Here is a 57,671-nt window from a genome sequence, read left to right on the forward strand (position 1 = left end):
AGCGCCCACGGCCGCTCACGCGCCCGCTCGGCCCTCAACACCCCAGCCATACACCGGAGATGCGCCGAGCCGACGGCCCCGGTCGCGCCGTACACGAGGACGGCCTGCCCGGCCCGCGCAAAGGCAGGGGCAGCGAACTCGCCGCTGTTCCGCTGAGGTTGGCGGACAGGCCGCACGACTTCCCCGGCCGTGAGATCGAGGCCGTCCGCTGCGAACCGCATGTGGATCGAAGTCCAGGGCATCGAAGTCCAGGGCGTGTCCGAGCAAGTGTGTCCCACGGGGTGCGGGTCTTCCCATGTGGTGACCGTCCGCGTGACAACAGGCCCCTGCCGGTCGGGGCGGCGCGCTATCGTGAGGGTTCGGCCGGTGGATCCAAAAGGTGGGACGGGCGGTCCACACCTCACCCCGGCCGGGTCACGCGCTCCCGGGCGGCCGGGTCGTCGAACGGTCGTGGCCGTGTGCCATGCCGTAGCCCCGACCGACCCGCGCCTCGCGCCGGGCGGTCCTTTCCGGTCCCGGCATGCCGTGCGTCCACGGGCATCCTGCCGCACGCCATGACCGACGACCACAGGAAGGCCCTCCCGTGCACCCATCCGCCCCCGAGGAGACCGTCGCTCCCGCGCCCCAACCGGCCGACCGCTCCCGCGCACTGTCCTGGATCCCCGGCCTGCTGCACGACACCGCGTTCCGCCGCTACTGGACCGCCCAGACCGTGTCGTACCTCGGCGACCAGGTGTCAGCCCTCGCCCTCCCCCTCATCGCCGTCACCGTGGTGCACGCGGGCGCGGCCGAGATGGGCTATCTCAGCGCCGCGGTGTGGCTGCCGCACCTGCTGTTCGGGCCGTATGCCGGACTGTGGGCGGACCGCCGCAGCCACCGACGCCGTGTCATGATCGCCGCCGATCTGGGCCGCTTCGCGCTGCTGCTCGGCCTACCCCTCTTCTACGCCTTCGGCACGCTGACGTTCACCGTCCTGTTCACGGTGGCCTTCGGCGTCGGGCTGCTGTCGGTCCTCTTCGAGGTGTGCAACCCCCCGGTGTTCAAGGCTCTGGTGCCGCCCGAGCACTACGTGGCGGGCAACTCGCTGAGCAGCGGCAGCCGGGCCATGGCGAAGGTCGTCGGCCCGAGCGCCGGCGGCTTCCTGGTTCAGCTGTTCTCCGCTCCCGTCGCCCTGCTGGTGGACGCGGTGTCGTACCTTGTCTCGGCCGTGCAGCTGGCGCGGATCGCGCCGCAGGAGGCACCGCCCTCGAACGAGCGTGCCCGGTTGCGGACGGCCGGCCGGTTCATCGGCCGCTCCCGGACCATCCGGGCGGCACTGGCCGCCACCGCCACCGTCAACTTCTTCTGCTTCGTGACCACCACGCTTTTCGTGCTGTACGCCACCACCGCGCTCGGTCTCGGCGCGGGCCTGCTGGGCACCGTGCTCGGTGCCGGAGCCGTCGGCGCGGTGGTGGGCGCCGTCTCGGCGACCCCGCTCACCCGGCGCCTGGGCGTGGGCCGGACCTTCCTGCTCGGCTGCCTGGCGACCGCCGCTCCACTGCTGCTGATTCCGGCGGCCCACGGGGCCAGGAGCACGGTGCTGCTGATGCTGGTCGGCGCCCAGTTCGGCTCGGCGATGGGCATCATCTGGATTGACATCACCGCCGCGACCCTGCTGACCTCGCAGGTCCCGGACGCCATGCGCTCCAGCGTGTTCGGCGCCTACCAGGGCGTGAACCTCGGTATGCGGCCGCTCGCGGCCCTGCTCGCCGGTGCCGTCGCCGGGCCGCTGGGGCTGCGGACGACGCTGTGGATCGCCGCGGCCGGGGCCCTCACCGCCTGCCTGTGGATCCTGCCCTCACCGCTGTCCCGCAGGACTCCGCACGAAGCCGTCCAAAAGTCCTGAGCGGCACAACCGACAGCCGAAAGTGCCGCTCAGGCTGCCTGTGACAGTGCCTTTCCGGCCGTCGTAGCGGCGTTAGCGTGGCTGTACCGATCGATGATCGCCGTCGCACGCAGCTCGCATGCACCCCCCGTTTCCCGGACGTCCGCCCGCGTCTGCCCGCAACCGCCGAAGCAGGGCGACCAGGACGGCGGGCGCACTTCGACAGACCCCCGGGCCGGCCGAAGTCGCCCCCGTCCCTTGGTCCTCGCCCCTCCGTCACCGCCCCTCATGGAGACTTCCGTGACATCAGCAGATTCCGGACACTTCCTCGACAAGTTCCTCCAGCAAGCCGCAGCAACCCCCGACCGCCCCGCGGCGGAGCTCGGCGACCGACACCTGACGTACGCCGAACTCGACGCCCGCGCCGCCGCCTCGGCCGCCCGGCTGCGCTCCCTCGGCGTGGGTCCGGGGGCAACGGTCGGTGTGCTCCTGGAACCGTCCCTCGACCTCGTGACCTCGGTCCTCGCCGTCGCCCGCGCCGGCGCCGCCTGGCTCCCGCTGGACCCCTCCTACCCGGCCGACCGGCTGTCGTACATGATCAGCGACTCGGGCGCCGCGCTGGTGATCACCGACGCGGAGGCGCCCGAGTGGCTGCGCTCCCTCGGCGTCCCGCTCGCGGACCCCGCCGACGACACGACGCCCGCCGAGCCCCTTCCGCTGCCCCGGCTGCGCCCTGAGTCCGCGGCCTACGTCATCTACACCTCCGGCTCCACCGGCCGTCCCAAGGGCGTGACGCTCACCCAGCGCGGGCTCGCCAACCTGACCGACGCCCAGCGCTCGACGTTCACCGTCAACCCGGGCCACCGGGTGCTCCAGTTCGCCTCGCCCAGCTTCGACGCCTCCGTCTTCGAGCTGGCCATGGCACTGTGCTCGGGCGCCACCCTGGTCCTGCCGCCGCGCCGCGACGTCCTGTACGGGCCCGGCCTCGGCGACTTCCTCGCCGACACCCGGATCACCCACATCACCCTGCCGCCGAGCGTGCTCGCCATGGTGCCGGAGCTGGAACTGCCGCACCTGGAGACGATCGTGTGCGCCGGTGAGGCCCTCCCCCAGCAGCTGGTCGACCGATGGGCACCGGGCCGAGCCATGTTCAACGCGTACGGCCCCACCGAGACCACCGTGTGGGCCTCGGTGTCCCGGACCGCACCGGGCGGCGGCAAGCCGGTGATCGGCCGGGCCATCGACGGCATGCGCCTCCATGTCCTGGACGAGTCGCTGCGCCCGGTGCTGCCCGGCGAGCCCGGTGAACTGGTCGTCGGCGGTGAGGGGGTGGCCCGCGGCTACATCGGCCGGCCGGCCCTGACCGCCGACCGTTTCGTGCCGGACCCGGACGCCCCCGGTGAACGGGCCTACCGCACCGGCGACTTGGTGCGGATGACGCCCGACGGCGAGCTGGACTTCCTCGGCCGCATCGACCAGCAGGTCAAGCTGAACGGCTTCCGCATCGAGCCGGACGAGATCGCCGCCGTGCTGCGCGAACACCCCGCCGTCCAGGACGTCGCGGTGGTCGTCGGCCGGGTCGGCGACGAGGACCGGCTGATCGGCTACGTCGTGGCGCCGTCGGCGGAAGCACTGGAGCTGCGCGAGTTCGCCGCCGGACGGCTGCCGCACTTCATGGTGCCGTCGGTCGCGCTGATCGACCGGCTGCCGCTGCTGCCCAACGGCAAGCTGGACCGCGCCGCGCTGCCCGCCCTGGACCGCGCGTCGCTGGGACTGGGCGGTGGCGGTGCCGAGGCCCGCACCGAGACCGAGCGTCGGCTGGCCGACATCACCGCGGAGTTCCTCGGCATCGACGGGGTCGGTGTCGACGACGACTTCTTCCTGCTGGGCGGACACTCGCTGCTCGCCGGGCGCCTCGCGGCGCGGGTCCGTTCGGAGTTCGGCACCGAGCTGCCGATATCGAGCATCTACGAGCAGCGCACGGTGGCGGGGATGGCCGCCGAGCTGGACCGGCTGGGCCTCAGCGCGCCGGCGCTCCCGCCGGTGGTCCGGGTGCCCCGGGACCGTCCGCTGCCGCTGTCCTTCCCGCAGGAGCGGATCTGGTTCCTGGAGCAGCTCTCCCCCGGCAACCTCGCCTACAACGCCCAGGCCACCATCCGGCTGCGCGGCCCGCTCGACGCCCAGGCGCTGGGCGCCACGATCACCGAGGTGGTCCGCCGGCACGAGATCTTCCGCACCGCGTTCTCCACGGTCGACGGGGCCCCGATGCAGGAGATCCGTCCGCCGATGACGGTCCCGCTGCCCGTGGTCGACCTCCAGGACGTGCCGGAGGCGGACCGGGAGCGCCGTACCGAGGAAGTCGTACGGGACACCATCCGCCGTCCCTTCGAGCTCACCGACCCGCCGCTGGCCCGCTGGCTGCTGATCCGCCACGCGGCCGACGACCACACGCTCGTCCAGGTGGAGCACCACTTCGTGCACGACGGCTGGTCGTTCGGCGTGCTCCTCGACGAGATCCGGGCGATCTACCCCGAGCTGGCGGCCGGCCGGCCGTCACCGCTGCCCGAACCGCCCATCCAGTACGCCGACTTCGCCGCCTGGCAGCGCGCCTGGATGCGCGACGAGGTCCTGGACCGTCATCTGGAGTACTGGAAGGGGCACTTGAAGGACGCCCCGCTCATCCTGGACCTGCCGACGGACCGGCTGCGGCCTCGTGTCCCGTCGTTCCACGGCGCCGCCCTGCGGGTGGAGCTGCCGGCCGAACTGAGCCGTGCGCTGCGGGAGTCCAGCGAGCGCTCCGGGGTGACGCTGTTCGCCTCGATGCTGTCGGGCTTCGCCGCCCTGTTGAGCCGCTACTCGGGCCAGAGCGACCTAGTGGTGGGCACGGGTGCCGCCAACCGCAGGCTCGCGGAGACCGAGCGGATGCTGGGCATGGTGGTGAACACCCTGCCGCTGCGGCTCGACACCTCGGGCTCCCCGGGATTCGAGAGTCTGCGGCGCCGGGTGAGCGACGTGCTGGTGGAGACCTCGGACTGGCAGGACGTGCCGCTGGACCGGCTGGTGGAGGCGGTGGCCCCGCCGCGGGTGCCGTCCATCAACCCACTGTTCCAGGTGATGTTCAGCTTCCACAACGCCATCGTCCCGGACCTGGAGTTCGGGGGTGTGCGAGGCACCGTCACGGAGCGGCACAACGGCTCGTCCAAGATGGACATGAACATCGTGGTGGTGCCGCGGGCCCAGCAGCGGGCCGGCCGTGAGGACCACCCGGACCGCGACCGGATCACACTGATCTGGGAGTACGCCTCGTCGCTGTTCGACGAGGACACCGTGCGGCGGATGGTGGACCAGTACATCACCCTGCTGGGATCGGCGGTCGCCGACCCGGAGCGGCCGATGGACCGCATCGGACTGGAGTCCGGCGCCGACGCGGACCGCGAGCGGGCGCCGCTCGGCGGCGGGCTGGGCGAAAGCGTCGAGTTCTCCGGCGGTCTGCTGACTGATCTGGTGGACGCGGTGGCGGCGGCGACCCCGCACGCACCGGCGGTCACCGACTCCGAATGCACGCTCTCCTACGCCGAACTCACCGGCCGCGCCAACCACTTGGCCACCCGACTGCGCGAGGCCGGAGTCGTCGCCGACACCCCGGTCGGCCTCTGGATGGACCGCTCCACCGAAATGGCCACCACCCTGCTGGCCATCCTCAAGGCGGGCGGCGCGTTCCTGCCGCTCGACCCGGACCTGCCGGTCGGCCGGGTGACGACCCTGCTGGCGGACGCGGGCGCCTCCCTGATCTGTGTGGACGGCCGGCGCGCCGAGTCCCTGGCGGCCGGGGCGTCCGGGGCGCTCACGGTCCTGGACTGCGGCCCGGGCACCCTCACCAGGTCCTCGCCCACGGCACCGGACAACGGTGTCACCGGGGACAACCTGATCTCCGTGTACTACACCTCAGGCTCGACCGGCACTCCCAAGGGCGTCGCGTCCACCCACGCCGGCTGGACCAACCGCATGCAATGGATGCAGGCCCAATACCCCCTCACCCCCGGCGACACCGTCCTGCACAAAACCGTCCTCAGCTTCGACGACTCCGCCGTCGAAATCTTCTGGCCCCTCATCGCCGGCGCCACCACCGTCATGCTCCCCCCCGGCCTCCACCGCGACCCCCGCGCCATCGCCGACTGGAGCAACAACCACCACATCACCGCCCTCCACTTCGTCCCCTCCATGCTCAGCCTCTTCCTCGACGAAATCACCCCCACCCGACAACCCCTCACCCACCTCCGCCACGTCATCTCCAGCGGCGAAGCCCTCCGCCCCGACCTCGTCACCAAATTCCACAACCGACTCGCCCACACCCCCGCCCACCTCCACAACCAATGGGGCGCCACCGAAGTCTCCATCGACTCCACCAGCCACACCTGTGTCCCGCAGGACGAGCAGGCCGCGGACGTGTCCCTCGGCGACGCGATCGCCAACAACCAGGTACTGATCCTCGACGCGCACCTCAACCCAGTACCCGACGGTGTCCCCGGGGACCTGTATCTGGGCGGCATGGGCCTGGCCCGCGGCTACCTCGGCGACGCCCGCAAGACCGCCGCCGCCTTCGTCCCCCACCCGTTCACGGACGGCGAACGGCTGTACCGCACCGGCGACCGCGGCATGCGGCGACCGGACGGCAGGCTGACGTTTCTCGGGCGCGCGGACAGTCAGGTCAAGATCCGCGGCATCCGCATCGAACCCGCCGAGATCGAACACACCCTCCGCCGCCACCCCGGCGTCAACGACGCCGTCGTCACCAAATGGGAACCCGCCCCCGGCGACCAACGCCTCGCCGCCTACATCACCGCCGAGCAGGTCGGTCCCGAGGATGGGCTGCCGACCGGGCTCACCACCCACCTCAGCGATCTGCTGCCCCTCTACATGATCCCCTCCAGCATCACCGTGCTGGACCGCATCCCCGTCAACGCCAACGGCAAAACGGACTACCGGGCGCTGCCCCGGCCGCGCTTCGAGGCGAACGCGGTCGCGGTGCGGCCGGCCACCGAGGCCGAGCAGCTCATCGACGGCATCTGGTCGGAGGTGCTGAACCACACCGACCTGGACATCCACGCCAACTTCTTCGCCCTGGGCGGGCATTCGCTGCTCGCCACGCGGATCGTCTCCCGGCTGCGTTCGGCGCTGTCCGTGGACATCCCACTCGCCCTCATCTTCGACAACCCCACCATCCACACCATGGCCACCGCCCTGGAGAACCTGCTGCTGGACGCGGTCGGCGAGCCGGAGGCAGACCTGGCCGGGGACGCCACCGCCGAGAGGAGCCACTCATGACCACGAGCAGGACACCTCTGGCGGACCCGCAGGAGGCGCGGCGCGCGCAGGTCAGGTCGCTGCTCCTGGGCGCCCGTGCCGCCCAGCGCGCCGACGCGGCGGTGACGGCCATTCCGGTGGCCGGACCGGACGCGGCGCAGGTGGCGTCGTACTCGCAGGAGCGGATGTGGCTCCTGGAGCAGATGATGCCGGGCTACAACACGTCCACCGTGATCAGGATCCGGGGCTCGCTCGACACCGAGGTGCTGGCCCGGAGCTTCACGGTGGTGGCCGGCCGGCACGAGGTACTGCGGACGGTCTTCGACGAGCGGGACGGCGCCCCCGTCCCCCGGGTACTGCCGGCCGCGCCGGTCCCGGTACTGGTCCACGACGTCGTCGGGGACGACGTCGGTGAACGGTACGCGGCGGGCGTGGAGTTCGCCCGTGAGCTGATGCGCGAGCCGTTCTCGCTGGCCGACGGACCCGTCTTCCGGGTCGCCGTGGCGCGGCTGGCCGAGGACGACGCGCTGCTGGTACTGGTGGTCCACCACATCGCGATCGACGGCACGTCGATGCGGGTGCTGTGGTCGGAACTGTCCCGGGCCTACACGGCCCTGGCGGCCGACCGCGAGCCCGAACTGCCGCCGCTGCCCCTGCAGTACGGGGATTACGCGGCGTGGAGCCGGGCCCACCAGACGCCGGAGCGGCTGGGGCACCAGCTGGAGCACTGGCGGGAGCGGCTGGCCGGCGCGAGCGCCGACGAACTGCCGACGGACCGGCCCCGGCCGGCCGTGCGGACCGGGAACGGCTCCCAAGTCTCGTTCACCGTGGACGGCGAACTGGGTGCGGCGCTCAACCGTTTCTCGCGGGAGCACAACGCGACCGCGTTCATGACGCTGACGGCCGCGTTCAGCGTGGTCCTCGCCAGGCACTCGGCGACCCGGGACGTCACCCTGGGCACGCCGATCGCCGGCCGGGGGCGTCCCGAACTCGACGAGCTGATCGGCTACTTCGTCAACACCCTGCTGATCCGCACCGAGTTGGCCGACGACCCGTCGTTCGAGGAACTGCTGGCCCGCACCCGCGCGAACACCCTCGCCTCCTACGAGCATCAGGAACTCCCCTTCGAGGCCTTGCTGGAGGAGCTCCAGCCGGAGCGGGACCCGAGCCGCAACCCGCTGTTCCAGGTGCTGTTCGCGCTGGGCGACGACGAGACCGACGACCTGATGCTGCCCGGTCTGGCGACCGAGCGGGTGGAGCTGGTCGACGGCAAGTCGCGGTTCGACCTGAACGTGGCCCTCACGCGCTCCGGCGACACGTTCTCAGGGATCGCCTACTACGAGTCGGACCTGTTCGAGCCGGCGACGATCAGCCGGCTGATGCGGCACTTCGTCACCTTCCTGCGCAACGCGCTGGCCGAGCCGGGCCGTCCCGTCTCCGGTGTCGGCATGGTCGACGCGGGCGAACGCGAGCGGCTGCTGGCGGCCGGGCTCGGCGAGGCCACGGTGTTCCCGGACGGTCTGCTGACTGATCTGGTGGACGCGGTGGCGGCGGCGACCCCGCACGCACCGGCGGTCACCGACTCCGAATGCACGCTCTCCTACGCCGAACTCACCGGCCGCGCCAACCACTTGGCCACCCGACTGCGCGAGGCCGGAGTCGTCGCCGACACCCCGGTCGGCCTCTGGATGGACCGCTCCACCGAAATGGCCACCACCCTGCTGGCCATCCTCAAGGCGGGCGGGGCCTTCGTCCCGCTCGACCCGGACCTGCCGGTCGGCCGCGCCGTCCAGGTGCTCACCGACGCGGGCGCCCCGGTGGTCTGCGCGGACGCGGAGCGGTTGGCCCTGCTCGCCGGCGCCCGGGACGGAGCCGGGGCACTCACGGTGCTGGACTGCGGTCCCGGCACGCTCACCGAGTCGTCGTCGGCCGCCCCCGGCAGCGGAGTCAGGGGCGACCATCTGGTCTCCGTGTACTACACCTCAGGCTCGACCGGCACTCCCAAGGGCGTCGCGTCCACCCACGCCGGCTGGACCAACCGCATGCAATGGATGCAGGCCCAATACCCCCTCACCCCCGGCGACACCGTCCTGCACAAAACCGTCCTCAGCTTCGACGACTCCGCCGTCGAAATCTTCTGGCCCCTCATCGCCGGCGCCACCACCGTCATGCTCCCCCCCGGCCTCCACCGCGACCCCCGCGCCATCGCCGACTGGAGCAACAACCACCACATCACCGCCCTCCACTTCGTCCCCTCCATGCTCAGCCTCTTCCTCGACGAAATCACCCCCACCCGACAACCCCTCACCCACCTCCGCCACGTCATCTCCAGCGGCGAAGCCCTCCGCCCCGACCTCGTCACCAAATTCCACAACCGACTCGCCCACACCCCCGCCCACCTCCACAACCAATGGGGCGCCACCGAAGTCTCCATCGACTCCACCAGCCACACCTGCACCATCGACGACCACGACGCGGACGTCCCGCTGGGCCGTGCCATCGCCAACAACGAGGTGCTGCTGCTGGACGAGCACCTCAGCCCCGTCCCGGACGGCATCCCCGGCGAGCTGTACCTGGCCGGCGTGGGCCTGGCCCGCGGCTACCTCGGCGACGCCCGCAAGACCGCCGCGGCCTTCCTACCGCATCCCGAGGTGCCCGGCGTGCGGCTGTACCGCACCGGCGACCGGGGCATCCGGCGCGCCGACGGGTCCCTCGTCTTCCTGGGGCGCGCGGACAGTCAGGTCAAGATCCGCGGCATCCGCATCGAACCCGCCGAGATCGAACACACCCTCCGCCGCCACCCCGGCGTCAACGACGCCGTCGTCACCAAATGGGAACCCGCCCCCGGCGACCAACGCCTCGCCGCCTACATCACCCTCAGCCAGCCCACGGCCGTGGACGAAGACGAACTCATCGCCGACCTCAACACCCACCTCGGCGACCGACTCCCCCAATACATGATCCCGTCCAGCATCAGCGTCCTGGACCGCATCCCCGTCAACGCCAACGGCAAGACCGACCACCGCGCACTGCCCCAGCCCACAACCGACACCCACACCACAACCACCCGAGCCAACGGACCGGCCGAGGAACTCATCGCCGGAATCTGGGCCGACGTCCTCAACCGCCCCGACCTCGACATCCACGCCAACTTCTTCGCCCTCGGCGGACACTCACTCCTCGCCACCCGCATCGTCTCCCGACTCCGCACCACCCTCTCCCCCGACATCCCCCTCGCCCTCATCTTCGACAACCCCACCATCCACACCATGGCCGAAGCGGTCGGACACCTCCTGCCCGTGTCCGGTACGGCCGACGGGAGGACGTCCCTATGACGACAAGTCCGATCGTGGAACGCGCGGTGGAGACCGCGCTGCGGGGGACCGGCTCCGGTCCCGCCGTGGACGCGCCGCTGTCGGCGGCGCAACGACGGGTGTGGCTCCTGGAGCACCTCCGTCCCGAACTCGTCGAGTACAACATGGCGCAGGTCTTCAAACTGGCCGGACTGCTCGACGTGGACGCCCTCTCCGCCGCCCTGCGGCTGGTCGTGGAACGGCACACCATCCTGCGCTCCCGTGTGGTGCAGGACGCCACCGGCGGACCGCGGCTGCGCGTGGGACCGGCGTCGGCGGTACGGCTCCAGCGGACCGATCTGAGCTATCTGGCGGTCGGGCCGGCGTACGAGGAGGCGTACCGGCTGCGGGACGCGGACATCAACGGCAGGTTCGACCTGGCCATCGGCCCCTGGCTGCGCGTCCGGCTGACCGAACTGCCGGATCAGTGCTACCTGTTCACCGTGGTCGTGCACCACATCGCCGTGGACGCCGCGTCCATGCAGATCCTCTGGCAGGAACTCTCCCAGGCCTACGCGGCGTTCACCGCGGGCAGCCGTCCGGAGCTGCCCGATCTGCCGATGCAGTACGAGGACTACGCCGACCTGGCGGCCCGGCAGCTGGAGACGCCCGAGGCCGCCGCCGAGGTGGAGTACTGGAAGCGGACCTTGGCCGGGGCGACCCCGACCGAGCTGCGCGGCGACCGGGCCCGGCCCGCGGTGCGCAGCAGTGCGGGCGCCCGGGTCTCGCACGTGATCGACCCGGCGGTCGCCGACGGGGTGCGAGAACTCGCGCAGAGGTACCGTGTGTCGCCGTTCATGGTGCTGTTCGCGGCCTTCGCCACGCTGGTGTCGCGGCACTCCGGCAGCCGGGACGTCACCATCGGCGTGCCGATGTCCGGCCGCACGCTCCAGGAGACCGAGGGCCTGATCGGGTTCTTCGTCAACACGGTGCTGCTCCGCACCGACCTGGAGGGCAACCCGACCTTCGCCGAGCTGTTGTCCCGGGTTCGGGGCACCACCCTGGAGGCGTACGAGCACCAGGGTGTGCCGTTCGACGTGCTCGTGGACGAGCTGCGGCCGGAGCGCGACCTGAGCCGCAACCCGCTGTTCCAGCTGCTGTTCAACCTGGTCGAGGAGCAGGCCTCGCATCTGCGGCTGCCCCAGGTGTCGGCCGGATCGCTGCCGGTCGAGGCGGACACCGCCCGCTTCGACCTGGACGTCACCGTGGTGACCAGGGGCCGGCGGATGGAGGTGTTGATCGCCTATGCGACCGAGTTGTTCGAGGCCGGCACCATCGCCCGGTTCGCCGATCACTACCGCCGGATCCTGGCGCACGCGGTCGAGCGGCCCGACACCCGGATCGGCGACCTCGCCCTGCTGGCGCCCGAGGAGGAGCGGCTGCTGCTGTCGGACTGGAACGACACCGCCGACCCCGAGTCGCCACTGCTCGTGCCGGACCTGGTGGACCGTCAGGCCGTCCTGACCCCGGACGCGGTCGCCGTGGAAGGACTCGACGGCGAGCGTCTCACCTACGCCGAACTGGTGCGGCGGGCCTCGGAGTTGGCCGCCGTGCTGCGCGCGGAGGGCGCGGGCCAGGACGCCCCGGTGGGCGTGATGGTCGAGCGGTCCCCGGACCTGTTGGTGGCGCTGCTGGCCGTTCTCAAGTCCGGCGCGGCCTATCTGCCCCTGGAGTCCGACTATCCGCCGGAGCGGCTGGCGTACGTGCTGGCCGACAGCGGCACCCGGCTGCTCCTGTGCCGCCCGGAGCTGGCGGCCCGGCTGGACCCCGCCCCGGACGTGCGGATCATCGATGTGGGCCGGCCCCCGAAGGTGCCCGCCGAGAGCGGGCCGGTGGCACCGGTCCGCCCGGACGACCTGGCATACGTGATCTACACGTCCGGCTCGACCGGTCGGCCCAAGGGCGTGATGGTCCCGCACCGCGGCCTGGTGAACTTCGTCGCGGACATCGGCCGTACCGTCGGCCTGTCCGCTGACGACGTGCTGTGCGCGGTGACCACCGTGGCGTTCGACGCGGCGGTGCTGGAGCTGTTCGTGCCGCTCGTCCGGGGCGCCCGGGTGGTGCTGGTGGACCGGGAGACCTCCGCGGACGGCGCCGCCCTGGCCCGGATCGTGGCGGAGTCGGGGACCACGGTCATGGCGGCGACGCCGGCCACCTGGCATCTGCTGCTGCTCAGCGGCTGGCAGGGCGGCGCCGTCCAGGCGATCTCCGGCGGCGAGGCACTCTCCGCGCAACTCGCCCAGGAGCTGGCCCCGCGGGTGTCCCGGCTGTGGAACGTGTACGGCCCGACCGAGACCAGCGTCTACTCGACCGTTCAGCTGATCGCCCCGGACGCTCCCGAGGAGCCGGTGTCGATCGGCCTGCCGATCGCCAACACCCAGGCGCACGTGGTGGACGACCGGATGCGGCTGGTGCCGATCGGCGCCGTCGGCGAACTGGTCATCGGCGGCGCGGGAGTCACCCGCGGCTACGCCGGGCGGCCCGCCCTCACGGCGGAGCGGTTCGTACCGGACCCGTTCGGGGCCGGCGACCGGCTCTACCGCACCGGTGACCTGGCCCGCAGGCGGCCCGACGGCAGGCTGGAGTTCATCGGCCGGGAGGACACCCAGGTCAAGATCCGCGGCCACCGCATCGAGCTCGGCGAGATCGAGTCGGTCCTCCAGCGGCACCCCTCGGTGGACCGGGCCGCCGTGATCACTGCGGGCGAGGACATGGCACGGCGGATCGTCGGTTACGTCTCCTGGCGGGACGAGCCCGACGAGCCCGGACTGCGCGCCTTCCTGCGGGAGCACCTGCCGCAGTACATGGTCCCGGCCGTGCTGGTCGGTCTGGAGCGGATGCCGCTGACGCCGAACGGCAAGGTGGACCGCAAGCAGTTGCCCGAGCCGGCCGCCGAGACCGCCGCCATGCCCGTCGCACCCCGCGACTCGCTGGAGCTGCGGGTCACCGCGATCTGCGAGCGGGTCCTCGGCCGGTCCCCGGTGGGTGTGCGGGACGACTTCTTCGCCGCCGGCGGCAACTCGCTCAGCGCGTTCGAACTGGTGGAGGCCGTACGGCGGGAGCTCAGTGTGAGCGTGCCGCTCAGCACCTTCTTCCGGTCGCCCACCATCGAGGCGCTGTGCGGCGCGCTGCCCGGACTGACCGCGGTCTCCGAGCGGCTGCTGGTCCCGCTGTCGACGGCCTCGCCCACCACCCGCTCGCCGCTGTTCCTGGTCCATCCGCACGGAGGCGGCGTCAGCTCCTACATGGGCCTGGCGCGGGAGCTGGAGGGCGGTGCCGACCTGTACGGCGTCGAGGCGGTCGGCTACAACACGGACGCGGCCCCGCTGCGCACCGTCGAGGAGATCGCCGAGCGCTATCTCGCGGAGATAGCGGAACTGGCCCCCGAGGGCCCGGTGCTGCTGGGCGGCTGGTCGTTCGGCGGTGTGGTGGCGTTCGAGATGGCGGTACGCCTGGAGCGGGCGGGCCGCGAGGTCGGCGCGCTGGTGCTGCTGGACTCGCCGGTGCCCGGCTCGGCGGACCTCGTCGGCGACGAGGACGTGCTGTCCCGGTTCGGGGCCGACGCCGGGCTGTCGTCCGACGAGATGGACGAACTCGACGACAACGCGCTCATCGCCGCCCTGGTCCGCCAGTCCCACCAGGACGGCCGCCTGCCCGACCGGATCGAGTCGACGGCCGTACGCCGCATGGTCGAGGTCGCCCGTGCCAACGGGGAGGCCGCCGGCCGCTACCGGCCCGGCGCGGTGGTCGACGCGGACGTCCACCTGCTCACCGTCGCCGAGTCCCACCCGACCCTCAAGAGCCCCGATGTCGACCCTGACGCCTGGCGGGCGCTGACCCACGGCCGGGTCTCCACCGTCCCGGTGCCGGGCAACCACCACGACATGGTGCACCCTCCGCACGTCGCCGAACTGGCCGCGCGGATCGCCGAGATCGTCCGCCCGCATCAGACCGCGGGCCGCCCCGCCGGTCGCGCGGACGCCTGAACGGGAACGAAGCCCGCCGGACGCGGGGCCCACGCGGCCTCGCTCTCCCGGCCCCCGCCGCCCCTGCGGCGGAACGCATGACCTCCATTACCCGAACGTCCGAGGAGGCGTAGGTGAAGATCGGCCTGCAAAGCCAGGACCTGCTGTCCGGACAGGACACGCACGGCCAGGCACAGAGGGAGCCGGTGCCCCCGCACCTGGAGCACGGCGTGCTCATCGGCACCGGAACAGCTCCCAGCCACCACGGTGAACTGCTCCAGGGGGTGTTCGAGGACGACGGCAGGCTCCGCCGCGGTCTGGTGACGCTGCCCTGCCCGCTGTTCGCCAGCAACGCGACGGTACGGCTGAGCCGTTGGGAGCCGGAGCTGACGGTCACCCCGCGGTGGAAGACGAAGGCCCTCGACGCCGCCCGCACCACCCTGGAGGTGCTCGGCATGAGCGACTACGGCGGGGAGCTGGAGATGCGGGGCGACGTCGCCGTCGGCCGCGGCCTCGGCTCGTCGACCAGCGACGTGACCGCGGCGATCCTGGCGGTGCTGGCCGCGGCCGGCCGTAACTTCGCGCCGGAGCGGATCGCCCGGATCGCGGTCGCCGTCGAGGCGGCCACCGACCCCTTGATCTACTTCGACCGGATGCTGCTGTTCGCCCACCGCGAGGGTGCGGTCATCGAGGACTTCCACCGGCCGGTGCCACCGCTCGCGGTGGTCGGCTTCTCCTCGGCGGACAAGGAGATCGACACCCTGGCGCTGCCGCGCGCTCGGTACAACGCCTGGGAGATCGAGTGCTTCCGCGCGCTGCGCGGCCTGATGCGCCGGGCCGTGGCCCGGGGCGACCACCGGGAGCTCGGCCGGATCTCCACCGCGAGCGCCCGCATCAATCAGCGGTTCCTGCCGGTGCCCCGCTTCGACCGGGTGCTGGAGATCGCCGAGGAGACCGAGGCACTGGGCGTGCAGGTGGCCCACAGCGGCACGGTCGCCGCCCTCCTCTTCGCGCCCCACCAGCCGGCACTGGAACAGCGCACGGCGCTGGCCGCCCGCCGGCTCGCGGAACTGCGCATCACCGACCACTGGCGCTACACAGCGGGGAGCGAGACACATGTCCCGTACGCACAGCAGTCGTAGGGCTTTCACGAGCGTGGTCGACGGCCACGTTCTGCCCAAGGTCATCCAGGTCGGGCCCAACGTGTACGGGGCCGCCTTCCATCTGATGAAGCTGCTGCCCGCGCAGTTCATCCTCACCAGTGCCATCGAGACCGGCGAGCTCACCGAGGGCACGACGGTCGTGGAGACCACGTCCGGCACCTTCGGGCTCGGGCTGGCGATGGTGTGCCGGCTCAAGGGCATCCCCCTGGTCCTCGTCGGGGACCCGGCGATCGAGCCGCCGCTGCGCCGTCGACTGCAGGCGCTCGGTGCCCAGGTGAGCATCGTCTCGGGTCCCGAACTGCGCACCCGCGGGGTGCAGCAGGCCCGGCTGGACCGGGTGGCCCGCTTCCAGTCCCGGCTCAGCTCCTACTACACCCCCGGCCAGTACGACAATCCGCTGAACCCGGTGTCGTACGGCGCGGTCGCCGAACTCCTGCTGGAGAGCATGGGCACGTTCGACGCGCTGGTCTGCCCGGTCGGCTCGGGCGGATCGTCGTCCGGGATCGGCTCGTTCCTGCGGGCGCTGAACCCGCAGCTGAAGCTGATCGGCGTGGACACCCCCGGCAGCGTGCTCTTCGGTGCCCCGGCCGGGCCCCGGCAGCTGCGCGGTCTCGGCAACGGGCTGATACCGCCGGTCCTGGAGCACACGCTGTTCGACGAGATCCACTGGCTGGACGCGGGGACCGCGTTCACCGCGACCCGGCGGCTGCACGCCGAGCACGCCCTGTACATGGGGCCGACCAGTGGCGCCGCGCACCACGTGGCCCGGTGGTACGCCGAACGGCATCCGGAGCTACGGGTGATGGCGCTCTTCCCGGACGAGGGCCACCGCTACACCAACACCGTGCACAACGACGTGTGGCTGCGCCGCAACGACTTCCTGACCCCGCCGCCTTCGGCGCCGCGCACCCTGGACCACCCCGCCCAGGCCGCCGGCAGCTGGTCCCGGTACTCCTGGCAGCGGCGCACCCGCGACGAGGTCGTCGCCCTCGCGGAAGGAGCGGTCGTATGACCCGGGACGTGTTCGTCCTCGTCGAGAGCAACACCACCGGAACGGGCCGGCTGTTCCCCGCGGCGGCCCGTACGCTCGGACTGCACCCGGTACTGCTGGCCGCCGACCCGTCCCGGTACGCGTCGGTCGGCGGCGCCGAGGTGGTCCGCACCGACACCGACGACGTGCGGGCGGTGATCGACGCCTGCCGCCGGCTGGCCGTCGGGCGGCACGTCGCGGGCGTCGCCACCAGCTCCGACTACTACGTGGAGACGGCCGCCGCGGCGGCCACCGCGCTCGGCCTGCCGGCCAACTCCCCCGCCGACCTGGCCGCGGTCCGCGACAAGGGCACGCAGCGGGCCCTGCTCGCCGCGGCCGGGGTGCGGGTGCCGCGGTTCACGGTGGCCGGCACGGTCGAGGAGGTCCTGGCCGCGGCGGCGGAGACCGGCTACCCCGTGGTCGTCAAACCGGTCACCGGCAGCGGCAGCCTCGGCGTGCTGCTGTGCGCGGACCCCGAGCAGGCGGCCGGACACGCCCGCGCCCTGCTGTCCCGTGGGTCCGACGAACGCGGCCGGCCGGTGCCGCGCCGGGTCACGGTCGAGGAGTTCGTGAGCGGCGCGGAGTACTCGGCCGAGGTCCTCGACGGCAGCGTGGCCGGGATCACCGCCAAGCACCTCGGCGCACAGCCCCTGTTCGTCGAGACCGGGCACGACTTCCCCGCCGCCCTGGCCCCGGCCGCGCGGGAGGCTGTCACCGAGGCGGCCGAGGCCGCCGTACGGGCGCTCGGCGTTGTCCTCGGCCCGGCCCACGTGGAGCTGCGCCTCGGCCCCGCGGGTCCGGTCCTGATCGAGGTCAACCCGCGGCTGGCGGGCGGCTGGATCCCCCGGCTCGTGCGGGAGGCGACCGGCGCCGACCTGATCCTGGGCACGGTCGCCGCGTTCAGCGGACTCCCGTCCCCGGTGGTCGTGACCTCGGCAAGGGGCGCGGCGATCCGGTTCGTGGTGCCGCCCGAGAGCGGCCGGCTGCGCGGTATCGACGGGGTGGCGCGGGCCTGCGCGGTCCCGGGCGTGATCGACGTGGAGACCTACCGGGAGCCGGGGACGGAGATCACCGTGAGCGGCGACTTCCGCGACCGGATCGGGCACGTGCTGGCCAGGGGCGCGACTGCCGCCGAGGCGGCCACCGCCGCCGAGGAGGGCGTGGGCCACATCACCCCGTCCCTGGTGGTCCGTCAGGGGGTGTCGGCATGACGGACTCAGGCCGCCTGCGCAACGCCGCGTCCCCCGAGATCCGCCGCATGCTCCTGGAGCGGCGGGAAGAACCGCGGGCCGCCTGGAAGGCCGAGCTCGACCGGATCACTCATGTCGACCTCGCCCATGTCGTGATGCTCGCCGAGCGCCGGATCGTCGGAGCCGAGACCGCCTCCACCCTGCTCGCGGCCATCACCGAACTGCGCGAGCAGGACTACCGGGCGCTGGAGACCGTGCCCGCCCCGCGCGGCCTCTACCTGGCCTACGAGTCCCATCTGATCGACATCCTCGGCGACGAGACGGGCGGTGTCCTGCAGACCGGCCGCTCCCGCAACGACCTCGGCGTCACCTGCCTCCAACTGGCGCTGCGCGAACCGTACCGGCGGCTGTCGGAGGAGCTGGCCGAACTGGGCCGGGTGCTGCTGGAACGCGCCCATGAGCACCGCGAGGTGCTCATGCCCGCCTACACCCACTTCCAGGCAGCCGTGCCGGTCACCTACGGCCACTACCTGCTCGGGCTGGCGCAGGCCTTCGAGCGGGACGCCCACGCCCTGGCCCAGGCCGGGGAACTGCTGGAGCGGTGCCCGCTGGGCGCCGGGTCGATCGGCGGGACGACCGTGCCGATCAACCCGGGGCGCACGGCCAACCTCCTCGGTTTCGGCGAGCCGGTGCGCAACTCGGTGGACGCCATCGCCACCCGGGACACCGCGCTGCGGCTGCTGTCGACGGCCGTGGTCCTCGGCGTCACCCTCGACCGGGCCGCCCTCGACCTGTTGATGTGGTCGAGCGCGGAGTTCGGGCTGGTGACGATCCCCGACGGACTGGTCGGGTCCAGCTCGATGATGCCGCAGAAGCGCAACGCGTTCGTCCTGGAGCACGTGCAGGGGAAGTCGGCCGCCGCCCTCGGCGGGCTGGTGGCCGCGGCGAGCGCGATGCGGGGCACTCCGTTCACCAACTCCATCGCGGTCGGCACCGAGGCGATGACCCATGTGATGCCGGCGCTGGACGCGACGATCGACGCGGTGAAGATCCTGCGGCTGGCCTACGACGGGGCCCGGCCGGTGCCCCGCGCCATGGCGGACCGGGCGACAGCGGGGCTGACCCACGCGACCGCCACCGCGGAGCTGCTGGTGCGCCAGGGGGTGCCGTTCAGACGGGCCCATCACCAGGTCGGGGAGGCCGCGCTCGCCGTCGTGGAAGGACGGACCTGCTCGCTGGGCGCGGCCCTGGAGGCGAACGGCCACCTGCCGGCCGGCGAGTCCGCCGACCTGAGGCCGGAGGCCGTGTGGTGGGCGGCGGAGTTCGGCGGCGGCCCCGGCCCGGCCTCGTTCCGCCGCTGCCACGAACCGCTCACCCTGCGCTGGGAGGACCATCGCACCCGGCTGGCCAAGGAGGCCGCCCGCTGGGGCGACGCCGACGAACGCCTGTGGAACGCCGTAGCCCAGGTGCACAGCAGGACGCGGGACACCGTCGCGGCCGCCGCACCCGATTCCGAGGAGGACTTCCATGCCGAGCACTGACCGCGGCGCCGCCCCGGCGCCCGTCGTCGAACTGCGCAGCGACACCTTCACCCTGCCGACGCCCCGGATGCTGGCGGAGATGACCAGGGCGCCGCTCGGCGACGACGTCTACGGCGAGGATCCCACCGCGCGTGAGCTGGAGGAGCTGGCCGCCCGGCTGCTGGGCATGGAGGACGCCTGCTTCATGCCGAGCGGCACAATGGGCAACCTGGCTGCTCTGCTGGCCCACTGCCCGCGCGGCACCAAGGCCCTCGCGGGAGCCGAGTCCGACATCTACGTCTACGAGGCCGGCGGCGCCTCCTACTGCGGCGGTGTGATCGTCGAGCCGGTGCCCAACCGGACCGACGGCAGCATGGCGCTCGCCGACATCGAGGCCGCCTTCCCGGAGGACCCCGAGGACCCGCAGTTCGCGCTGCCCGCCGTGCTCTGTGTGGAGAACCCGCAGAACCGCTGCGGGGGGCGGGTGCTGCCGCTGGAGTACCTGGCGAGGGTCCGGGCACTGGCCCGCTCCCGCGGGGTGGCGGTCCATCTGGACGGGGCCCGCCTCTTCAACGCCGCTCTCGTTCTCGGCGTGCCGGTGCACGTCGTCGCCGGTTACGCGGACTCGGTGCAGTTCTGTCTGTCGAAGGGGCTGTCCGCGCCGGTCGGCTCGATGGTCGCGGGCAGCGCCGAGTTCGTCCGGTCGGTCCGGCGCATCCGCAAGATGCTCGGCGGCGGCATGCGGCAGGCCGGGGTGCTGGCCGCGGCCGGGCTGGTCGCGCTGCGCGAGATGACGCTGCGGCTCGGCGACGACCACGCCACCGCGCGCCGGCTGGCCGAGGGACTGGCCGCGCTGCCCGGGGTGGTGGTGGAGCCGGTCGAGACCAACATGGTCTTCTTCCGGGTCGACGCCCCCGGTCTGACCCAGGCCCGGTTCATCGAACGGGCCTGGGCGGAGGGCGTACGCCTCGCCGAGCTGGGCCACGGCCGGATCCGGGCCGTCACCCACGCGGGGGTGGACGCCTCCGACATCGACCGCGCCCTGGCGGTCTTCCAGGAGCTGCTGCTGCCGCAGACCGCCGCCGCCTGACCCTTTCCACGACACCGACCACCTTTTGCCGACGACCTTCTACCTACCGACCGTTCCACGCCTCATCCGTACCACCGCAACCACCCGCTCCACCCGTTCGAACCCATCCCTGAAACCGTTCCACCACACGATCGGAGAACCGTCATGCAGCAGAACTCCCAGCAGTGGCTCGTCGTCGTCAACGACGAGGAGCAGTACTCCGTCTGGGCCGCCGACCGGGACATCCCGCAGGGCTGGCGCGCGGTCGGCGTCAGCGGTCCGAAGGAGAGCTGCCTCGACCACATCGAGCGCACCTGGACCGACATGCGCCCGCTGAGCCTGCGTTCCGCCACCGCCGCCTGACACCGGATCCGGGGGTGCCGGCAGACCTCGGTCCGTCGGCGCCCCCGTTCCGCACCCGACCATCAGGACCAGGACACAGGCCCGGAAAGGACTTCACGGATGACGACGGCCCAGCCGCTCATGCCCCGCACGGCCGACGCATGGGGGCACCTCCTGCTCGACTGCCACACCGCGGGACTGCCGCGGGACACCTACTTCGAGATCTGTGAACGCGACGACGGATACTTCAGCGGCTACGACGCCGTGGGCTTCTTCGCGAGCCCCGACGCCTGGCCCGAGCTGGACCGCTGGGCCTTCGCCCGGTTCCGCGGCCGGGTCCTGGACATCGGGGTCGGGGCCGGCCGGTTCGCGGTCCCCCACCAGGACCGCGGCGGGGAGATCGTGGGCCTCGACGTGTCGGCCGACGCGCTCGACGTGTGCCGGCGCCGCGGGCTGGCGGAGACGTTTCTCGGCACCGTCGACGACCTGCCGCAGAGCGCCCGGTTCGACACCTTCCTGCTGCTGGGCCGCAACCTCGGCCTGCTGGAGAGCCGGGAGCGCGCCCCGCGGCTGCTGAGCGCGCTGGCCCGGCTGGCGCGGCCCGGGGCCAGGATCGTCGGGACGGGGATGGACCCCTATCTGCTCGACGAAGCCCAGCACGCCGAGTACCTCACGGCGAACCGGCGGCAGGGCCGGATGAGCGGCCAGATGCGACTGCGGCTGCGTCACCGGCTGCTGGTGACGGACTGGTACGACTACTTGTTCGCCTCGCTGCCGGAGCTTGAGGCGCTGGCCGAGGGCACCGGCTGGCAGCTGGCCGAGGCCGAATGGCAGGGCGCGGAATACGGTGTCGTCCTCACCCTGACCTGACGCCGGGTTGACGCGTGGCCATGGACTGCGACCCGCCGGGTGCCACCGGCGGGTCGCAGTCCATGGCCACGCGTCAGCTCTCGCCCACCGCCACGGTGCGGACGCGGTCCTCGGGTCCGGTGCGGTGCATCACCGTCGCGCCCCAGCGCCGGGGTTCGCGGCGTGCGTCGGCGTACAGATGGCGGACGTGGTTGAGGACGGAGAAGCGCGGTTCGTCAGCGCCGGGGCTCTCCGGCCGTACCAGACCGTAGGTCACCAGGGTGAAGACGATCACGGCGGCGTCGGCGCCGGAGGTCCCGACGGCCGTCGCCGCCTCGGCCACCGACCAGCTGCGGTAGTCGTGGGCGACCGTGGCGAGGAAGGACACTCCGGCCGGGTTGAGCCGGCCCAGGGTGCGGCGCAGGCGGACCATCAGGTCGCGTGAGGGGGCGGCGGTCATGGGCGGCGCGGTCAGGCCGAACGGGCTGCGTTCCACCTCGGCCAGCAGCTCCGCCAGAGAGCGGACCAGGGCCCAGCCGCCGGCGAACTCCAGCGCCCTGGGCAGTCCGTCGAGGCGCCGGCACAGTTCGGCGACGACCGCCGCGTCGGAATCGTCCAGCCGGAACAGCGGGTTGTCGGCGCGGATGTGCGCGCACAGCAGCCGTACGGACGGCACCTGGGCCAGCAGTTCCGGGGCCGACTCGGCGCCGGGGGCGGGCACCGGCAGCGGGGCGAGGCGCAGGATCTGCTCGCCGGGCACGCCGCACGGCGCACAGGCGGTGACCAGGACGCGCAGCCTCGGACGGGCCCGCATCAGCGCGCCGAGCCGGTCGGCGCTGCCCGCGGTCTCGGCGTCGTCCAGCACCAGGACGGTCGTCTCCCCGGGGACGCGGTCGGCGAGTTCGTCAACCGGTATCTCCTCGCCGCGGGCCCGCCACAGCACCCGGGTGCCGTCGGCCGCGGCCCGGCGCACGGCCTCGGCGGCCAGGTGCGACTTCCCGACCCCTCCTATGCCGACGACGGACACCAGCCGTCCGCCCGGCTGTGCCAACAGGTCGGTGAGGGCGGCGACTTCGGCGTCCCGGCCGATCAGCGGACCCCGGGCGAGCCACGGCGTGGGACCGCAGCCCTGTTCCCCGGGGTGGTCGGCGGTGCCGGGCCGGCGCCGGACCGCGTCCAGCAGGGTCTCGCGCTGGGTGGGGCCGAGCCGCAGTCCGTCCGCCAGCAGCCGGACCGTGTCCGGCCGGGGGGAGGGGACCTTGCCCTGCTCCAGGTTGCGTATGGCGCGCACGCTCACGGTGGTGAGGTCCGCGAGTTGCCGCTGGGTGAGCCCGGCGCGCAGGCGGTGGTCTCTCAGCCGGACACCGAGGTCCTGCCGCGTTCGGATGTCGTTCATGACTTGCTCCGGTGGGCCGTTCCGAGGTGCTGGTGGAACCGGTGGGCGGGACGCCGTCCGAGTTGGTCGCCCGGTGCCGTTCCCCGGTCTCGTTGCGGGGCATCGCCGGTGGCTGCCGGGTGCCCGCCGGACGCCGACGCGGCCGGGGCCGGGCGCCCGCGGCGGCCTCCCGGCCGTGCCACGTCGGCGCCCGGCCCCGGCCGGCGCATCGTCAGCTCCAGGGGTTGGTGTTGTCCGTGCCGCCGCCGTCGGCCAGTACGCTCGCCGTCCGCTGCGGGTGCGCCGCGGTCTCGGCCGCCGCCGCGCCCAGGAGGGCGGCGACCGCGGTGATGATGACGACGGCGGCCCTCATGGGCTTTACGACCGGTGCGAAGCTGCTGTTCATGGTGGCTTCCTTCCTCTCCTTCGGCCCTCTGCCGGACTTCTGGAAGGAAAGTTAGGGATCGTTGCAATCACGCCACTTTGCCGTCGCTATCCCTCGTGGATAGCCGCCGTGGCCTGCGGGTTCTCCCTCTCGCGGCTACCAGGCGGAGGCTTCTCCCGAGGCCGTGAAGGAGGGTACGGCGGCCTGCGCGGCGTACGTCACTTCCTGTTCCCAGAGGTGCCAGCCCACGCGTTCCAGACCACGTTTGAGATAGCGCCGGTAGGTGCTGAAGGACAGCGCGAGTTCCCGTGCCACCGCCTGCTGGGTGCTGCCGCCCTTGACGTAGGTCGCCCAGACGGCGGCGCGCTGGCCTTTCGCCCGGGGGTCCTGGTCGATGGACTCGATGGCCCGTAGGACGAGCCTGCGCAGGTTTTCCTCCGGATCGCCGGAGCGCCGGGCGACGAACGCGGCGTGCAGCAGCGGGTTGCCGGCCAACCGCTCACGCTGGTGCCAGTCGCGCAGCACGTCGTGGACGGCCCGGTCGAAGGCGGCACGGGACAGGACGGTCGTGTGCGGCGGTCCGGTGATGCCGGGCGCGCGCAGACCGAAGAACATGTGGTCGTCGAGCAGATCGCACCATTCGCTCATTCCTGTGGTCCCCCAGTCGTGTGCGAAGAGCGCGCCACTCTGTGCGGCGAGTCGCGGCGCGCTGGGCAGGCGGCGGAAGTCGGCGTACTCCAGCAGGTCGTAGGAGCCGTCAGCGCACCATGCGTGGAAGGTCCAGGCGAGCCGTTCCTGCACGTGCAGCTCGCGAGTGACGCGGGCGAGCATGCCGGCGGAGGCGGCCACGAGTTCGTGCGGGCGACGGCGCAGCAGGGTGAACCGCACCAGGTTCACCCGCTCCCCGGGGCGGAGTTCCCGGTACGACTCGACGTGCTCGCGGACGACGGCGACCACCGGGTCGATGGCGGTCTCCACGGCGTCCCAGCGGTCGAAGTTCAACAGGCCCAGCACGCCGACGACCTCGCCGGTGCGGGCGCTGCGGTAGATCCGGAAGCCGCTCGGCCTGCGGTGCAGCCAGAAGTCGACGGCGGCCACGCCCTCCGGGCCGAGGCGTTCGCGGGCGAGTTCACGGGCGGCGGGCAGGTCCTCGGCGTCGCAGGTGGTCTCGTACACCGGATCGGCCGCGGCACCGGTGTGCTCGTCGCGGCCGAGTCCGGAGAAGCGCCGGCCCCGGGTCTGGATGTGGTTGAAGGCCCTCGCCGCGCGGAGCGAGACCGGCTCGGGGCGGGTGCGCATCAGCGTCTGGAAGTGGGCGCGCAGCGCCTTGTGCAGGGACAGGTAGGCGTCGGGTGCACGCCAGCCGAGATCACGGTCCAGGGCCTCGGCGACCACGGGCAGCAGCCGCAGTCCGGAGCGGCCACTGGTGACGTAGGGCTGGCGGCGCAGCCAGTCGAAGATCTCGTGGGCCTGTTCCGGCAGGAAGGCCCGCAGCAGGTCCTCGGTGGTCTCGGGGACGTGCGCGCAGATATCCAGGGCCTGACGGTGCAGGGCGGAGGGAACCGGGTCGACCACCCGGTCCAGGAGTTCGGCGACAGCGTCGGGCTCGGGCCGCCACTCGTCCCCGGGCGGCACGTCCAGGCCCTGGGCGGCGAGCCGCAGGGCGAGGGGGTGGCCGGCGGCGAAGGCCAGCCGGGCGGAGCGGGCGGTGATGCGGCCGGGCGCGGCGTCCTGGAGCAGGCGCCCCGACTCGGCGCGGGACAGCCGGTCCAGGCGTCCGACGCGCAGGGTGTCGGCCCAGGCCGGGTCGGTGCGCCAGCGCAGTCCCGGCGGCTCGCGGCCCGCGAGCACGACCAGCGAGCCGGGCGGCAGGCCGGTGAGACAGTGGTCCCGGAACCAGTCCTCCAGCGGTCCGAGCCGGTCGGCGCCGTCCATGAGGAGCACCGGTCGGCCCGTGCGCGGGATGTCCGTCGTGGCGGCGAATGCCTCCTTGGTGGGTCCGGTGCGTGCCGCGTCCACCTCGACGACGTGCCGTCCCCGTCGCCGCGCCTCGACGGCGAACCGGCGCAGCAGTTGGGTCTTGCCGATGCCGCTGGGGCCGTGCAGGGCCAGCACCGGAACGGTGCCGGGCGGCTGGTCCAGCGCGGCGCGGAACCGGGCCAGTTCGTTCTCCCGGCCGACGAAGCGGCGCAGGAACGTCTCTTCACGGTCGCGGACGGAATCGTCTGAGGCCGTCCGCCGGGGCGCCGGAGCGCTGTGCGGGTTCATGTGGGGGCTAGTACCTCTGGTCGGGGTCCGCGCTCGGCACGTGCACGGCTACGGTGTCGGCGTCACCGGTCCTCGGCGGCGCCGTCGGCGGTCAACCGGGCGAGCAGTCCGGTGGCCCGGTCCTCCTCCTCGGCCATGCCGAGCCGGCCGAACACCTCCAGGGCGTCGGTGAGCAGCCCGCCGGCCTTCGCGGTGTCGTCGCCGCGCAGGGACAGGTCGGCGAGGTCGACGCGTACGGAGGCGGCGCCGGCCTGGTCGAGGATGTCCTCGCGCACGGACAGCGCGCGGGCGAAGTACGAGGCGGCCTCGGTGAGTTCGCCGAGGTGGACGTGGACCCGGCCGAGATCGTGGAGGATGTATCCCTCGCCGATCACGTCGCCGTCGTCCCGGACCATGCTGAGGGCTTCGGTGAACGCCTTGCGGGCGTCGGCGGGCTGCCCGCGGTACAGGTGCATCTGGCCCGCGCGCTGGAGCACCCGGGCCTGCCCGCCGAGGTATCCGAGGTCGCGCCAGATGTCCAGCGCCTCGTCGAGTTCGGCCTCCACCCGGCGGACGTCGCCGCGCCGCAGGAGTATGACCGAGCGCTGGACGAGGACGGAGGCGCGGGCCCAGGGGTCGTCGCCGCCGAAGTCCCGCTCGGCCCGCTCGAACAGGTCCAGCGCGGCGGTGTCGTGGCCGGCCAGCCGTTCCAGCAGGCCGAGGTCGCGGCGGCACAGCCCGAGCCCCTTGGCGTGGCCGAGTTCCTCGAAGAGGCCGACGGCGGTGGTCAGCGACCGGCGGGCCTCGGGCAGGTTACGGCGGTTCAGGTGCAGCGAGCCCAGCGAGGCGAGCAGGGCGGCCTGGCCGAGGAGGTTGCCGCTGCGGCGTACCGCGGTCAGCGCCTTGCGGTGGGTGCGGGCCCAGTGGTCGAGGTAGCCGCGGGCCTCGTAGAACGGGGCGAGGTTGACGGCGAGTTCCCAGGCGTAGCCGTCCTCGCCCTCCTGGGCGAGGCTCTCCACGGTCAGGCTGAGGTTCTCGCGTTCGGTGTCGAGCCATTCCAGGGGGCGGCCGAGGACGGTCCCGACATGGTCGGCGGGCGGGTTCCAGCGGAGGGCGGGTCCGTCGATGTAGCGGGTGCCGAGGACCCGCCGCTGCGCCTCGCCGACCAGCGCGAGCCAGGCGCCGCCCACCCGGCGGATCGCGTCCCGCCGTTCGGTCTCGTCCGATTCGGCGGCCAGCCGGTCCCGGGCGAACAGCCGGATGATGTCGTGGAAGCCGTAGCGCAGTTCCCCGGTGGCGTCGACCCCGGCGACGTCCAGCATCTGCACGTCGATCAGGGATTCCATGAGGTCGGACGGGTACGGGTAGGCGTCCCGCACGTCGAGCAGGGCGCCGCCGATCCAGCTGGGGAAGGTGGAGCCCTTGGTGAGGCTGAGCAGCCGCAGCAGGGTGCGGTCCCGCTCGGCCAGTCCGTCGTAGGTGAGGGCGAGACTGGCCCGTACGGTCATCTCGCCGTGGGTCAGTTCGTCCAGCCGGCGGCGTTCGTCCGCGAGCCGCTGCACCATCGAGGCGAGGGGCCAGTGCGGGCGGGCGGCCAGCCGGGCGGCGATGATGCGCAGGGCGAGCGGCAGTCCGCCGACGGCGGCGGCCAGTGCCCTGGCGGCCTCGGGTTCGCCGCCGACCCGGTCGGCACCGACAACGTTGCCGATGAGTTCCAGTGAACCCTGCTCGTCGAGAATGTCCAGAGTGACCCGGTGGGCTCCGGGGAGCGCGGTCAGCCGGGCCCGGGTGGTGACCAGCACCCCGCAGGAGTGGCCGCCGGGCAGCAGCGGGAAGATCTGCTCCTCGCCGACGGCGTCGTCGAGGACGACCAGGATGCGCCGGGCGGCGAGCATGCTGCGGTAGATCTCGCCCCGCTCCTCCAGGGAGTCCGGGATGGCGGGACCGGGCAGGCCCAGGGCGCGCAGGAACCGGCCGAGGATCTCACGGGGGTCGACGGGATCGGCCCGGCCGCCGCGCAGCTGGCAGTAGAGCTGACCGTCGGGGAAGTGGGACTCGGCGAGCCTGTGCGCGACCCGGGCCGCGAAGGTGCTCTTGCCGATGCCGGAGCGGCCGGTGACGACCACGATGCCTGGAGCCCGGACCGGCGAGGTGTTCGTGAGGACGCCCTCGACCTCGGCGACGAGCTGCTGGTGGCCGACGAAGTCCGCGGTGTCGACGGGGAGTTGGCGGGGGACGACGGCGCGGGCCGGAGTGCGGACGTCCTCGTCCGTGGCGGCGTCGGGCCCGAGGTCCGTGCCGGGCCCGCCGGGTGCCGGCTCGGTGCTGCGCAGGTGGGCGCCGTCCGTGTGCGCCAGCCGCAGGGAGGCGTCCTCTGTCAGGACGGCCTGCTCCAGGCGGCGCAGGTCCTCGCCGGGCTGGAGGCCCAGCTCGTCCATGAGCAGGGTGCGGCCCTGCCGGTAGGACTCCAGGGCCTCGGCCTGCCGGCCGGAGCGGTACAGGGCGAGCATCAACTGCCCGCGGAAACGCTCCCGTAAGGGGTTCTCGCCCACCAACCGGGCTATCTCGGCGGTCAGTTGGTGATGGCGGCCGAGCGCGAGCTCCAGCTCGATGAACGACTCGGTGGCCGCGAGGCGTTCCTCGTCGATGTGTTCGGCGACCCGGGCGAGCTCGTCGCTGGCGATGCCGTTCAGGCAGGGGCCGCACCACAGACCGACCGCCGCGCGCAGCAGGGCGGCGGCCTCGCCGGTGCGGCCCTCGTCACCGAGCACGGCGGCCTCGGCGACGGTGCGCCGGAAGACGTTCAGGTCGAGCGCCGCGTCGTCGATCTGGAGGACGTAGCCGGGCGGCCGGGTCTCGATGGTGGCCTCGACGGCGGCGGCCGCCAGGGTCTTGCGCATCCGGGAGACGCAGATCTGCACCTGGGTGCGGGCGGTCTCCGGGGGATCCTCGGCCCACAGCAGTCGGATGAGGTGGTCGCGGTTCTGGAGCCGTCCGCTCTCCAGGAGCAGGGCGGCGAGGATGACCTGCTGTCTGCCCGCCGTGACCGGCACCGTGCCCCGGCCGCCGAACACCTTTAACTCGCCCAGTACTTGAAAGGTGAATCCCACTGCCCGGTCACGCGACTCAAGGTGCACTCCGGCCATGAACCCTCCCCGTCACACACAGCAGGCCACAGTGCGCCTGACCGCAAAGTCTACGGCCCAAACGCAGCTGCCCACCGCCCTGAGCAGTAGCTGAACAGCGGTGACCAGGGGGTGGACCAGGGCATTGATCGGGGCTGTGACACGACCGGCCCGCCACCGGAGTGCCCGCCGCGTCCCGGGGTGGCCAGTGGTGACCACTATTCCGAGCAACGGGTGACCAGGTCACCGGGGCGGGATAGCGCGGTGATAGCGGTGGGACAGCGACCGGCCGGACGATCGCCCGGTGGGAGCCGTCGGCGCCGCCACACCTGTCCGCCGAGAGCGAGAGGTCGGTCATCCAGTCATGAACAGCGACAACTTCCCTATGCCACCAGCCGGTTCGAAGGTGACGGCAGCCTGCGTGAAGCATGTGATGCTCACCTATCACTACTTGGACATCGGGGACATCGATGGGTATGCCTCCCTGACGGAGCAGAACGTGACGCTGGACCACCCCGGCGCGCCGCCGTACCGGGGCCGGGACGCGGTGCTCGGCGCGCACGCGGCGCAGGCGACCCTGCTCAGGCGGCATGAGTTGGACACCGTCGTGGCCGACGAGGGCCGGGTGGTGGTTCTCGGCCGGGTGGTGCACCAGGCGCCGGGCACTGGCCAAGGGGCGGCGTACGGCGAGGACTTCGCGGACGTGTTCACCCTGTCCGGGCAGACCCTGGTCCGGGAGTGTCGACGCTATTACTACGCGCCCCCGTCGGGCGGCCTGCGGGCGTAGCCGGAGAACCCCGCGGCGGGGTGATTTCCTGTCCGGCACCGGACCGCCGGCGGTCCGGGCGACCGCCGCGGCACACGCTCGGGGAAAGGTCCGGGGCGGGGCGGCCGTGGTGATCGGTTTGCTGACGGCGCCATGGTCCGAACCGTGCCGCTCCCGGATCCGATCGGCCCGCGGAACGGCGGCCGGACTCCGGTGTTCCGGTGTCGGACCGCTCGCCCGCCCGGTCGGCCGGGGGGTCGCGGGAGCGTACGGGGAAGCGCGCGAAAGTGAACCGCGGGGCGCTTGAGCCGCGTTCGCGCGGCGGCCCGGACCGGGACGCGAAGGAGTTCGCCGTCTCCGCCGTACGGCGGAGGACTCCTCATGTCGCACCCCTCCACGGGTCCCGTTTTCCGCTGTCGCCGCGGACATTGCGCTTCCGCGACCTTCTGTACTTTTCAGTTTAGGGTCGAATCCGACCAGAAGACAGTCACGCGATCGCGCGACACGCGGTCGCTGGAGGGCAAGCGCAGAGGCCCGGACCGGCACACGCCATGACGGGCGGAAGCGCAGGTGGGAGTGCCGGCGGGAGAGGTCACCGAAAGCAGGGGCCGACGGCGGGCGGCGACGGACCGCGGCGCGGCGGCATTCATCCGGCGACAGCAAATGCCGGCCGGAAACCGTAGCCGACACGACCCACTCCAGGCCCATAATCCGGTAAAGGAATTCCTCGGGGAGTTACCTGCCAGGCGTGAAGCAAAAGGATCATCGAGCGGCAGAATTCGGGATGGGCGCGGCGAAAAGTATATCTCACGCCACATGTAGCCCACATGATCTTCGGAGGGTGTTCGGAGAAGCCGGCCGCACGCCGTTACCGGCGTATTCAACTACCCTTTGCCAGGTCGACTTCACCGCCGCCCGATTCGCGTTCGGCAACACCCGGCCACCTGACGGGCGCCTCCGCCCGGAGGATCTACACCCGGAGAGCATGGCAGCCGAAGATCCTCTAGAGACAACGATGCCTCTACGCGCATAGATCCATGTGCGGAAGATCACTCAACCTTGCCCAATCGACTCTGGATTCTTCACCAACTGTGCAAATACTGAATGAATGGACGAGCAGCAAAGGTCACCGGGGTCCCCTTCCATCGACGAAGACGACATCCTCGTCTACGGATGGCTTGTCGACGGAGGCGGAGGCCAGGCCGAACAGGCGGCCTCAGAGCTCGGAATCCCGCAGGAAAGAGCCGCTACCGCACTGAAGCGGCTGACCGCCTTCGGTCTTGTGAGACGCGCACGGAACACAGCGAGCGAGGTCGCGGTCGTGGACCCGGACGCGGTGGCAGCCACGCTGACCGCGCCGTTACGGGCCACCATCCGCCGCCAGGAGGAACAACTCGATCTGATCCACGGGAAGATAGACCGCCTACGCGACCACTTCTTCACCGGCCGCACCGGCAACCGCGACGTCACCGTCGAGGTGATCCCCACACTGGAGGAAGTCAGGGCCGCCCTGAACCGGGCGTCGGTCGAGTGCCGGGAGGAGGTGGTCAGCAGCCAGCCCGGCGGCAGCGGGCGGGTCCCGGAGGCGATGGAGGAGGCTCTGGGCCGCGACCATGCCCTGCTCTCCAGGAACGTGCGCATGCGCACCCTCTACCACCACACGGCCCGCTTCAACGCCCCCAGCCAGGCGTACGTGGCGGCGGCGACGGCGCTCGGCGCCGAGTACCGGACCGCGCATGAACTCTTCGGGCGCGTCATCATCTACGACAAGAGCCTCGCCTTCCTGCCCGAACAGACCGGCAGTTGGGGTGCGGTCGCGGTGCGCGAGCCCACCATCGTGGGCTATCTGCACGCGATCTTCGAGCAGCACTGGATCCGGGCGACCCCGTTCTCCGACGCCGCCCAGGACGGCCTGGAACGGGTGGCCAAGGAGATCCACCAGACCATCGTGGACCTGCTCGCCGCCGGGCTGAAGGACGAGTCGATAGCCCGTCGCCTCGGCATGTCGCTGCGCACCGCCCGCCGGCACATAGCCGACATCATGGAAGAGCTTGGCGCCGACAGCCGCTTCCAGGCAGGAGTGCTAGCCGCCCGCGCCCGACTGACGGAGCGTCCGCCGACCGGCAGTGGCGAGGAATAATGACTTGCGCGACCCGGACCGGTGGGCCAAAGTCGCGATCGTGGCAGGTGTCGGCGCCAACTCGGCGGCATCTGTACGGTGGTTCCGCCGCATCCCGCGTCGCGTATCGCCCGTGTGCTCGCGGCTTTCACCGCTCGTACCCAGGAGTCGCCGGGCCCGAGCGCCGGCCTCACGTCCACGCTGTTGCCGCCCCCGCATCCCCGACGGTGGTGACACGGCCGGTACGTCCCGCAGTTCCCTCGCGTCTCAGCCGCGAGCACACGCCGGAACACGAACGCTCACCGAATCCGGGCCCACACCACGTCGGCGGAGCGCTGCCTCCGAAAGGATTCCCCGCAGTGCCTCCGTGCGCCCCGGACCGCACGAGGAGAAGTGCATGGACGCAGCATCAACCTTCGAGGCCGACCTGGAGGCCTTCCTCACCGACATGGTGTGGACGTTCACCACCCACGGCGGCCGCAGCGCCGCGGTGGTCTGGCCGCGGGGTGAGGAAACCGTCGTCCCAGCCCTGGTCGCGGCCCACGGGCAGCACGGCTCGGCCCCGCGACACCCGGCGCTCGACCTCGCCGAACGCCTCGGCACGCTCGTCGGCCGCCGGACCCGTGCCACCTACCGCACAGTCGCGGCCGGGGACACCACCGACGGGACGCCAGTCGCGGCCGACACCTTCCTGCTGCCGCTGCGAGAGGCCGTCGAGGTGCGCCTCACCCCGCTCGGGACGGACTGGCCCGCCGAAGTCGGCCGGCTGAAGCACCGGCTCCGGGCGGGCGAAGTCCTCTACCTCCCGACGGGCTTCAGCCGGGCGCTGTCCGCGCGCAGTCAGGCGCTCGTGCTGGAACTGACCCTCTCGCGGCGGGAACCCGACCGGGTGGCGACGAACCTCGGCTCGCTGGTGTAGCGGGCGCCGGAGGAGTCCGGCAACCAGAGCCGGTCCGGACCCGGAGTGCATCTCCGTCAGGGTGACGGTGGCATCCGGTCCCCCCCGGCACCGCGCGCACCGTCCTGGCCACCAGGAAGACGGCGAGCCGACCGTCGCCGGTCCAGTGCTCGGGTCAGGGATCGCCTGCGCGGAGCACGGTGACGTCGCCGGACATGAGCGCCCGTCTCGGGAAGGCTGAAGGCTGGAAGCGGGACGGCGGCAGGGCGGGACGGGAAAAGCGGGGAAGCGACCGAGCCGGACGGTCCCGGGCGGCGCGGTGCGCGTGCTGCTCGGGACCGGTCAGTGCCGGCCGCCGGGGGCCGGGGTGGCCTGGTCGGCCAGGGCGCGCATGTCCGGCAGGTCGAAGACGTCCTCCACCTCCAGGCGCAAGCCCTCGGCACGGACGAGCGCGGTCATCCGGAGCGCGGTCAGGGAGTTGCCGCCCAGGTCGAAGAAGTTCTCCTGGCCGACGATCGGCCGGTGGAAGATCTTCTCGGCCGCGGCAAGCACCACGCCCAGCGCAGGGTCCTGCGCCCCGCCCGCGGCACCGGCGCCGGGCGCGCCCGCCATGCAGGGGGCATCGGCGGAGGCGGTCCGCGGACCGCCCTCGGACAACGGCCCGGCGGCCGGCCCGTCCGCCCCGGCAGCGGCCGCCTCGCAGGCGGTCCGCACGGCGAGCCGGTCCGCCTCGCCGTTGCTCAGCCGCGGCAGGGCGTCCAGGACGACGAGTTCGGCGGGCAGCATCGCCTCCGGGACCTCGGCCACCAGCCGCCGCCGGACCTCCGCCGGGTCGAAGGAGACGGAGCCGACCACCGTGACGGCTGCGACCAGCCGCACCCGCTCGGGATCTCCGCCGTCCAGCACGACGGCGACGGCCTCACGGACGCCCGGCAGGGCCAGCAGCCGCTGCTCCAGTTCGCCGGGTGCCACGCGGTGGCCGCGGATCTTCACCTGGTCGTCGTCGCGGCCTCGGAAGTACAGGCGGCCGTCCGGTCCCGCGCACACAAGTTCACCGGTTCGGTAGGCGCGCGCCCCGTCGATCGTGGCCATCACGGTGAACCGCTGCCGGGTCGCCTCGGGACGGTTGAGGTAGCCGGGCGCCACCGAGTCGCCGGTGACGAGCAGTTCGCCGACGACGCCCTGGGGCACGTCGTGGCCGTGCGGATCGGTCACCAGCACCCCGCTGTTGGGCAGCGGCCGGCCCAGGGGCACGTCGGTGCCCTCGTCGCCGCGGACCACGTGGTAGGTGGCCCACACGGTCGCCTCGGCGGGGCCGTACATGGTGACGAAAACAGTGTCCGGGTAGGCCGCGCGCAGCCGTTGCAGGAGCGTGCCGGGCAGCCTTTCGCCGCCCAGCAGCCAGTAGCGCGGTGCGACGTCCCAGCGGCCCAGCGGGTGGCGCAGCTCCCGTGCGGTCAGCAGTTGGCCGGCCCGGGCGGGGGTGCACTGGCGGTGCTCGAACGGGCGCCGGTCGGCGGCGTTCTCGCGGGCGTCGGGCAAGCGCAGCTGGACGTGTCGGCCGTGGGTCAGCGGCCAGAACATCTCGACGTAGGAGGTGTCGACCGACGGCGAGGTCTCGGCCAGCCAGTCGCCCTCCGCGGCGCCGGGCAGGGCCAGTGTCATCGCCCGAAGGAACGCGGCCAGGTTGTGGTGGGTGACGGTCACGCCCTCGGGGCGGCCCGGGGTGTACATCGGACCGGAGGTGTACACCAGATAGGCGGGTTCGTCCGGTCCGGGTCGGCCGCCGGGTCGCGCGGTGCCGGCGTCCGGCCGCGGAGGCAGGGCGTCGGTGGTGAGGACGTCCCGTTCGGGTGTCCCGGACAGGAAGGGCGCACCGGCCGTGCCGCGGCCGCACACCACCAGCGCGGACGCCGAGTCGGCGAGTACGAACCGATTGTGTTCAGCGGGGCCGCCGGGGTCCACCGGCACGTAGCAGAGGCCTTCCTGCCAGACCGCCAGCGCGGTCGCCACCTGCCAGGTGTCGTGGCCGCAGGCGGCGGCGACCCGGGTGCCCCGGGGCAGTTCCCGGGACCGCAGCGCGGCCCGCACCCGGATCACGGCGGCCGTCAACTCGTCGTAGCTCCAGGCGCGTTCGCCGTCGCTGACGGCCGGGGCTCCGGGCGCCTGGGCGGCGGCGCGCTCGACGAGTTCGACGACGGAGGGAGCCGGTGCGCCGGCCGTCGGCGGGTGACCGCCGAGGTTCCGCCGCACCTCGGCGGTGCTCGCGGCGTCCAGCAGCGCGAACTCCCCCACCCGCAGCTCGGGTCGCGCGGGCAGGTCGGTCAGGGCCCGGACGACGGCCGAGGCGAGCTGCGGGGCGGGCGGCCAGGGGACGAGCCCGCTGCGCCAGTCGAAGAGGATCAGCCCGTCCTCGGGGCCGAGCGCCATCTCGACACTGAGCGGGGCGCCGGGCTCCGCGGACCATCGGGCCGCCGACGCACGCTCGTCGGTGCCGGGCGGCAGGGAGCCGTCCCGGAAGGCGAGCACCAGATCGGCGTTGGTGCGGTTGCCGGGGCCGGCGACGTCGTCCGCCCCGGCGCGGCCTCCGACGGACGCGAACTTGCGGCCGTGCAGGGCCGGCGACTCTGCGTGGACCCGCTCGACCAGTTCGCCGAAGGTGTCGGCCGCGGAGCAGGGGATGGTGGTGGGCACGACGTTGAGGTAGAGGCCGACGGCGTCGAAGCCGACCGCGCTCAGGTCGCGCAGGGTCATCGGCACGCCGACCACAGGGGTGCGGTCCGGTGCCAGCCGGTGCAGCGCGGCCAGGACGGCCGCGTGCGCCACGGAGACGGCGGAAGCGCGGGCCCGCCCGGCCGCCAGCCGCAACGCGGCGACCGTCCCGGGTTCCAGCCGCACCGCGTGGTGCGCGCGCTCCCAGGGGTCTCCGCCAGGACGACACAGCAGCGGCGCGTCTGTCGCGCCGGAGCCGGCCGGCCGGAGCGGTGCCCCGTCGCGCGGACGCGGCGGCAGCGCCTTGCGCGAAGCCTCCAGCAGCGCCTCCTGGGCGCGCCGGTAGCGGTCGGTGTCGTCCTCGGGGACAGCGTCGGGGTCCGCGAGGAAGTGCCGCAGCGCCCGGCCGACGAGCAGTACGGAGTGCTCGTCGACGAGGGCGTGGTGCACGCGCAGGGCCAGTACCGGGCCGCTGCCGCGCAGGTCCAGACGGGCCGTCAGCAGGACGGGCCCGATCGGTGCGAGACCGTCGGGGTCCGGGTCGTCGTCGTGGAGGGTGACCCGGACGGTCTCCTCGGGCAGATCGTCGTAGCCGCGCAGCTCCTGCACGAGCCGGTCGGGGGTGTCGTGGTAGCGGACGCGCAGGGCCGCGGTCGAGCGCAGCAGGGCGGTCCAGGCGCGCTGGGTCTCGGCGAGGCCGACCACACCCGCCGCCCCGCCGGCTCCTTCGGCGTCCAGCGGGACGCGGACGGCCAAGGTGCCGACGCGGTGCCGGTCGGACTGCAGAGAGGCGATCAGCTGGGCCGCCTGCTGCGGGTTCGCCTCCAGCGTGGGTGCCGGACGCGAGGCGGAGTTCATCGGGTCTCGCCGCCGGCCGCCGTGCCGTCGAGCACGGAGCCGATCAGTCGGTGGGCCAGGTCCAGCCGCTCCCCGCGGGACGGTGACGCACCGGAGGTGAGACCGAGGGCCTGCTCTACGCCGTCGGCCACGCTCTCCACGACGGCGGCGGCCGTGTTCGTTGTCATGCGTCGCTCTCCTTCATGAGGGTCGCTCGACGGCGTCGGCCCGTGCCGGAGGAGGGGGCTCGTCGGACCGCGGTGGTGGGACGTCGTGCGCGGCGTCCGGGCGCAGGGCCAGCCGGACGGCCAGCAGCAGCACCGGTACGGCGGTGAGGGCGACCAGTACGGCCGCGGAGGCCCAGCGAGCCGCGAGGCCGAGGGTCAGGAAGACGCCGAGGGCGACGGCCTGGGCGCCAAGGCCGGCGACCGAGGTGACCGTGGCGCGTGCGGGTCCGGAGATGGCGTGCTGGAGCCGGGTGCCGGCGACGATCTGGGCCAGTCGCAGCACCCAGTAGAACGCCGCGATGCCGAGGAACCCGGCCGGGCGGCCGGTGAGCGCTCCGGCGGCGAGGGCCGCGCCACCCGCGCCGAGCAGCACCGCCAGCAGTCGGTCGTCGGCCCCGGCCATGCGCCCGCCGGCGAAACCGCCCGCCGCCATCGCCGCCCAGGGCAGCAGCAGGAGCAGTGGTACGGCGGCGGCGGGCGTGCCGGCCTCGCGGGCCAGCAGAGGAAGGTACTCGTCCACCACGCCGAGGCCGGTGAGGGCCGCGACCAGCAGGACGGCGGAGCGCACCCGCGGGGTGTCACGGGCCTCGGCGAGCCCGGCGCGCAGCACGGTCAGATAGCCATGTGGCCCGGGTTTCGGTTCCGGTTCCGGTACCGGCTCAGGGTCCGGTACCGGGCCGGGGGTCCGGCGGCCGAGGCCCAGGGCGGTGGGAACGGCGAGGAGGGTGAACAGGACGGACACCCAGCCGGTCGCGGGGTAGCCGCCGAGCAGGACCAGCGGCGTGGCGGCCAGGGAGCTGGCCGCCAGCGAGCACGCCTGGACGGCAGCCATCCGGCTACTGATCCGGGCGTACTGTCCGGCCCTGCCCTCGGCGGCGAGCCCGTCGTAGAGCAGGGACTGGAGTGTCCCGGAGGTGAGGGCGGTGCCCGCACCCCACAGGACGAATCCGGCCGCGAACGAGCCGAGCGAGGGCAGCGCGGTCCACAGGGCGAATCCGGTGCACTGCGCGAGCGCCGCGGCGGCCAGCACGCGGTGGCGGGGGAAACGGTCGGCCAGAGCCCCGGAGGGCACCTCGCAGACGAAGGTGGTGATCGTCCACACCGCGAAGAGAACTGACAGCTCTTCCGTGGAGACCCCGTGCGAGGTCATCAGCAGGGCGTAGACGGCGTTCAGCGGGAGGAGTTCGGTCAGGCCTGTGTAGAGGTACACCAGGCCGACGCGGAAGGAGCCGGAGGACGGCGGTTGGGGAATTCGGACCTAATAAGGCATGGGAGGACGCTAGCACGAAGGCGTCCGGCTGACAGGAGGATCGGGTGCGCGCGGCACCGGGGTTCAGTCGGTGCGGCGGATCAGGAACGGGCCGAGGGCCAGTGCGTCCAGGGGGCTGCGGGCGAAGGTGGCGAGGGCGTCGGCGGGGGTCCACACGACCGGCTCGTCGCGGCCGTTGAACGAGGTGTTGAGCACGACGGCGTGTCCGGTGTGCTCGGCTACCCGGCCCAGCAGCCGGTGGTAGAGCGGGTCGTCCTCGGCGGTGACGGTCTGCGGGCGGGTGGTGCCGTCGACGTGGATCACGGCGGGCATCGCGGCCCGCCCCGCGTCGGGTACGGGGGTGGTGACGATCATGTAGGGCAGCGGTGTGCCGTCACCGAGCAGGGCGGGGGCCTCCTCCAGCCGCATGCTGGGCGCGAACGGCCGCCACCACTCGCGGTCCTTGACCGTGAGGTTGATGCGGTCGCGTTTGGCCACCGGGAACGGCGCGGTCACGATGGAGCGGTGGCCCAGGGCCCGGGGGCCGCCCTCGCCGCGTCCCTGGTGCCAGCCGACGATCTGGCCGCGGCCCAGCAGTCCGGCCACCGTGTCGGCTATGTCCTCGTGCTCGGTGTGGCGGACGCCCTGCTTGTGCAGCACTCGGCGGACGGCGTCGGCGTCCCACTGCTCGCCCCAGGCGAGGGTGCCGGTCATCGGCGTGATGGCTTCGCCGTGCTGGGCGGCCACCCAGCCGGCGGCGCCGAGGCTGACGCCCTGGTCGCCGGCGAGCGGCTGCACGAACAGGTCGCGCACCTCGGGCAGCCGGGCGAGCTTGCCGTTGAGGGTGGCGTTGAAGCCGACGCCACCGGCGACCAGAAGGGTGTCCTGGCCGGTCTCGCGCAGCAGCCGGCGGGCCATGGCGACGACCGAGCGCTCCAGTGCCTCCTGGGCGGTGGCCGCGAAGTCCCGGTACTCGTAGGGGTCGCGCTCGGTGCGCCGGATGTAGCGGCCGCTCCCCCGGTCGTAGTGGCGGCAGGTGCGGTTGGGCGGCAGCGCGCTGGTCTTCTCCAGGTGGGCGAGCCACAGCCGCAGGGTGTCCGTCTCCTCGTCGGTGCTGCCGGTGGACAGCAGGGTGCGCGGCACCGGTCCGACGGCGTAGCCGTCGTCGAGGAAGCTGAGGCCGCCGCCGAAGGTCAGGTCGCCGGGGGTGCCGTAGGGGGCGAGGCCCATGGCCTTGCCGGCGGCGTCGGCGCCGAGGCCCGAGTACTGGCAGACGGCGGCGTAGAAGTAGCCGAGGGACCAGCCGGGCGGGACGGCCTCCAGGACCTTGAGCTCGCCGCCGACGGCCGAGGCCAGCGTGGCGCTCTCGCACTCGCCCTGGCCGTCGAGGACCAGGACGGCGCCCTGGTCGCGGCCGGAGAAGTAGTAGGCGCTGGCCGCGTGGGCGGTGTGGTGCGGGACGAAGACCAGCTCGGGGTCGCGACCGCGGGGGAAGTACTCACGCGGGAACAGGAAGTCCAGCGCCCGCGCGCTGTCGGGGAACCAGTCCAGGCCGCGCCGGGTGAGCAGCGAGGGCATGTCCCAGCCGTGGGCGACGACGTCGATGTCCTCCAGGGCGAGACCGCCCTCCTGAAGGCAGAAGGCGGCGGCGTGCAGCGGGGCCTCGCCGTAGCCGTGCTTGTGCCGGGTGAAGCGTTCCTCCTCGGCGAACGCGACCACCTTCCCGTCGACCAGGAGGCAGGCGGACCCGTCGTGGCTCGCGCCCGGCCAGCCGTTCACACCAAGAATTCGCATGGCAAGTCATTCCCTTCGTACGGACCGTGCGGCCCGGTAATTGACGGACGACGACCTGTGCGCTAGAAATTAGCAGCGATACCGCGCCGAAGAAATAGGCGCCGGACTTTTTCCTTCTCTGGTGCCGCACCGGGCGGAAATCCGCCGGTCAGCTCGACCGACTCTGAGCCGTTACCCGCTTTTCTGCATGCCTCGAAAACCGCTGGACATTTCCGATTTCCATGCGCGAGAAACCAGAAGAAAGGGCACGCCATGCTTCGTCTGATCATGCACCCGGAAAGCACCGCCGACGTTCCTGACCAGGCGGATGTCCCGGCCGAGGACTTCCACCAGAGCGCCGACCGGTTCCGGCTGCTGTCGGGGCGCGGCGATCCCGTACGACTGCTGCGTGCGGGCCGCCCCGGCGGCCGGTGGGCCGCGACACTGCTGGAGGACGGCGGTCAGGACGGCTGGTTCATGTGGAAGGGGCCGGCCGGACACCCGGACCCGGAACTACTGTCTGCCCTGCTCAGCGGCATCGCCCAGCTCGGTCCGGCCACCTTGGTGCTGCTTCCGGAATGGGACTTCCCCGAGGTTCTGGCAGCAGCCGGGTACCGGCCCGGCCCGCCCTACGCCACCGGTCTCGTCCCCACCGGCGGCGGCGACGAGGCGATCCTCGCCCGGATGCGCCCGAGCACCCGCAGCCGGGTGCGCCGGGCGCTGCGCAGCGGACTGGAATTCGCCGACGACCCCGGCCGGATCGCCGAGTTCTACGATTTCTACGCACCGGCGATGATCCGCGCGAATTCACCCGACCTCGCCCCCCTCGACCTGCTGCACGATCTGCTGGAACATGCGTCGGTCCACCTTTTCACCGCGCTGCACGAGGGTCAGGTGGCGGCCGGTTCCATATGCTTCCGCAACAAGAATTCATTGGAAGCCCGCTTTGTGGCTACACATCCGGACCACCGCGTCGACGGCTCGATGAACTTCGTGCATTTCGAGACCATCAGGCGGGCGGCCGCCGAAGGACTGGAGCATTTCGACCTGAGCGGCATATCCACCGGTGAGGTGGACGAGAAGACGGCCGGGATCAACCGGTTCAAGCTCGGGTTCGGCGGCGAGGTCCTGCACTACCCCACCTACACCCGGTCCGCCGGCTGACAGGAGATGCCCGTGCGACTCGTGATCGAACGGGACGTGCCCGTGCCCATGAGCGACGGCGTAGTGCTCCGGGCGGACGTGTACCGCCCGGACACCGTCCGCCCGCTGCCGGTTCTCCTCCAGCGGACCCCGTACGGCAAGGGGGCCTCGGCGGGGGGCCGCTCCCTGGACTGGATGCGGCTGGTGGAGGCCGGGTACGGCCTCGTGGTGCAGGACGTGCGCGGCCGGTACGCGTCCGAGGGTCTCTTCCGGCCGTTCGCCGACGACGCCGCGGACGGCCGGGACACCGTCGGGTGGGCCGCAGGCCAGGACTGGTGCGACGGGACCGTCGGCATGATCGGGCGGTCCTACGAGGGTGTCGCGCAGTGGCACGCGGCAGCCGCCGCGCCACCCGCGCTGCGGGCCCTCGCCCCGCACGTCGCCGCCGCCGACCCCTACGAGGGCTGGACGTACCTGGGCGGCGCCTTCCAGCTCGGGTTCTGTCTGCACTGGGTGCTCGGCGACCTGCTGCACGGACAGGTCGAGCGGGCCGGCGGCACCGCCGCGGACGTCCGTGCGGTGGCCGAGGCGCTGGACAACATCGACGAGCTCTACCGGGCGCCGTGGCGGGCGCTGCCGCTGCTGGACCGGCTCGCCCCCTACTACCGCGAGTGGCTGGAGCACCCCGGCCCCGACGCCCACTGGAGCGGGCTGACCGCCGTCCCGGACAGGGAACGCCCCCCGGCGCTGGTGGTCGGCGGCTGGTACGACATCTTCCTGCCGGGCACCCTGCGCATCCCTTCGCCCCGGTCCGGCGACCGCCTGCTGATCGGCCCCTGGTCGCACTGCGTGACCGGCGGCGTGTTCCCCGAACGGCGTTACGGACTCGCCGCCGACGAGGCGGAGTTCGACATGACGGCAGCCCATCTCGCCTTCTTCGACAGGCATCTCAAGGGCGGGAGGGAGGAAGCCGGGCCGCCGGTGGAGGTGTTCGTGAGCGGGGCGGACCGCTGGGTCGCCCCCGCCGGTCCGCCCGGCGCGGACAGCGTCCCGCTCGCGCTGCACCTGGACAGCGACGGCGACGCCCGTACCCGGCACGGCTCGGGCGTGCTGCGCCCCGGCCCGCCGCGCCGGGAGGTCACGGACGTCTACCGCTACGACCCCCGCGACCCCGTCCCGACCGCCGGCGGGGCCACCTGCATGACCGGCATGCTCGTCGGCGCCGACTGCGGCCCCCTGGACCAACGCGCGGTGGAGGACCGCCCGGACGTGCTCTGCTACACCGGACCCCGGCTGGACGCGCCCCTGGTGGTGTCCGGACAGGTCGTCGCCGAGCTGTACGTCTCCTCGTCCGCGCCGGACACCGACTTCACCGCCAAGCTGGTCGACGTGCGTCCGGACGGCCGCGCGGAGATCCTCTGCGACGGCGTCGTCCGGACCGGGCACCGGGCCCGGCTGGACGGGGTGCGTCCGCCGCTCCCGGACACGGTGCACGCGCTGCTCGTGGAGGCGGGGACCCTCGTGCACGTCTTCCGGCCCGGTCACCGGGTCCGATTGGAGGTCTCCAGCAGCAACTTCCCGCGTTTCGACCCCAATCCGAACACCGGCGGCACCCCGCTGACCCTGGCGGACGCCCCGGTGGCCACGGCCGTCAACCGGGTCCACCACGGACCGGGCCGGCCTTCGCGGCTGCTGCTCCCGGTCCGTCCCGACCTGCCGGACGCTCACGACGCGGCCTGAGACGACGGTGCGGGCTTCGGGTCGCCGCCGGGCCGGAACACGGTGAGGTCGGTGAGCGGCACGATCCGCCGCCCGGCCCGAAGGTGCGCCCGGCGCAGTCGCTCACGCTGGACGGGCGTCAGCTCGGTGCAGTGCTGCGGGATCGCGCGCAGCATCCGGGCGCGGGCGGCGGTCGCCGGGTAGCGGGGCCGCACGCCGTAGGGGTCGCGCACCAGGTGATACAGGGTGCCGGTGTGGAACGCCGCCTTGAGCAGGGCGTAGTAGGCGGCAGCCCCGATCCCCTTGTGCCGGGCACATCCGGCGAGCGTTCGAGACGCCTCGTACAGCCGCCACAGCACCGGCACGGCGGGGGTGGTGAAGACACCGGTCTCCTGGGCGATGCCCTCGCCGACGCCGTAGCGGAAGTAGCTGCGCATGTTCTGGAGGCCGACCTGGGCGTCGTGGAAGATGCGGGCCTCGGGGACGTGCCGGACGGGGATGCCGGCCAGCTGGAGCCGGAAGTCGAACTCCCGGTCCTCGCACCAGTGGATCAGGCCGTCGAAGTGGTAGCCGCCGATGTGCTCGACGATCGCCCGGTCGTAGATGAGCGGCGGGGACAGGGCGCTGACGTACTCGCCCTCGTCGTACTCGCGCACCCGGGCGGTGAGCCGGCTCATCAGGCTGCCGGACTCGCCGTACACGACCTGGCCCTTGACCACCGGGTCGGTGGCGACGGCCGCGGCCATCATGCGGACCACGCCGGGGGCGAAGGTGCAGTCGGAGTCCATCAGCAGCAGATAGCGTCCGCTCGCCGCCTCGGCACCCGCGTTGTAGGCGGCGCCGAGGTTGCCCGCGTCGGGTATCTCGGTGACGGTCAGCGGCCTCGGGTGCTCGCGCAGCACCCGGCGGATCTCGTCGGTGGCACCGTTGAGCGCCAGCACTATCTCCACGTCCTCGTCGACGGAGTCGATGCAGTCCAGGATGCGCAGGTCGTCGCGGAGTGCGATGACCACGCTGGTGCTCGCCAGCACCCGTTCGGTGCGCTCCTCGCCGGGGGCGGCCTCGTCGGCGGTCATGCCTGCGCCCCGGTGTCCGGGACGCCCTGCTCGTCCTTGCGCAGCACGTAGACGTGGGTGGTGTGGCCGGGGGTGAAGCCGTCGCCGTCGATGTCGCGGACCCGGACCGTGCGCAGGCCCGCGGTCCGGCCCAGTTCCTCCATGGTGAACGGGTCGACGACGTACTGCACATGGGTCTCGCGCCAGAGCAGGCCGTCCGCCCCGTACAGGGAGAGCACCGAGCGGCTGCGGGCCAGTACGGGGTCCCAGCGGTGGGTGCGGTGCAGCCGGACGCCGTCGCGGGTCTCCTCGTGCTCCAGGTTCCGCCAGTCCTCCTGGAGGACCTTGCGGGAGGAGTAGTCGAAGACCAGGTGGCCGCCGGGGCGCAGGGCGGCGGCGGCGTTGCCCAGGCACTCGGCGAGGTCGGCGGCGGTCAGGTAGTTGAGGGCGTCGAACCCGGAGACCACGAAGTCGTAGGAGTCGGGCTCGGCGGCGAAGCGTGCCATGTCGCCGACGATGCGCAGCTCGGGCGGTATGCCGCCGTGCTCCAGCATGGCCGCCGAGCGGTCCAGCGAGGTGACCTCGCCCTGCGGCGCCAGGTCGGCCAGTACCCGGCTGCCCATACCGGTGCCGGCGCCGAGGTCGAGGATGCGAATGGGGCCGGGGGCGGCCAGCTTGGCCAGTTCGGCCCCGATGCCCAGGCGCCAGGTGTCCTCGGCCATGGCGCCCTCGAACAGTTCGTAGGTGTCGGACCAGTGGTCGTACGCGGTGGTGGTCATCGGTATTCCCTTGTCGGAGGGTGGAGCGCGGTCAGGGTGCGAGGGCGGCGGGTCGGTCGGTGAGGCGCAGAGGGAGGCGGGACAGCATCCGGGTGGCGAGGGCTTCGGCGGCGGCGGTGTCCGGGCCGCTGGTGATCGCGCCGGCCAGCACCTCGTCGCCGCCGCGGTAGGGCGGCAGCACGGTGCCGGGGGCGAGGTCCAAGCCCCAGAAGACGTCGTGGACGCCGGGGGTGCGGGCGAGTTCGGCCAGGTCGCCGACCCATTCGACGGTGCCGCCGTCGGCGGGCAGATAACGCTGTACGACGGCCCGGTCGCGGGTGGGGCGCAGTTCCTCCTCGGCGAGCGGGCGGCCCAGGGCGAGGCGGACGGCGTTGGGCAGCGGGTCGACGCCGGTGGCGAGCGGCATGACCTCGGTGGCGATGCGGGCGCCGGTCAGCCGGCAGGTGATCTCCAGCAGGTACACCCGCCCGTCGAGGGTGCGCAGGATGTCGGTGTTGACGACGGCGGTGCTCAGCCCGAGCGCGTCGACGCCCTGCTGGACCGTGCGCACCACCTCGGCGCGCTGTGCCTCGTCCAGGACGGAGGGCAGGGTGTCGCCGCCCTCGAAGAAGTGCGGGAAGAATCGCTCCTTCTCGCCGTATTCGCGGTCGGCGAACCCGGTGACGCGCAGCCGGCCTTCGACGGCGAACCCGGCCACGGTGTGCTCGGTGCCGGTCAGGTACTCCTCCACGACGACCCGTCCGGTCGGGCTCAGGGCAAGGGCCCGCTCGACGGGTTCCCGCGCGGTGCCGCGGTCGTCCAGCTTGGCGACGCCCAGGGAACCGGTGCGGTCGCTGGGTTTGACGACGGCGGGCAGTCCGATCCGGTCCAGCGCGGCGAGGGCGGCGTCGGCGGTGGTGGCGACGGCGAACCGGGGCACGGGCAGTCCGGCCCGGTCCAGGGCGGCGATCCGGCGGTCCTTCAGGGTGCACAGGTCGGCCACCTCGACGGGCACGCCGGGGCAGCCCAGTTCGGCGGCCAGCCGGGCCACGACCGGTGGATTGTCGTATCCGAGGGTCATGACGCCGGATATTATTCCCGGCCGTTCCGCACGAATCGCCGACAGCACACCGGCGAAATCGTCGGGGTCGGCCTTCAGGAATATATCGGCGTTTTTCTCCACGCGTTCGGTGATCTGGTCCGCGACGACCAGGATACGCATTCCCATTTCCTTCACACGGGCGAGCGACCTGTCCATTCCGGAGCCGATCCCGCATATCAGGAGAGTGTCGGTCACCTGGCCACGTACCAGACGCGCTGGGTGTCCTCGCGCAATGGCTCACGGTCGAGCCCGGCGTACGTGTCCACGCCGGTGAAGCCGGCCGCGAGCAGGGCACCGGTGACCGCTGCCGGGTCGTGGCCGCGCTGCGGATGGGTCTCGTGGACACGGTGCCAGCCGCCGTCGGGGGTCCGGCGCACGACGGTGACCGTGGTGTCCACGCGGCCGGTCGCGGCGTCGTAGGGGTTCTCCCAGACCTCCAGGATGTCCTCGGTGTTCTGCTCCACGAACACCCGTCCGGCCCAGGCCCGTTCGACGAACCAGGCGGGGTGCGCGTCGAACACGGCGAGGCCGCCGTCCTCGGTCGCGGCCCGCAGGGTGCGGGCGGCGAGCTCCAGGTCGCCCGCACCGACCATGTAGTTGACGGTGTTGTAGGTGCAGGTGACCACGGAGTGGCGCCGGTCGCCGCGGTAGTCGCGCAGGTCACCGCGGACCAGGTCGACGGCGACTCCGGCCCGCCGGGCGGCCGTGTCGGCGTGCCGCAGCATGGCGGGCGACTGGTCGACGCCGGTCAGCCGGCCGAAGGAGTCGGCCAGCGCGATCAGCAGCGTTCCCGTGCCGCAGCCCAGGTCGAGCAGCGACCCGCTGCCCGCACGGTAATGGGAGATAAGGTCGGGGAGCTTTTTCGACACTTCCTCCGTGAAATCAAGATAGGGTGCTTCGGCATAAACATCGGCATACTCTCCGAAGAAATTTGCGCCTGCTTCATATTGCGTCACGACTGCCCGCCCAATTCAGTAGACTCGATTACCATTCCTGGCACTTCCAGGCACGCCATTTCCCTTTCCTTTTCGGAAGGAGAATGCGCGTGCGCACCGCGAACGAGAGCCGTCACGAGGCGCTGCGCCTCGCCGTCGAGAGTCACGAGACCAACGGCAGTCGCGCGGTGGGCACGTTCGACGGCCGGCTGCCGCCGGAGACCTGCGCGCTGCTGATCCCGGCGCCCCGAGGGGCACCTGCCGGACCTGGTGGCCTCCTCGCTCGCCCCGAACCACCTGGGCCGGTTGCTGGAACGCCCGTGGACCTTCTTCAACGTGGCACCCGACGGCGGGAGCGGCGGCAACCGCGAGGCCGGCGGTGCGGCGGTGGAGCCGACCGAGGTGCCCGGTGACCGGTATCAGATCGAGAGCGCGGAGGTGTTCGCCCCGGTTGCTCATGAGTTCACCTCCCTGGTGCTCAGGTTCCTGGCTGCTCGGGACTCGGCGATCGCGGACGTGCTGCGGGCGGACCGGGTCGCCCGGCGGGACCGGTCCGGGGGCCGCACGGTCGGCCCCCGGACCAGCCGGTTCAGGGCCCGGTGCCGGCCATCCGGATGACCTCGAAGGCCTCGCTGTGGCCCCGTCCGGTGCTCGTGACGGCCCGGTAGGACGCCAGTCCGCGTACTGCCTCGTCCCAGGCGGCGTGCCGCAGTTGGGAGCGGTAGCAGCGCATGGCCTCGACCTTCAGCTCGATCTGGTCGGTGACGTCCTCGGTGTACTGGACTTCTCCCAGCGGGGCCCAGATCTCGTAGCCGAGTACGAGGGACGGCGGCGGCGCGGGCGGCCCGGCCTCCTCGAAGAAGTCGGACTCCGCCATCCACAACGACTCCAGGCCGAGCCGGTGCACGGCCCGGTGCTCCATGTCGCCGTCGTCGCGGTGCGGCAGGTACACCCGGTCAGGGCGGACCTCGCGCAGCACCTTGACGATGGCGAGGTGCAGCTGCCGGTCGGCGGCGAAGTCACGGGACGGCGCGTCCAGCGTGATGCACCGCTTGACGCCGAGCACCCGGCAGGCGTCGGTGGTCTCCGCCGCGAACTCCTCGTCCGCGACCTCGCGGTCGGCGAGTCCGCGTTCGCGGCGGATCACGATGACCACGGTGACCTCAGCGCCGGACTGCGCCAGCTTGGCGATGGAGCCCCCGCACCCGATGACCTCGTCGTCCGGATGCGGAGCGATCACCAGGACCCGGGTCACCGGCCGACCCCGCCCGGTACCCCGTACCCGGCCCAGCGCGCCCACTCCGCTGTCCGCGTCATGCCCTCGTCCAGGGTGGTCAGGGGCACGGCCAGGAGGCGCGCGGCGAGCGCGGCGTCCATACGGGCGGGGCTGGCGTAGAGCGCCTGCTCCCAGTCCGGGACGGCCCCGCCTGCGGGGGTACCGTCCGGCGCGGGCAGGCCGCGGATGCCGCGCAGCCGGTCGAAGAACTCGCCCCAACTCGGCTCGTCGGGCCCGCCCACGAGGAACTTCCGCCCGGCCACGGCGGGTTCGGCGAGCGCGGCCAGCACGGCGTCCACGACGTCGTCCACATACACCGCGTTGCAGGCGCCGCCCGCACCGGTCACCGCCAGCTCCTCGAACTCCTCGGCCGGGCGGGTCAGTTGGGCGACGGTCCACTGTCCGCCCCAGGGGCCGTAGACCACGCCGGGCTGGAGGACGACGGTCTCGGGTCCGTCGCCGTGCGCGGCGAGCACCAGCCGTTCGGCGGCGGCCTTCTGCTGCTCGTACTCGCGGTCGTCGGCGTCCGCACCGAGCGGCGGAGCGGTCTCGTCGAAGCGCGCCAGGCCGGAGGTGTCGTACACGTCGACGGTGCTGAGGTGCACCAGCCGCTCCACGCCCGCGAGTTTGGCCGCGGCGAGCAGGTTCGCGGTCCCCTCGACGGTGGTGCGCCAGCGGTCGTCGACCTCGCCCTGCGACCCGAACGCGCAGTGCACGACCAGGTCGCAACCGTGCAGGGCCTTGCGCAGGCTCTGCGGGGAGTCCAGGTCGACGGCCTGGAAGGTGAGCCGCTCCTGCGGCAGCACGGAGAGCCGGGCGGCTCGGCCGTAGCCGCGTACCAGGGCCCGGACCTCGGCCCCGGTGCCCAGCACCAGCCGCTCCACCACGCGTCCGCCGATGAACCCGCTGGCACCGGTGACCGCGACACGCCTGCCCGCGAAGTCGTTCATACCGTGCTCCTCGAAGTCGTTCCGGTCAGCCAGGGCTGGGCCAGCGGACGTCGCGCGGGCCCCGCGTAGCACTGCTCGATCAGCCGGGCGACCCGCAGGCCGTCCTCAGCGGTGGCGTGCGGCGCCACGTCCGCGCCGGAGCACACGTCGGCGAAGTTGCGCAACTGCTCGACGAAGAGGTCGTCCCACTCGTCCTGGGCGGGCGGCACGGCGCTCACGTCGCCGCGGTGCAGTTCCTCGCCGGAGGCGGTGATCAGGGTGCACTCGCCGGCGGGGAAGTCGGTGCCGACACTCACCTCGGCGGCCGTGCCGGTCACGACACAGCTGATGCCGAGGGCACGGACCCGGCTGAGCTCCAGCACGGTCTCCACTCCCCCGATGCGCAGGGTGGCGACGGCGTCGGCCTCGACCCCGCCGAGGCTGTCGTCGACGTAGTCGACCACCTCGACGTCCGGGCCGAGCCACCACAACAGGATGTCGAAGACGTGGGAGGCCGTGTCGGTGAGGACGCCGCCGCCCGCGAGACCGCGGTCGAACATCGACCAGGAGACCGGCTCCCAGCTGTAGGGGTGACCCTCGGTCCAGCGGACCCGGGTGACGGTGCCCAGGTCGCCGTCCTGGATGAGCCTGCGCACCCAGTCGTTGGCGGGGAACAACCGCCGGGGGTGGGCCATCAGCAGGCGGGTGCCCCGGGCGGCGGCCGCGGCGGCGGCGAGGGCCTCGGCGTCGGCGGCGGAGGTCGCCATCGGCTTCTCCAGCAGCACGTGCTTGCCGCGGGTGAGCAGGTCGCCGGCGACGGCGGCGTGCGCGGTGTGCGGTACGGCGACCACGGCGGCGTCGAAGGCGTCGGCGGCCTCCTCCACCGAGCGGGCGATCAGCACGTCCTCGGCGGTACCGCCCTGGTCCGTGTACCACTTGAGGGCGGCACGGGCTTGCTCGGGGTCCGGGTCGATCAGGGCGGTGAGCCGGATCTGCGGGACGTTCGGCAGCGAGGTCAGGTGACAGGACCGGGCGGCGGCTCCGCAGCCGACGACGGCCAGTCGCAGCGGTGGCATGGGACTCCTCAGGTGTGGGTGTTCCTCGGGTGTGGTCGTTCCTCAGGTGTGGTCGTAGGAGTGCGGCGGATCAGGTGGCCGGGTGGATCACCCAGAAGTTGGGCTCCGCGTAGACGCCCTCGCCGTCCGCGGAGACCTCCAGGGGGGCGAGGGCTCCCGGTACGAGGTGACGAGCCGGGCCGGGCAGCGGGTGACCGGTGATCTTCTCCCAGCGGGCGACGGGCTGGCTGATCACCAGCGAGCGGTCGCAGGGCGCGAGCAGTTCGGCGCCCAGCGCGGCGTGGGTGGCCAGCCAAGGGTCGAACGGTGTGCCGTCCGGCCGCTTCCAGCGGGCGTAGTCGGCCATGGGGACGAGCGGGTAGCGGGCCTTGCGGGTGGGGCGGACCGGGATGACGACGCCGCGCAGGCCTGCGGCCCGCGCCTCGTCCCTGGCCCGGGTCAGCAGCTCCTCGGCGAGGCCGCTGCCGCGCAGCCGGTCGGAGACGCTCACCGAGAGCATGCACAGCGCGTCGGCGCGGGCGGCAGGTCCGTCGAACGCGGAGACCAGCACGTCGTCGGAGCCCCCGGGGAGCCCGTCGACCGTGCCGTCCCAGGGGACCGGCAGGCCGTTGGCGGCGGCCACCAGCCGACCCTCCTCGTCCAGCACACAGACCTGGTGCGCGGGGTGGGTGTCGTAGAGCCGGTGCCAGCGCCAGTTGCCGGGCGACTCCCAGCTCATGAACGGGGGCATGTTGTCGGTGATCAGCCGGTCGACGGCCGACTCCAGCTCCGGTGCCCGCTCCAGACTGGTGACCGTGAGGGCCGACAGGTCCGCCATGGCCGCCTCAGCCGATCAGCCGGTTGCCGGCGCTCGCCCGCATGGTCCGGGAGCGGCGTAGGTCATGGGTGACGTTGATGCGCTTGAGCCAGCGGTCGGTGCCGTCGTAGCGGGCGGTGAAGGGCACTCGGCCGTGGACCACTCGGTGGTTGTTGACGACCAGGCAGTCGCCCTGCTCCAGGGCGACCTCGCGCAGCCCGGAGTCGACGACCGCGATCAGGTGGTCGAGGGCGCGACGGGCTTCCGGATCGTCCTCGGGGACCTCCATGAAGAACGGGTCCAGCCGCAGGTACGGCTCCTGGCGCGGGCCGAACAGCGCGGCCACCGGGCGGCGTTCGTCAATCAGCCGCTCGATGGTGGCGAACCGCTCGGAGTCGCCGCCGGAACGGGCGGAGTTGTTCTTGGGCAGGTGCGACTCGTCGGGGGCGATGTGGAAACGCTCCTCGAACAGCACCTCCAGGTCGTCCTCGGAGAGCGAACCGCCGGCGTACGAGCCCACGGTGGTGGCGACCTTGTCGGGGTTGCGCAGGGAGGCCAGCACCAGGTAGTCGCCGCGATGCGGGTGGAAGGCGTCCTCGGTGTGCCAGGTCAGCAGCTCCTTGCTGCCGAGGCCGAGCTGATCGTTCTCGTGGCTGCGGACGGGGAAGATGTCGTGCACCAGCCGGCCGTCCTGCTGGGTGGTCCAGCCGAACGGCTCGCCGAGCAGGCCCGCGTACAGCAGGACGAGTATCTCCTCGGGGAACTCCCGGTTGGGGCGGGGACGCCCGCGCCAGTGCTCTGGGGTTGGGCCGATGCGGTCCTGGTCGAAGAGGTGCCCGCTGACCACGCAGTAGCCGGTGGGCTCGTCGATGGCGAAGGTACGCAGGAAGCGCTGGGTGCGTACCGGGAGGTCCGCGGCGAGACGGGGCAGATCGAGCAGGAGGGCCGGGTCGTGGTCGCCGGTGTAGCGCTCCGCGGCACCGATCGTGAGCTCGGCCGTCCGCTGCGCCTCGTCCGGGGTCAGCATCAGGACGCGCTCCTCGGAGGGTGTGTCCATGGCAGTTCAGTCCTTACGTGAGGCTGGTGGGAACGGGGCCGGCATCGGGCGGGGGCGGGTCTGCGCCGCGGAGAGCCACTGGGCGAGCCGGCGGGATGTCGAATGGTCGAGGACGGTCGTGGCCCGCAGTCCGACGGTCCCGGGGAAGTCGGCGCGGAGTCCGGTGACCAGGCGCGTCGCGGGGATCGACCGGGCCCGGACAGGCCGGCAGGGCGCCGCGGGTCCGGGTGTCCACCGGGACGACGGCCTGAGCGACCGCGGAGGCGGCGGCCGGAAGCCGTTCCACCGAGGCCGGTTCGAGCCCGTGGCCGCGGATCCTGATCCGGTCGTCCGCCCAGCCGTGGAACTCCACGTTGCCGTCGGGCAGGATCCGCCCGAGGTCGCCGATGGCGTACAGCCGTCCGCCGCCGGGCTCCGGGCCGGTGACGAACCGCCGCACGGTCCGCTCCGGGTCGCCGAGGTGGCCGGGGGTCGGTGAGGGTCCGCCGATGTGGATCTCTCCGACGGTGCCGGGCGGCACCGGCCGCCGGCCGGAGTCGCGCACGCTGACCTCGGCGTTGGCGAACGGGGTGCCGATCGGCACCTCGGGGGCGTCGTCCGGCAGCCGCCCCTCGTCCAGGATGGAGATGACCGTGCAGTCGGTCACCCCGTAGACGTGCACGAGCCGGGCGCGCTCCCAGCGCCGCCGGCCGTCGGCGTCCGGGCGTTCGCCGCCGACCAGCACCCGGCGCGGCGCGGCGGGGGTGACCCCGCCCCGGCCGTCCAGCCAGTGCGCGTACTCGTGCCAGTACTGGGTGGACAGCTCCTCGGTGGTCACACCGAGGGCGCCGGGCAGGTCCTCCGGGGCCGGTACGCCGGTACGGGGGCGGCAGACGACGGTCCCGCCGCGGGTGAGGACGCGTAACAGCTCCTCCACGACCATGTCCAAGCCGAGGACGGCCAGTTGGAGCCACCGGTCCTCGGGGCCAAGGCCGGGCCGGGCGGCGGCCGGCGCGAAGCCGTGCGGCGCGTCCCGCCCCATACCGACGGCCTTGGGCTCATCGGTGGCCCCGGAGGTGAACATGGCGTACGGGGGCCGATCAGACGCGGCACCACCGTCACGGGCGGCGGAAGCCGGGCCGACATCGGCACCGTCATGAGCCGCGGAGACCGGCTCGGCGGTCACCGGTACCGACTCGTCCGGTTGGGGGCCCAGGTCGGTCCAGGGCGGGGTGCCGGTCCCACGGAGCGCGGAGCCGCGTCCGACGAGGAGGGCCGCGTCAGCCTCGCTGGACAGGTAGCGGTCGGCGATGACCTGGCGCAGCTCGGGCAAGCTCTGCGAGGTGCTGTCGTCGACGACGATGCCGTCAAGGCCGGTCGCCCGGAGACCGGTCAGCCGGCGCGGTTCGGCATAGGTGTGTGCTCCGCTGAAGTTGCTGTTCCGCTCGGCTCGGACGAGCCTGCACCGGTACCACCCCTCAAGTACCGGAGGTTCCGCATGGCGTGACGTATTGAATTCAATTCGAGTCTGCGACACGAAGAGAACCTCATCAAATAAGGGCTCGTAAAATTCGGTGAACGGCGAGTCCGGGCGCCCGCAATTTGCCCCGACTCGTCGGGAAGAAAATCGGTGCCGACTGCCCCTATTACACCAACAGGTGCATGATGGTTACAAGTAACGTATGTACGTGACAGGGCCCGCCCGACCACCGGCACTCCACCGTCAGAACACTCGCTTCGCAGGCAGAGACGGTTTCCCGGACCGTCCGGCCGGGCGTCCGGCACCGTCGGAGGGCCGACCGGCCGCCCAGAGGTGACCACTTTCGCAGCCCTCGCACCGACCCACTAGTGACCTGCCGAGTTCCCATGGCACTATTGCCGTCATGCGCCCAAAAATTCCGGCCGAAAGCATTCTATGGCTGGGCGATTTCCGTCAGATCCTTTTCACGGACAGCATCAGTCAATTCGGCACGCAGATCCTGACGCCGGCCCTGCCACTGGTGACGGTCGTCAGTCCGAACGACTCCTCGCTGGAGGTGGGGGCTCTGCCGGCCGCCGAATCGCCGCCCTGTCTGTCGGCGAGCGTCCCGGCCGGTGTGCGGGCGGACCTGATGCACAGGCGCCCGCTGCCGGCCACGGACGTCGCCCGTGTCGCACCGCTGCTGTGGGTCCCGGTCGCCAACTCGGCGGGCACGGTCGTCTCCAACATCCTCGTCGTCACCTTCCGCCGGTCCATCACCACGGACCGACTGCTGGTGTGGAGCACCCTGCCGCTGGGCGGGGTCCTCAGCGCGGTCCTCGGTCAACTCCTGGGCGCCCGCACCACCTTGTGGGTCGCGGGCCTCGCTGCGGCCCTGTCGTTCCTGTGGATCCACTGCTCGCCGCCGCGCACCCCGCGCGACACCTCCGAGGACTACGTCCTGGGCGGCTCCCTGACCGGCACCGCGCGGCAGGAGGCGGCCGGCGCCGGCAAGAGCGCGTCCGTCTCGGGCGCCCGTCCTGCGGGCGGCGACCGGACGGACTCCGCGTGACGGCCGCCGACGCGCGCGAAATCCTCGCCGCCGCCCTGGAGTCGGCCTCCTCCCGCGGACTGTCGCTGCGCCCGGGGACAGCGGTCCTCAACGACGCGGGCTGGGACTTCCGGGTGGTCGAGGTCGAGGACACCAAGGGCGCCGACTGGATCCTGCGGCTGCCCCGCCGCAGCCGCAGCGCCGACCGGATTGCCGTGGAGGCGGCCGTCCTCGCGGCGGTCAGGCCCGCGCTGCCGGTGGCCGTCCCCTGCTGGGAGCACGCCGACCGCGCGTTCATCGCGTACCGCAGGCTCGGCGGCACCCCCGCCGGATTCGAGGACCCGGTCGGCCTGCGCTACGAGTGGCACCCCGCGGCGAGCGGCGGTCGGCCCGGCACCGGGTACGTGGCCTCGCTCGCGGCGACCCTCGCCGCCCTGCACCGGGTACCGGTGGAGGAAGCCGTGGACGCGGGCGTCCCGCCGCGCGAACCGGGCCTGGTACGGGAGGATCTGGCCCGGACACTCACGGAGGCCCGGGTGACGGTCCCGCTGCCCGAGCGCTGGTACGCGCACTGGCGGGCCTGGCTGGACGACGACCGGCACTGGGCCCACCAGACCCGGCTCACGCACGGCGACATGCACCCGGGGCACACCCTCGTCGCCGCCGACTCGGAGGCAGTGACCGGGATTCTGGACTGGACGAACGCCGCCTTCGACGATCCGGCGGCGGACTTCGTCGACCAGTACCTGGCGGGCGGCCACCCGTTGCTCGACCGGCTGCTGTCGGCGTACCGGCGCGGCGGCGGCACTGTCGAGCCGGGCCTGCGCGAACGCGTCCTGCTGCGGGCATCGTTCCGCTGGGCCCACGTGGGGCTGCTGGGCGTACGGACGGGCCGTCCGGCGTTCACCACCGTGGCCCGGGACCGGCTCGCCGCGCCGCCCCCCGGAGTCCGACGCCCCGTCGGGCCCGGCGATACGACTCCCCCCGACATCCCCGCCCTCCCCTGACCGCCTCGCCCTCCGCCACCGACGACACCCCTCCGATCCGTTCACCGGTTCCACCAGATCGAGAAGGAGAACGAAGCGATGACTCCGACGGACGATGTGCACGCCCAGGCCCTGAAACTGGCCCGCACCTACCTTGGCCGGGACGACCTGAACGGCGGCTGGTTCGAACTGGGCGGCTCCTCGCTGGACGCGGCACGCCTGGTCAGCTCCCTGGACCACGACCACGGCTGGAAGATCGCTCTCCAAGACCTGCTCACCGCCCCGTCGGTCGCCGATCTGCTCACCGCCTCGACCGCCACCCCCGGGGCTCCCGTCGCGGCGGACACCCCGTCGCCGGTCACCGCACCGGCCGCAGGCGGCGCGGACGTACTGTGGCCGGCGCTGGCGCGGCTGCCCGCGGGCGAGCGACTGGCCCTCGCCCACCGGCTGCTGGGGTACGTGCTGAGCGAGTCCGGCGAACAGCCCTGACCGCCGGGAACCCGGTCAGTGCGTGCCGGTGAGGAACTCCAGCAGCGCGCTGTTCACCTCCGCGGGCCGCTCCAGGTACCCGTAGTGCCCGCAGTCCGCGAGCTCGGCGTAGCGCCCGAGGGGCAGGGCCGCGGCGATCTCGCGGCACAGCCACGGGGGCACGATCAGGTCGTGCTCGAAGCCGAGCACGAGGACCGGAACGGCCACTCGGCCGAGCGCGTCGAGCCGGTCCGCCGGCTCACTTCCGGCCGGGACCGGTACCGGGGCCGTCCCGGCCCGTTCGGCCGCCTCGAACAGGTCGAGCCAGTCCAGCAGTTCGTCCTCGCGCCGCCAGGTGGCGGGCGAAAGATTGAGCACGGCGCGCTGCCAGGCCGCGTAGCCCGGCGGCAGCAACACCCCGGCGGCCGCCAGCTCCCGTTCGGCGTCGGCCATCGCCCTGCCGGACAGGTCGCGGCGACCGCGCGTGGCCATCAGCACCGCCTCGGTCACCAGGTCGGGCCGGGCGAGCATGAGCTCCTGCACGACCTCGCCCCCGGACGAGACACCGACGGCCCGGAGTTCGGGGAGGTCCAACTCCGCGAGGACGTAGGACAGTTCGTCGGCGACCGTGCGCGGATCCGACGGCGCCGACGGATCCTGGAGCGATCTACGGTCGAAGGTGAGTACCCGGAAACCGGCCGCGCTCAGCGCGGGCACCTGATGCAGGTCCCAGACCCGCCCGGAGGCCCCGCCGCCCGCCACCAGCAGCACGGGGTCCCCCTCGCCCTCGTCCCGTACGTCGAACTCGGCACTCGCCACCCGCACTGTGCGCACGCGCCCTCCTCGCAGTCGGTCCCGGCGCGGGCGACCGGAGCGCGCCGGCCGCCGCACAACCGCCACACTAGGGCGGTGCAGGTCAGCGGCCAGGGGGCGAGGTCCAGCAAGGTCGCCACTTCGCACCGTTGTCCAGGTTTGACCCCTCCTCCTCTTCTTGCACGACAGCTTGATGAGCAGGCATCCACCCCACAGGACCCCGCTCCCGGGCCAGGATGTAGTCCCGGAGGGCCTAGCCCGGCGGGTACGGCTCTCCGGGCATAGCTCGGGATCCCCCTCCCGACCCGCCCACGCCGCACCGCTCACCACCGATGCGCGATCCGGCGATCGCGGAGACGGCTACCCGCCTCACGACCAGGAGAGCTGCAAGCGAATGGACCACGCTGCAACCGCCCCGGCCGCCCTACTGAGCCGACGGGAACGACAGGTACTGACGCACATGGCGCACGGGTTGACGTACGACGAGATAGCCCAGCACATGACACTCAGCCGCCACACCGTGGACACCTACATCCGCCGCATCCGGGCGAAGACCGGCGCGCGCAACCGCATGCAGTTGCTGATGTGCGCCCTGCCCCTGATGGCCGACTCACTCGACACGGCATCCGAACTGGCCCTCCAAGACTGAACAGCGCGCGAAACACGACAAACGAGCATCGAAACAAAAGTACGAAAGTGCAGGAGTTTAGTGATGAAGCGTCTGATCTGTGCCCAGCGCATCCGGTTCTGTGCGGCAGTCACCGCCCTTGTGGCATTCGGATTCGTGGGAGTCTCCCACCACACGGAGCACGTGCGGGAGTCGACCGTCACGACGGCCGACTGTCAGCCCCTGCCGCCGCGGTTGGGCTGTGACGACACGTCCTGGGGCGGCTGAGCCCCCCGAGCCGCACACCCGCCCAGTCATCCACGGACTCCCCGCCGCGGCGCGACCGGTCCTTCGCCGTTTCCGGCCCCAGCCAGGGCCATAGGCGCTGTCCACCCGCCGGTCTCACGGCCGGCACGGACTGAAACTGCAGGTGTCCCCTACCGTCTTCCTCGGCGCACAGTTACGGCTGGTTGTGCACGCGTACGACTTCCAGGGTGCGGGGGCCGTGGACTCCTTCGACACGGTCGAGTTCGATGTCACTGCTGGCGGACGGCCCGGAGATCCGGGTCAACGGGCGTGTCGGGGCGAGGCGTTGGAGGGTTTGGGGTACGGAGGAGACGACTCGGTCGGGTGCGCGGACGACGCAGTCGTGTTGGTCGGGGATGAGGGTGATGCGGCGCCCTTGGTCGGGGCCGGCGTCCAGGACGATGGCGCCGGTCTCGGCGGCGGCGATCGCGCAGGCGGTGACCAGGCTGCCGGTCCGGTCCAGTTCGGGGGGCTCGGTCCGGTCCGTGTGGCGAGCAACCCGGCGATGGCGGAGGCCAGTTCGGTCTCCGTGCAGCGAGGTAGTCGGCCGGGTTCTCCGCGAGCAGTTCCAGCGTCTGCTCGATGCTGCGCTTCCTATGCTCCCTGCGCTCACGCAGACAGTCCCGCCGGACGGCCTGCTCTCGGTATGGGAACGCCTCCACGCCGATCTCGGCATTCGGCTGCCGCCCGACCACCAACCGAGCGCTGGAACCCCACCCAGTGGATCCGGGACACCACCTGGGCACACAGCAGGGCACGGCAGATCTCACGCCCGGTGCGAGGACCCTGCCGAG

41 protein-coding genes and 1 pseudogene are annotated in these 57,671 nt (G+C 72.5%); 22 read left to right on the forward strand and 20 right to left on the reverse strand.

Going from position 1 to position 57,671, the window contains the following annotated elements:
• Positions 1-583 precede the first annotated feature (583 nt).
• The 11 genes from OG226_RS02180 to OG226_RS02230 all read left to right on the forward strand — a co-directional run bounded on the left by OG226_RS02180 (position 584) and on the right by OG226_RS02230 (position 21,670).
• Positions 584-1,885, forward strand: coding sequence for an MFS transporter (locus OG226_RS02180; RefSeq protein WP_329347572.1), 1,302 nt, complete (start codon positions 584-586; stop codon positions 1,883-1,885).
• 279 nt (positions 1,886-2,164) lie between these two features.
• The gene (locus tag OG226_RS02185) at positions 2,165-7,189 is read left to right on the forward strand and encodes a non-ribosomal peptide synthetase (RefSeq protein ID WP_329347573.1); all 5,025 of its coding nucleotides are present in this window, start codon (positions 2,165-2,167) and stop codon (positions 7,187-7,189) included.
• Complete coding sequence (locus OG226_RS02190) at positions 7,186-10,503, forward strand: non-ribosomal peptide synthetase (protein ID WP_329347574.1); 3,318 nt, start codon at positions 7,186-7,188, stop codon at positions 10,501-10,503. The genes OG226_RS02185 and OG226_RS02190 overlap by 4 nt, the downstream gene beginning before the upstream one ends.
• The gene (locus tag OG226_RS02195) at positions 10,500-14,507 is read left to right on the forward strand and encodes a non-ribosomal peptide synthetase (RefSeq protein WP_329347575.1); all 4,008 of its coding nucleotides are present in this window, start codon (positions 10,500-10,502) and stop codon (positions 14,505-14,507) included. Before OG226_RS02190 ends, OG226_RS02195 begins: the two co-directional genes overlap by 4 nt.
• Before the next feature lie 113 nt (positions 14,508-14,620).
• Positions 14,621-15,628 carry a GHMP family kinase ATP-binding protein gene (locus OG226_RS02200; protein ID WP_329347576.1) on the forward strand — a complete coding sequence of 336 codons (1,008 nt, stop codon included), beginning with the start codon at positions 14,621-14,623 and terminating at the stop codon, positions 15,626-15,628.
• On the forward strand, positions 15,603-16,661 hold the full coding sequence (locus OG226_RS02205) for a pyridoxal-phosphate dependent enzyme (protein WP_329347577.1): 1,059 nt from the start codon (positions 15,603-15,605) through the stop codon (positions 16,659-16,661). The genes OG226_RS02200 and OG226_RS02205 overlap by 26 nt, the downstream gene beginning before the upstream one ends.
• Complete coding sequence (locus tag OG226_RS02210; protein ID WP_329347578.1) at positions 16,658-17,890, forward strand: ATP-grasp domain-containing protein; 1,233 nt, start codon at positions 16,658-16,660, stop codon at positions 17,888-17,890. Before OG226_RS02205 ends, OG226_RS02210 begins: the two co-directional genes overlap by 4 nt.
• Positions 17,887-19,410, forward strand: coding sequence for an argininosuccinate lyase (gene argH / locus OG226_RS02215; RefSeq protein WP_329347579.1), 1,524 nt, complete (start codon positions 17,887-17,889; stop codon positions 19,408-19,410). The genes OG226_RS02210 and argH overlap by 4 nt, the downstream gene beginning before the upstream one ends.
• Positions 19,397-20,479: a GntG family PLP-dependent aldolase gene (locus OG226_RS02220; RefSeq protein WP_329347580.1), complete on the forward strand. Its 1,083-nt coding sequence runs from the start codon at positions 19,397-19,399 to the stop codon at positions 20,477-20,479. Before argH ends, OG226_RS02220 begins: the two co-directional genes overlap by 14 nt.
• Before the next feature lie 144 nt (positions 20,480-20,623).
• Positions 20,624-20,821, forward strand: a complete 198-nt coding sequence (locus OG226_RS02225; RefSeq protein ID WP_329347581.1) for an MbtH family protein — start codon at positions 20,624-20,626, stop codon at positions 20,819-20,821.
• Positions 20,822-20,920: 99 nt separating this feature from the next.
• A complete protein-coding gene (locus OG226_RS02230; RefSeq protein WP_329347582.1) occupies positions 20,921-21,670 on the forward strand; it encodes a class I SAM-dependent methyltransferase in 750 nt (249 codons plus the stop codon).
• A gap of 73 nt (positions 21,671-21,743) precedes the next feature.
• Here OG226_RS02230 and OG226_RS02235 read toward each other — a convergent pair whose 3' ends face one another.
• From OG226_RS02235 to OG226_RS02250, 4 genes are all read right to left on the reverse strand, one after another.
• Positions 21,744-23,045, reverse strand: coding sequence for a helix-turn-helix domain-containing protein (locus OG226_RS02235; RefSeq protein ID WP_329347583.1), 1,302 nt, complete (start codon positions 23,043-23,045; stop codon positions 21,744-21,746).
• A 211-nt stretch (positions 23,046-23,256) separates the two neighbouring features.
• On the reverse strand, positions 23,257-23,430 hold the full coding sequence (locus tag OG226_RS02240; RefSeq protein ID WP_329347584.1) for a hypothetical protein: 174 nt from the start codon (positions 23,428-23,430) through the stop codon (positions 23,257-23,259).
• 135 nt (positions 23,431-23,565) lie between these two features.
• Positions 23,566-25,677, reverse strand: coding sequence for an ATP-binding protein (locus OG226_RS02245; RefSeq protein ID WP_329347585.1), 2,112 nt, complete (start codon positions 25,675-25,677; stop codon positions 23,566-23,568).
• A gap of 62 nt (positions 25,678-25,739) precedes the next feature.
• Positions 25,740-28,802, reverse strand: a complete 3,063-nt coding sequence (locus OG226_RS02250) for an AfsR/SARP family transcriptional regulator (RefSeq protein ID WP_329347586.1) — start codon at positions 28,800-28,802, stop codon at positions 25,740-25,742.
• A gap of 400 nt (positions 28,803-29,202) precedes the next feature.
• On the opposite strand from OG226_RS02250, the gene OG226_RS02255 reads away from it, so the two are divergent.
• From OG226_RS02255 to OG226_RS02265, 3 genes are all read left to right on the forward strand, one after another.
• A complete protein-coding gene (locus tag OG226_RS02255; protein WP_329347587.1) occupies positions 29,203-29,568 on the forward strand; it encodes a nuclear transport factor 2 family protein in 366 nt (121 codons plus the stop codon).
• A 1,087-nt stretch (positions 29,569-30,655) separates the two neighbouring features.
• A complete protein-coding gene (locus tag OG226_RS02260) occupies positions 30,656-31,687 on the forward strand; it encodes a helix-turn-helix transcriptional regulator (protein WP_329347588.1) in 1,032 nt (343 codons plus the stop codon).
• Positions 31,688-32,063: 376 nt separating this feature from the next.
• Positions 32,064-32,585: a hypothetical protein gene (locus OG226_RS02265; RefSeq protein WP_329347589.1), complete on the forward strand. Its 522-nt coding sequence runs from the start codon at positions 32,064-32,066 to the stop codon at positions 32,583-32,585.
• A gap of 321 nt (positions 32,586-32,906) precedes the next feature.
• Here OG226_RS02265 and OG226_RS02270 read toward each other — a convergent pair whose 3' ends face one another.
• The 4 genes from OG226_RS02270 to OG226_RS02285 all read right to left on the reverse strand — a co-directional run bounded on the left by OG226_RS02270 (position 32,907) and on the right by OG226_RS02285 (position 39,383).
• Positions 32,907-36,134, reverse strand: coding sequence for a non-ribosomal peptide synthetase (locus OG226_RS02270; RefSeq protein WP_329347591.1), 3,228 nt, complete (start codon positions 36,132-36,134; stop codon positions 32,907-32,909).
• Positions 36,131-36,301, reverse strand: coding sequence for a hypothetical protein (locus OG226_RS02275; protein WP_329347592.1), 171 nt, complete (start codon positions 36,299-36,301; stop codon positions 36,131-36,133). Before OG226_RS02275 ends, OG226_RS02270 begins: the two co-directional genes overlap by 4 nt.
• A gap of 13 nt (positions 36,302-36,314) precedes the next feature.
• A complete protein-coding gene (locus tag OG226_RS02280; protein WP_329347593.1) occupies positions 36,315-37,550 on the reverse strand; it encodes an MFS transporter in 1,236 nt (411 codons plus the stop codon).
• A 123-nt stretch (positions 37,551-37,673) separates the two neighbouring features.
• Positions 37,674-39,383 (reverse strand): carbamoyltransferase family protein, encoded by a 1,710-nt coding sequence (locus tag OG226_RS02285; RefSeq protein WP_329347594.1) that lies wholly within the window; start codon positions 39,381-39,383, stop codon positions 37,674-37,676.
• A 252-nt stretch (positions 39,384-39,635) separates the two neighbouring features.
• Between OG226_RS02285 and OG226_RS02290 the strand changes: the two genes are divergently transcribed.
• Together OG226_RS02290 and OG226_RS02295 are read left to right on the forward strand one after the other, a co-directional pair.
• On the forward strand, positions 39,636-40,526 hold the full coding sequence (locus OG226_RS02290; RefSeq protein ID WP_329347595.1) for a GNAT family N-acetyltransferase: 891 nt from the start codon (positions 39,636-39,638) through the stop codon (positions 40,524-40,526).
• A 12-nt stretch (positions 40,527-40,538) separates the two neighbouring features.
• Positions 40,539-42,245: a CocE/NonD family hydrolase gene (locus OG226_RS02295; RefSeq protein WP_329347596.1), complete on the forward strand. Its 1,707-nt coding sequence runs from the start codon at positions 40,539-40,541 to the stop codon at positions 42,243-42,245.
• Here the strand turns inward: OG226_RS02295 and OG226_RS02300 are convergent.
• The 4 genes from OG226_RS02300 to OG226_RS02315 all read right to left on the reverse strand — a co-directional run bounded on the left by OG226_RS02300 (position 42,230) and on the right by OG226_RS02315 (position 46,008).
• Positions 42,230-43,300, reverse strand: coding sequence for a glycosyltransferase (locus OG226_RS02300; protein WP_329347597.1), 1,071 nt, complete (start codon positions 43,298-43,300; stop codon positions 42,230-42,232). The genes OG226_RS02295 and OG226_RS02300 overlap by 16 nt on opposite strands.
• Positions 43,297-44,058 (reverse strand): class I SAM-dependent DNA methyltransferase, encoded by a 762-nt coding sequence (locus tag OG226_RS02305; protein WP_329347598.1) that lies wholly within the window; start codon positions 44,056-44,058, stop codon positions 43,297-43,299. The genes OG226_RS02300 and OG226_RS02305 overlap by 4 nt, the downstream gene beginning before the upstream one ends.
• 31 nt (positions 44,059-44,089) lie before the next feature.
• On the reverse strand, positions 44,090-45,259 hold the full coding sequence (locus OG226_RS02310) for an ATP-binding protein (protein ID WP_329347599.1): 1,170 nt from the start codon (positions 45,257-45,259) through the stop codon (positions 44,090-44,092).
• Positions 45,260-45,330: 71 nt separating this feature from the next.
• Positions 45,331-46,008, reverse strand: coding sequence for a class I SAM-dependent DNA methyltransferase (locus tag OG226_RS02315; protein ID WP_329347600.1), 678 nt, complete (start codon positions 46,006-46,008; stop codon positions 45,331-45,333).
• Between the two features lie 336 nt (positions 46,009-46,344).
• On the opposite strand from OG226_RS02315, the gene OG226_RS02320 reads away from it, so the two are divergent.
• Complete coding sequence (locus OG226_RS02320) at positions 46,345-46,692, forward strand: hypothetical protein (RefSeq protein ID WP_329347601.1); 348 nt, start codon at positions 46,345-46,347, stop codon at positions 46,690-46,692.
• Here OG226_RS02320 and OG226_RS02325 read toward each other — a convergent pair.
• From OG226_RS02325 to OG226_RS02350, 6 genes are all read right to left on the reverse strand, one after another.
• Complete coding sequence (locus OG226_RS02325; protein WP_329347602.1) at positions 46,664-47,329, reverse strand: PIG-L deacetylase family protein; 666 nt, start codon at positions 47,327-47,329, stop codon at positions 46,664-46,666. The two genes, OG226_RS02320 and OG226_RS02325, sit on opposite strands and share 29 nt — an antisense overlap.
• Complete coding sequence (locus tag OG226_RS02330) at positions 47,326-48,300, reverse strand: NAD-dependent epimerase/dehydratase family protein (protein ID WP_329347603.1); 975 nt, start codon at positions 48,298-48,300, stop codon at positions 47,326-47,328. The genes OG226_RS02325 and OG226_RS02330 overlap by 4 nt, the downstream gene beginning before the upstream one ends.
• Entirely contained in the window at positions 48,297-49,355 is a 1,059-nt protein-coding gene (locus tag OG226_RS02335; RefSeq protein WP_329347604.1) for a Gfo/Idh/MocA family protein, read from the reverse strand. Before OG226_RS02335 ends, OG226_RS02330 begins: the two co-directional genes overlap by 4 nt.
• A 70-nt stretch (positions 49,356-49,425) precedes the next feature.
• The gene (locus OG226_RS02340) at positions 49,426-50,172 is read right to left on the reverse strand and encodes a GNAT family N-acetyltransferase (RefSeq protein ID WP_329347606.1); all 747 of its coding nucleotides are present in this window, start codon (positions 50,170-50,172) and stop codon (positions 49,426-49,428) included.
• Between the two features lie 7 nt (positions 50,173-50,179).
• Positions 50,180-51,208, reverse strand: a complete 1,029-nt coding sequence (gene vioC, locus OG226_RS02345; protein WP_329347608.1) for an arginine beta-hydroxylase, Fe(II)/alpha-ketoglutarate-dependent — start codon at positions 51,206-51,208, stop codon at positions 50,180-50,182.
• 13 nt (positions 51,209-51,221) lie between these two features.
• Positions 51,222-52,724 carry an AMP-binding protein gene (locus tag OG226_RS02350; protein WP_329347610.1) on the reverse strand — a complete coding sequence of 501 codons (1,503 nt, stop codon included), beginning with the start codon at positions 52,722-52,724 and terminating at the stop codon, positions 51,222-51,224.
• A 346-nt stretch (positions 52,725-53,070) separates the two neighbouring features.
• Here OG226_RS02350 and OG226_RS02355 point away from each other — a divergent pair, with 346 nt between their 5' ends.
• From OG226_RS02355 to OG226_RS02365, 3 genes are all read left to right on the forward strand, one after another.
• The gene (locus tag OG226_RS02355) at positions 53,071-53,718 is read left to right on the forward strand and encodes a hypothetical protein (protein WP_329347611.1); all 648 of its coding nucleotides are present in this window, start codon (positions 53,071-53,073) and stop codon (positions 53,716-53,718) included.
• Positions 53,715-54,704: a phosphotransferase gene (locus OG226_RS02360; protein ID WP_329347613.1), complete on the forward strand. Its 990-nt coding sequence runs from the start codon at positions 53,715-53,717 to the stop codon at positions 54,702-54,704. Before OG226_RS02355 ends, OG226_RS02360 begins: the two co-directional genes overlap by 4 nt.
• Positions 54,705-54,782: 78 nt before the next feature.
• Positions 54,783-55,172: an acyl carrier protein gene (locus tag OG226_RS02365; RefSeq protein WP_329347615.1), complete on the forward strand. Its 390-nt coding sequence runs from the start codon at positions 54,783-54,785 to the stop codon at positions 55,170-55,172.
• 15 nt (positions 55,173-55,187) lie between these two features.
• Here the strand turns inward: OG226_RS02365 and OG226_RS02370 are convergent, their stop codons facing one another.
• Positions 55,188-55,985, reverse strand: coding sequence for an alpha/beta fold hydrolase (locus tag OG226_RS02370; protein ID WP_329347616.1), 798 nt, complete (start codon positions 55,983-55,985; stop codon positions 55,188-55,190).
• Positions 55,986-56,157: 172 nt separating this feature from the next.
• On the opposite strand from OG226_RS02370, the gene OG226_RS02375 reads away from it, so the two are divergent.
• The gene (locus OG226_RS02375) at positions 56,158-56,613 is read left to right on the forward strand and encodes a helix-turn-helix transcriptional regulator (protein ID WP_329347618.1); all 456 of its coding nucleotides are present in this window, start codon (positions 56,158-56,160) and stop codon (positions 56,611-56,613) included.
• Positions 56,614-56,676: 63 nt separating this feature from the next.
• Positions 56,677-56,859 (forward strand): hypothetical protein, encoded by a 183-nt coding sequence (locus OG226_RS02380; RefSeq protein WP_329347620.1) that lies wholly within the window; start codon positions 56,677-56,679, stop codon positions 56,857-56,859.
• Positions 56,860-57,031: 172 nt separating this feature from the next.
• On the opposite strand, the pseudogene OG226_RS02385 reads toward OG226_RS02380, so the two are convergent.
• Positions 57,032-57,575 (reverse strand): annotated as a pseudogene (locus OG226_RS02385) (LutC/YkgG family protein).
• Positions 57,576-57,671 lie beyond the last annotated feature (96 nt).

It is taken from the genome of Streptomyces sp. NBC_01261 (assembly GCF_036226385.1).
In the GTDB taxonomy this organism is placed as follows: Bacteria; Actinomycetota; Actinomycetes; order Streptomycetales; family Streptomycetaceae; genus Streptomyces.

What these genes read in the sequence shown, in the direction of transcription:
- OG226_RS02190 (WP_329347574.1), top strand. Translation starts at nt 7,186, where the DNA reads ATGACCACGAGCAGGACACCTCTGGCGGACCCGCAGGAGGCGCGGCGC.
- OG226_RS02195 (WP_329347575.1), top strand. Translation starts at nt 10,500, where the DNA reads ATGACGACAAGTCCGATCGTGGAACGCGCGGTGGAGACCGCGCTGCGG.
- OG226_RS02205 (WP_329347577.1), top strand. Translation starts at nt 15,603, where the DNA reads ATGTCCCGTACGCACAGCAGTCGTAGGGCTTTCACGAGCGTGGTCGAC.
- OG226_RS02210 (WP_329347578.1), top strand. Translation starts at nt 16,658, where the DNA reads ATGACCCGGGACGTGTTCGTCCTCGTCGAGAGCAACACCACCGGAACG.
- argH (WP_329347579.1), top strand. Translation starts at nt 17,887, where the DNA reads ATGACGGACTCAGGCCGCCTGCGCAACGCCGCGTCCCCCGAGATCCGC.
- OG226_RS02220 (WP_329347580.1), top strand. Translation starts at nt 19,397, where the DNA reads ATGCCGAGCACTGACCGCGGCGCCGCCCCGGCGCCCGTCGTCGAACTG.
- OG226_RS02225 (WP_329347581.1), top strand. Translation starts at nt 20,624, where the DNA reads ATGCAGCAGAACTCCCAGCAGTGGCTCGTCGTCGTCAACGACGAGGAG.
- OG226_RS02230 (WP_329347582.1), top strand. Translation starts at nt 20,921, where the DNA reads ATGACGACGGCCCAGCCGCTCATGCCCCGCACGGCCGACGCATGGGGG.
- OG226_RS02235 (WP_329347583.1), bottom strand. Translation starts at nt 23,045, where the DNA reads ATGAACGACATCCGAACGCGGCAGGACCTCGGTGTCCGGCTGAGAGAC.
- OG226_RS02240 (WP_329347584.1), bottom strand. Translation starts at nt 23,430, where the DNA reads ATGAACAGCAGCTTCGCACCGGTCGTAAAGCCCATGAGGGCCGCCGTC.
- OG226_RS02245 (WP_329347585.1), bottom strand. Translation starts at nt 25,677, where the DNA reads ATGAACCCGCACAGCGCTCCGGCGCCCCGGCGGACGGCCTCAGACGAT.
- OG226_RS02250 (WP_329347586.1), bottom strand. Translation starts at nt 28,802, where the DNA reads ATGGCCGGAGTGCACCTTGAGTCGCGTGACCGGGCAGTGGGATTCACC.
- OG226_RS02260 (WP_329347588.1), top strand. Translation starts at nt 30,656, where the DNA reads ATGGACGAGCAGCAAAGGTCACCGGGGTCCCCTTCCATCGACGAAGAC.
- OG226_RS02265 (WP_329347589.1), top strand. Translation starts at nt 32,064, where the DNA reads ATGGACGCAGCATCAACCTTCGAGGCCGACCTGGAGGCCTTCCTCACC.
- OG226_RS02270 (WP_329347591.1), bottom strand. Translation starts at nt 36,134, where the DNA reads ATGAACTCCGCCTCGCGTCCGGCACCCACGCTGGAGGCGAACCCGCAG.
- OG226_RS02275 (WP_329347592.1), bottom strand. Translation starts at nt 36,301, where the DNA reads ATGACAACGAACACGGCCGCCGCCGTCGTGGAGAGCGTGGCCGACGGC.
- OG226_RS02285 (WP_329347594.1), bottom strand. Translation starts at nt 39,383, where the DNA reads ATGCGAATTCTTGGTGTGAACGGCTGGCCGGGCGCGAGCCACGACGGG.
- OG226_RS02290 (WP_329347595.1), top strand. Translation starts at nt 39,636, where the DNA reads ATGCTTCGTCTGATCATGCACCCGGAAAGCACCGCCGACGTTCCTGAC.
- OG226_RS02300 (WP_329347597.1), bottom strand. Translation starts at nt 43,300, where the DNA reads ATGACCGCCGACGAGGCCGCCCCCGGCGAGGAGCGCACCGAACGGGTG.
- OG226_RS02305 (WP_329347598.1), bottom strand. Translation starts at nt 44,058, where the DNA reads ATGACCACCACCGCGTACGACCACTGGTCCGACACCTACGAACTGTTC.
- OG226_RS02310 (WP_329347599.1), bottom strand. Translation starts at nt 45,259, where the DNA reads ATGCGTATCCTGGTCGTCGCGGACCAGATCACCGAACGCGTGGAGAAA.
- OG226_RS02330 (WP_329347603.1), bottom strand. Translation starts at nt 48,300, where the DNA reads ATGAACGACTTCGCGGGCAGGCGTGTCGCGGTCACCGGTGCCAGCGGG.
- OG226_RS02335 (WP_329347604.1), bottom strand. Translation starts at nt 49,355, where the DNA reads ATGCCACCGCTGCGACTGGCCGTCGTCGGCTGCGGAGCCGCCGCCCGG.
- OG226_RS02340 (WP_329347606.1), bottom strand. Translation starts at nt 50,172, where the DNA reads ATGGCGGACCTGTCGGCCCTCACGGTCACCAGTCTGGAGCGGGCACCG.
- vioC (WP_329347608.1), bottom strand. Translation starts at nt 51,208, where the DNA reads ATGGACACACCCTCCGAGGAGCGCGTCCTGATGCTGACCCCGGACGAG.
- OG226_RS02355 (WP_329347611.1), top strand. Translation starts at nt 53,071, where the DNA reads ATGCGCCCAAAAATTCCGGCCGAAAGCATTCTATGGCTGGGCGATTTC.
- OG226_RS02365 (WP_329347615.1), top strand. Translation starts at nt 54,783, where the DNA reads ATGACTCCGACGGACGATGTGCACGCCCAGGCCCTGAAACTGGCCCGC.
- OG226_RS02375 (WP_329347618.1), top strand. Translation starts at nt 56,158, where the DNA reads ATGAGCAGGCATCCACCCCACAGGACCCCGCTCCCGGGCCAGGATGTA.
- OG226_RS02380 (WP_329347620.1), top strand. Translation starts at nt 56,677, where the DNA reads ATGAAGCGTCTGATCTGTGCCCAGCGCATCCGGTTCTGTGCGGCAGTC.